This is a genomic window from Pseudoflavonifractor intestinihominis (genome assembly GCF_040096055.1).
Lineage (GTDB): Bacteria > Bacillota > Clostridia > Oscillospirales > Oscillospiraceae > Pseudoflavonifractor > Pseudoflavonifractor intestinihominis.
The window spans coordinates 1-56,973 of sequence record NZ_JBBMFK010000016.1; the positions used below are offsets into that span (position 1 = coordinate 1).

A 56,973-nucleotide genomic window follows, 5' to 3' on the forward strand; every position below is an offset into this window, starting at 1 on the left:
CTGCGATGGTTTTTCATGAGGCGTTGAAAGCCTGTTTGTCAAGGTTCACGCCCTCGCTACTTATTTTCGTAGCAAGGAACTACTTGTACTCCTCGCCGTGGTTATCCTGCTGCTGGTATCCGCCGCCACCACGTTTTTGCTCCCTCCGGGCTGGTTTGAGGCCGTCACCTTTGACGCCGTGGTAAAGGAGGATACGCTCCTTCTGGTGGATGAGAATCTGGAGTACCTTTCTATCCTGAGGGAGGACGGAGAAGAACAGAGGCTCTGCATCAGGCAAGACACCAGAGTAACGGACGAGGACGGTCGGAAGCTGGACCTGACCGAAGGCGTGGAGCTGAAGGCAGGGCAACCCATCCGGGTCACCGCGCGTAGTCTTGTGTATTACGAGCCTGTAACAACATTTGAAACCTGCTTCAAAATTGTGATGCTCTCCCCGTAGGCAAGTCAAACGGCCCGGCGCGAACTGCTTCGCGCCGGGCTCTTTCTGTCTGTTACTTCCTGGGATCCTGGACGGGGCTGCCGTCGGCGGGCACCAGGCAGCCGTCCTTGTCATACTTGAGGACGGTGATGTCCGCACGGGTGTTCTTGGCGATCTGCTCCATCTTCATCTGCTCGGTGATGCCCACCACCAGGGTGTAGGCCACGCCGTGGCGCTTGGCCCGGCCGGTGCGGCCGATGCGGTGGATGTAGTACTCGATCTCGTCGGGCACGTCGTAGTTGAACACCACGTCCACGTCGTCGATGTCCAGGCCCCGGGCGGCCACGTCGGTGGCCACCAGCACCCGCAGTTTGCCCTCCCGGAAGGTCTGGAGGGTCTTCTCCCGGATGCGCTGCTGGATGTCCCCGTGGATGGCCTGGGCGGAGATGCCCCGCATCTGGAGCAGACCGGAGAGCCGGTCGGTCATGTTCTTGGTGTTGCAGAAAGCGATGGCCCGCTCGTATCCGCCGTGCTCCAGCAGGGCCACCATGGTCTCCAGCTTGTCCCCCCGGCCCTCCAGGTCGATGCGGTACTGCTGGATGTCCGGCTTGTTTTCCTCGTCAGGCCGCACCACAATCTCCACCGGGTCCCGCTGGTACACCCAGGAGATGTCCATCACCTCACGGGAGATGGTGGCGGAGAAGAGGCCCAGGTTCTTCCGGGACTTGATCTGGTCCAGAATCCGGGTCACGTCGTGGATGAAGCCCATGTCCAGCATCCGGTCGGCCTCGTCCAGCACCACGGTCTCCACCTTGTCCAGCTTCACCGTGCGCCGCTTCATGTGGTCCATGAGGCGGCCGGGGGTGGCCACCACAATCTGGGGGTGCTTTTTCAGGGTGGTAATCTGCTTCTCAATGGGGGCGCCGCCGTAGAGGCACACCGAGCGCACACCCTCCTTAAATTCACACAGGTCCCGCAGCTCGTCCTGAATCTGGAGGGCCAACTCACGGGTGGGGGCCAGCACCAGGGCCTGGACCGCGTCGCTCTCCGGGTCGATGTGCTCCACCATGGGGATGCCGAAGGCAAAGGTCTTGCCCGTGCCGGTAGGGGCCTTGGCGATGACGTCCTTCCACTCCATGAAGTAGGGGATGGCGCCCGCCTGGACCGGGGTGGCCCGGACATAGCCCTTCTTGTCGATGGCCTTCATGACCTCGGCCGAGAGGCCCAGGTCCGCGTAATTGACAATTTCATTTACCTGTTCGCCGTTGATTTCCATGCTGATATTCCTTTCTTTCCGCACTGATTCAAGGTCCCCACAAGGCGAAAAGAACCCTTTCAGCCCCAACGCCCGCCCGGCCCGGGGGGCGCGACCCTAAATCAACAGAGAAATTCTGTTTTTTCTCCGGTATTCGGTCAATAGTGTAGCATATACCGGAGAAATATGCAACGGATATTGGCGCGTGTGTTCCTTGACATTCCGGAAATGAGCGGATACAATGTTACTCTGCTATAGTGTAAAAATATTGTGTAAAAACTGGAAGGAGGCGCGGGAGATTGAAGCTTTCACTGGTAATCCCCGCCTATAATGAGAGCAGCATCATTGAGGCCACCCTCCGCACCGTCACCGCCCGTCTGGCGGAGATGGACCCGGACTACGAGCTGCTCATTGTGGACGACGGCAGCACCGACAACATGGCCGACCTGGTGCGTCCCTTTGAGGACGGCCACGTCCGCCTGACCGGCTACCACCCCAACGGCGGCAAGGGCAAGGCCGTCCGGACGGGCATGCTGGAGGCGAAAGGGGACTATGTGTTCTGCACCGACGCCGACCTGGCCTACGGCCTGGAGAACATCCCCGACATGCTGGACAAGCTGGCGGCGGGGGCGGACCTGTGCATCGGCTCCCGGCGGCTGGACGCTCTGGGCTACCAGGGCTATCCCCCCATCCGCCTGCTGACCTCCAAGGTGTTCGGCCTGCTGGTGCGGCTCTTCTCCGGCCTGCCCTACGACACCCAGTGCGGTATCAAGGGCTACCGGCACGACGCCGCCCAGGCCATCTTCTCCCGCTGCTCCACCGACGGCTTCGCCTTTGACTTTGAGGTGCTCCTCCGGGCCCGGAAGCTGGGCCTGCGGGTGGCCCAGGAGGCGGTCCACGTGGTGAACCACCGGGAATCCAAGGTGAACATCCTCCGGGACAGCGTCCGCATGTTCCGGGATATCTTCCGCATCCGGCGGCTGGTGGCCCATACATGAGGGGCCGCCTGTTCCACAAGGAGCGGCCCTGGCTGGTCTTTGCCCTGATCTTCGCCCTGGTGCTGCTCCGCTTCTGCTACTACGGCTTCACCTACTACCCCCAGCTGGACGACTACATCCAGCTCCACAACCAGTCCGCCTACTACTCCGCCAAGGCGGTCATCCTGGACATGGGGCTGCTGTCCTCCCGGCCCCTGGCCTCGGTGATGGACTACTTCTTCTGGTCTCATTTCTGGCCCTTCCTCATGGCCGCGGTGGCCCTCCTCTCCGCCATGTACGCCGCCTCGGCCTGCCTGTTCCGCCGGGTGTGGGGGGAGTATTTCGGCACCGGGTATGTGTTCCTGGTGATCTACGCCCTGCTGCCCCTGGGCGTGGAGGGCACCTACTGGATCTCCGCGTCCAACCGGGTGGTGCCCTCCCTGTTCTTCGTGGCCCTGGCCATGTACCTGTTCCAGAAGTGGTGCCGGACAGGCAGGGCCCGCTGGCTGTCCCTCTATTTCATCGCCCAGTTCATCTCCTTCTGCTTCTACGAGCAGGGCCTGGTGCTGTCGGTGACCGGGGTGCTGCTGGTGGGTATCATCGAGTTCTTCCGGGGCAATCATAAGAAGAGCCTCTTTGCCCTGCTCACCTTTGTCAACGCGGGCATCTACTTCGCCTTTACCGGCTACTTCTCCACCTCCACCGGCCAGCTGGGCAGCCGCCTGAAGCTGACCCTGCCCTGGCAGGAGGGGTGGGACAAGGTGTTCCTCTCCGCCGCCGGGCAGACCGGCGAGTCCTTCCTTGTCGGCGGGTACAAGACCCTGTTCCGGGGCTTCCGCCGGGGCATCCAGTGCATCCTGGCCGACTTCAGCCCCCTGTGGGTGGTGGTGCTGGTGGTGCTGTGCGCGGCCCTGTTCCTGCTCGCCCGCCGCTTCACCGCGGAGCGCCCCGCCGGCGAGGCCGCCCTGCCCAGGCCCTGGGCGCTGCTGGTGGGCTTCCTCATGGCCCTGGCGCCGGTGACGCTGTTCTTCGTGCTGTCCAGTCCGTCGGTGGCCCTGCGCAACACGGTGTTCTCCTTCTGCGGCATGGCCCTGTTTATCGACGCGGTGTGGAGCATGCTGCTGACCAAGTGCTCCGCCCGGGGCATTGTCACCGGCGCGGTGTGCGCGGTGTGCGCAGCGGTGTTCTCCGTGGCGGCGGTCAGCGAGATTCACGACTACCGCGCCACCACCCTGGCCGACCAGCGGGTGGCCCGGGCGGTCACCTCCGCTGTGGTGGGGGACGAGGACACCATCGCCGTGCTCAACCTGGAGCCCAACTACCTGAGCGAACAGAACTTCCTCTACCACGAGCACATCCACGGCGCCACCGAGAGCACCTGGGCCCTGGCGGGCCTGCTGTCCTGGGCCGCCGACGACCCCGCGTTCCCCGCCGCCACCCCCGTGCCCATGGGCGGGCACTACGCCGGCAGCCTGACCGAATTCGGCGCCCTGCTGTGGTACGACCACAAGACGGGCACCGTCCAGTCGGTGATGGCCGTCCCCGCCGGGGAGGGCGTCTACGAAATCCACACAGCGGGCGGGGCCGTCCTGGCCGTGGCCCGGGAAGAAAACGGAACCGGCAGCCTGACCGCCGCCGGAGACTAAGGTGAGTCCATGAAAGAAAAAATCCTCCATCTCATTGAGGTCTTTGACCTAAAGCGGTTTATCAAATTCGGTTTCATCGGCGTGCTCAACACCCTGGTGGACTTTGTGGTGTTCTACCTGCTCAACCGGTTCGTCATCAAGGACGGCCCCACCCTGGTGCTGCTGGGGGCCACCATTGTGGCCGGCCCCTATATCTCCAACGCCATCTCCTATGTGGTGGCCAATGTCCACAGCTTTATCTGGAACAAGTTCTGGACCTTCCAGAAGAAGGAGCCCCTCACCCGCCGGGAGGTGGGCCGGTACATCGTGACCAGCTGCGGCTTCCTCATCATCTCCTCCATCGGCCTGTCCATCTTCATGTCCGTGTTCCAGCTGCCCGCCTTCGCGGCGGTCATCCCCGCCGGGCTCATCCCCCTGGCCGCCAAGATCCCCAACACCTGCGTCACCATGTTCTACAACTACCTGATGAACAAGTTCTGGGTGTTCAAGTGAGCAAAAAGGTTCCCTCCCGCTAGGGAGGGAACCTTTTTCGCTTATTTCTTTATCAAGCTCCCAGGTCCTCCGTGCAGTAGCGGATGAGAGAGCTGCCGGTATACACCGTATTCTGTGCCACAACGGGTTCGCTGATCTCCCACTGGTTTCCCGCCACGTTGGTGTGGATGGAGTACATACCGGCTGCGGAGGAGGAGACGTCCACCCGGAGATAATCACCGGGGTTGAGCTTGCACACCACCGGTCCGGTCTCAAAATTCAGGGTGACCTGCTCTCCCGGCGTGTAGCTCCCCAGCTGGTAGCTCAGAGAGGTAATGTCCTCCCGCAGGTTGTACGCTACCCCGTCCTTCACCACATAGATCCGGACCAGGAAGCAGGTATCCTCACAGTCCGAGGACACTGTAAGCTGCGCGCTCAGGGTCCCCTTGATATAGGTCTCCTCCTCCACCGGCGCGCCCAGGAAGGTGAGGATATCCTGCCGGATGCCCGGCTCCGCTTCCGCCGCCAGTCCATTGTAGCCGTTGGTCCCGTTGCCGCCGTTCTCATCGCTGGCCTGGAACACGGCGGGGTCATTGGGATCATAGGTATAGGTCATGGCGGTCACTTCCCCGGCCTGCTGGTCCAGAGTGTTCTGATTGAGATAGAGCACATGCTCCTGGCTGCCGTCTGTGAGGGAGTCCGGCTCGGTAAACCACTGGTCGCCGTCCACAGGGTAGTAGGTCACTGTGCCCAGCTCCACCTTTGTGGGCTCAGTGCCGTTCCGTACGCTGTCAAAGAAATCCACCACGTAGTCGGCATTGTAGTTGGGCGTGGTGGAGTCGCCCACATTGAGCGGCCAGTCCTCGCTGCCCGTATAGCTGTGGCCGAACTGGCTGATCACAAAGGCCGACTGGGCCTTTTGCTCCTCCGAGAAGCCGTTCCAGATGGCATTGCTGTCCTCATAGAAGATGTCGTAGAAGTTCTCATACAGCAGCACCGGGATATCAATGGCGGCAATGGCGTCGTAGATATACGATCCGGCCGCCTCGGTCCGCCACCACTCCCCATCCTCGGGGTGGGTGAGGATGCCGGTCCAGTATTCGTCCTGTTCGCCGTACATCTCCACCGGCCAGTTGATGTAGGGGAAGGTGTTGAACAGCGTCATGTCCATGGTGTTGCCCAGAGCGGTGCCGTCAAAGCCCGCCGGGCGGTGCATCATGGCCTGCCAGTAGCCCATAAGGCCAATTTTGATGAAGCCGTTCTGATACCATGCGTCATACCGGGTGCTCACCGGGCACTGCATGGAGATCGCTTTGATATCCTCGTGAGGCGCGTAGAGGTGGGACATGGAGGTAAAGCCCATATAGCTCATGCCGTTGCAGAAGAGCTCGCCGTTATAGAAATCCTGCTGGCGGATCCAGTCCATTACCTGCAGTTCGTCGTCCGTGTCGTGGATGTAGGCCAGGAAGCTCTCATACTGGCTGTTGGCAGTGCCTCTGGTCTGGATCATGACAAAGGCGTAGCCTGCCTCCACAAAGGCGCTACTGTCCGCCACGCAGGATTCAAAATACTCGGCGGTAAACTCATCCGTGGCGGCCTGATAGCAGTTCTGCGTGATGACCGTGGGGAACTGCCCCTCCTTTTCCGGGGTGACCACCAGACAGCAGATCTCCGTGCCGTCCTCCATCGGCACGAACTCCGCCCGGGCATAGCCGCCAGCGCAGGGAATATAGTCCTCCTGGGACGGCTCGGGCGTTGTCTGCTGTGAGACGGAAGGTTGGGGCGACGTGGGCGGCGCGGATTCTGCCGTCGGCTCCTGGCAGGCAACCAACAACAGCAGGAGTGCGAGGCAGACGAGTGCACTGACGGTCTTTTTCATTGTTTTTCCTCCTTTTTTTATTTGAATGGTTTCCCTTCCAAGTTGACAAATCGAATTAAAAGGTTATAATAAAATCCTATATTATTGTGCTATCTGCCATTATTATCTCAGAGCCGCCTGCTCCATACAACCCGCAGTTTCTTCCCTGTCGCTGAAATAGAATTGCCCCCCATTCTGCAACAGATGACTCGTTTTTGTTGGGAGGTGCGTGTTTCGTTGAAAGTCACCGGAAAGCAAAAAATCTGCGACGCCCTCTGCCGGTTGGCCGCAGCGCGCCCCGCAGAAAAAGTCCCTATCTCCAATCTTATCGAGGAGGCGGGGGTCAACCGCTCCACCTTTTATTACCATTTCGACAATCCCCGCTCTGTTCTGGACTACATGATCAAAACCTTCTGTCAGAAATATCTGCAGCTGCTCTCTATGCCCTCGGGTCAGACCGCCCGGGCACTGGACTCGGACAGCCAAATGCAGCTGGAACAGAACGTGTGCACCTATGTCTTTTCCGTCCAGCACTACATCCGTTTTTTCCTCTCCGAGCACAACTATCTCACCTTTAAGCAGGCTTTTTTAACCTATTTCCGCGACTACTGCAAAAGTCATCGGGTGGTCCAGATCTTTTCCGACGGCAGCGTCTGTCCGCTGAAACAGGGGATCGTCTACGACTACTTTCTCCGTATTTTAGCCTCCCAGCTGCTCGGTATTCTTGAATTCTGGGCAGAGCGGGACTTCAGCGAGGGCCCGGAAGATTTTATTCAGCTGTTCAATGCCCTCCACAATTCCACCATTTCTCTCCAGGGCTAACTACCCAATGCGCATAATATGAAAAAGGTTCCCTCCCGCTTGGGAGGGAACCTTTTTTATGCCGTTTTGTCTGCTTTCGGCCGGGCCAGCCACAGCAGCCCCGCCGCCACCCACAGGCACACTGTGATGATGATGGACAGCCAGTTGGGCCCTTCGGGGGTCAGCCCCAGCCACAGCGGGATAAAGGACAGACACCCGGCGGCGATGAGGAAGCCCCAGGCCGTGCCGGGAAAGGCGCCGTTCCTGCCCAGCCCCGCCGCCAGGCCGGAGAGGGAGCCCAGGGCCAGCACTCCGGCCAGAGGGACCAGGAAGTTGCCGTATCCCCACACGATGCTGTCGAACCAGGAATAGGTCCGGTAGCGCACCTGGTCGGGGCCGACGGCAAAGGTCATGGTGACGCTGCCGGGGAAGAGCATCAGGGCCCCAGCCGCCAGCACCAGCACCAGGGCGGCGGCGCAGGCCCCACGGACGGGCAGAACAGGTCTTCTCTTCATGGTCGGTTCCTCCTTTCCATCTCCCGGGCGTTCCGCCCGGCGTCCTATGTCTCCGCCGCTCCGGCCTGGGTCCTGGGCTTGGCGCCCTCCGACTGGGCCAGGATCAGCACGTCTCCGGGCAGGATGACCGTGCTCCCCGTGGGGATCACCGCCTCCTGCCCCCGCTGGATGAGTACAATGAGGTACTTGGGGGAGTTGGGGGCGGAGGCGATGTCCGCCAGGGTGCGGTTTGCCAGCCGGTGGCCCCGCTCCACCGTCAGCTCGCTCAGCCGCAGGTGCTCCCGCTCCTCAAAGGGATAGGCCGCCAGCACCAGCAGGTCCCCCTCCTCCAGCCTGGTGTCCCCGTTGGGCACAATGGTGCGCTCGCCCCGCACCACCATGACCACCAGCAGGTCCTTCAGGGGCATCAGCTCCCGCAGGGCCCTGCCCCGCCACGGGTGGCCGGGTCCCAGGTGGATCTTGATGAAGCTGATGTCGCTCTCCTCCTGGTAGTCGGTGAAGGTCTTGCTGACGTCCCCGTGCTCGTCGATCATGGACAGCCTGCCCGCCACCCGGGGCAGCAGGGTGCCCTGGATGAGCATGGACAGCAGCACGATGCAGAACACCAGGTTGTAGAGATTGTAGGTGGTGTCCACGCCGCTGAGCACCGCCGAGATGGCGAACACGATGGAGGCCGCGCCCCGCAGTCCGGCCCAGGACACCACCCCCAGCTGTCCCGCCGAGGGGCGGAAGGGCAGCAGCAGCACGCCGGTGACCAGGGGCCGGGCGACCACCGTGAGGAAGAGCATGACGGCCAGGGCGGGCAGCAGCACCCGAGGCAGCTCCACCGGGGTGACCAGCAGCCCCAGCAGGAAGAAGATGATCACCTGGGCCACGCCGGTGACCACGTCGAAGAAGTGGACCAGGTACTTCTTCTGGGACAGCTTGGCGTTGCCCAGCAGGATGCCGCACAGGTACACGCTCAGGTACCCGTTGCCGCCCCACATGGCGGGCAGGGCGTAGGCCAGGAGCACCACGCCGAAGAGGAACACGGTGCGGCTCTGCTGGGAGGTGAACAGGTTCTTGCCCAGGAGCCACACCGCCAGACGGCCCACCAGCACCCCGGCCAGGGCCCCCAGGGCCAGCTGCTGGAGCAGCAGCAGGGGAATGGACACCTGCTGCCCGGACATGAGGGCGATGAGGACGGTGGTGAGCATGTAGGACATGGGGTCGTTGGAGCCCGACTCCACCTCCAGCAGGGAGTCGGTGTGGTTCTTGAGGGCCAGCTTCTTGGACCGGAGGATGTTGAACACGGAGGCCGCGTCGGTGGAGGAGATGACCGAGCCGATGAGCAGGCTCTCCAGCCAGGGCAGCCTGAGGGCGAAGTGGGCGAAGAGACCCACCGCTCCGGCGGTACCGGCCACCCCCAGGGTGGACAGCACCACCGCCGGGGCCGCCACCGGCCTGGCGGCCTTCAGGTTGGTGCCGAAGCCGCCGTAGAACATGATGAACACCAGGCTGGCCGAACAGATCAGGTTGACGGCCTCGTAGTCATCAAAGGGGATGCGCAGCAGGCCGTTCTCCCCAAAGCACATGCCCAGGGCGATGAAGAACAGCAGCGGCGGGATGGGCAGCTTCTCCAGGAAGCGGTCCATCAGGATACAGATCACGATCACAACTCCGATCAGGAGAAAGGCAGCATTCATTTCAAAACCTCGCTGTATGTCATATCTCCGGCCCCGCTGGGAATGTGTATGCCCGCCGGAGCCGGGGCATGCTCACAGGCGGCGGAACACGTGGACCCGGAAATTGGCCCGTACCGTCAGCTCCTCCAGGGCGGAGAGCCGCTGGCCGCCCTCCTTGGGGGTCTTCCAGTAGTAGGGGGTCATGCGGAACAGGTCGGCCAGGTCCTGGCCGCGGGGGGTGATGACCCGCTCGGCCTTCACGATGTCCAGGTAGTCAAAGCCCTGGTAGGGGATGGCCTCCTCGGGGTTCAAATAGGGCCTGTCGTAGAGCACTTCCTTCAGCTCCCACAGGTGGTCGGCGGCGGGCACCACATAGAGAAACACCCCGCCGGGCACCAGAACCCGCCGGAATTCCTCCGCCGCCAGGGGGGAGAAGCAGTTGACCAGCAGATCGGCCCGGCCGTCGGCCACCGGCAGGTGGTAGGCTGAGGCCACAGCGAATTCCACATCTCTTGTCCGCTTGGCCGCCCAGCGCAGGCAGAACTTGGAGATGTCCACCCCCGCCATGGTCACCTGCCGCCCGGCGGAGGTCAGAGCGGCGTGAATTCCGGCGGTGTAGTACCCCTCGCCGCAGCCCGAGTCCAGCACCCGGGGCGCGTCCCCGGCGTACCGGAGGGCCAGCTGCTCCAGGGTCTCCCGCAGGTGGCCGTAGTACCCGGCGGAGAGAAAACGGTTCCGGGCGGCGGCCATCTCCTTGTCGTCCCCGGGGGCCTTGGAGTGTTTCCGGTTGGCGGGGAGCAGGTGGACATACCCCTCCCGTGAAATATCAAAGCTGTGCCCCTTGGGGCAGGCGTAGGCCCCGTCCCGCCGCTCCAGCGGGGCGGCGCACAGGGGACAGCGGAACATGCTCTCCATAAAATTTCCTCTTTTCCGGCGGCTCTGGGGCCGGGCTGTTTTTTTCATTATACCATGCCCTTCAGAGAAGCCGCAAGGCAGGGGGAAATATGCTGGATACACAGTTTACTTTTTATGCACACACTGTTAAAATAGACATATAGCCTTGTTTAAAACGCCTCGGAAAGGATGATTTTCATGAAGAGACGCGTCATATCCCTGCTGCTCACCCTGGTTCTGGCCATGGGTCTGGCCGGCCCCGCCTGGGGGGCGGACGCGGCGCCGGAGGACCTGCGCCTGTCCGTGGAGCAGGCGCTGACCGCGGCCCAGAAGCTCCACGCCATGGGCCTGTTCCAGGGCGTGGGGGACAACGCCGACGGCACCCCAAACTTTGACCTGGACCGCACCCCCACCCGGGTGGAGGGGGTTGTCATGCTGGTGCGTCTGCTGGGGGAGGACCAGGAGGGCGCCGGAGGCGGCTGGGAGAGCCCCTTTGCGGACGTGCCCGCCTGGGCCGCATCCTACGTGGGCTACGCCTACGGCAGGGGCTACACCAAGGGCACCTCGGACACCGCCTTCAGCCCCATGGACCCCCTGGACGCGGCCCAGTACCTGACCCTGGTGCTCCGGGCCATGGGGTATGAGGACGGGGCCGACTTCCAGTGGGATTCCCCCTGGACCCTGTCCAATCAGCTGGGCATCACGGACTATGACCCGTCCAGCCCTGACGCCTTTACCCGGGGCACCGCCGCAGTGTGGGCGTGGAACGCCATGAGCGCCCAGACTTCCGCGGGCGTCCGCCTGGCGGACCGGCTGATGGCCGGCGGCGCGCTGACGGCGGAGCAGGCCGCCGCCGTGGGCCTTGCCGGCGGGGACGCGCTGTCCGTGGAGCTGGTGGGGCCCGACCTGCCCGCCAACTTCACCGGATACAACTCCAGCGGCTATCTGGCCTATGACATCACCATCAACAGCCTGTCCTGCCGGTACACCCGCGCGCCCGACCAGACGCTGGAATTTACCGACTGCGACTTTACCATCAACTATCTGGCGCCCGGCGCCAGGGAGATCCTGCTCCGTTTCACCGTCACCGACCAGAACGGCGCGGTGGTAAAGGGGAACAACTACCTCCTCTTCCGGACGCAGAACGGCACGCCCTCCTGGACCTATTCCACGGACGTGGTCCTGTCCAGGGGCGGCATCTATACCGTCACCCTGTCCAACTGAGCCCCGGTGCGAAGACCGGCGGCGGGCAAATGCCCGCCGCCGGTCTTGCGTTATTTTTTGTCCTTCTCCCCGTGGCCCGGGTGCCCCGCCTCGGGCAGAGCGGCCTCCTCGTTCTTGATCTCCCAGTGGATCAGGAAGGTGAGGGCCGCCCGCAGCAGAATGATGGCGCCCACCAGGGCGATCTCGCTCAGGTCCCGCACCACCACCGTGCGCAGGATCTCGCCGCCCAGCTTGAATTCCAGGGCCATGGCCAGGCCCTGGGCCAGCTTGAGCCGGGTCTCCGGGTCACGCCTGATATAGTGCACCACGCCCAGCACGCCGGACACCACCAGTACGGCCACGCCCACCCACTCGAACAGCATGATGCCCAGCTCCACGGCCACCTCCAGGGCTGTGTGCAGATACTCCATCCACTCCATTGTGTTCCCTCTCTTTTTCCGTGTTGTCCCCCAGGGGTTCTTTTTTGCCATTATACCGGGTGAGGGGGATTTGCACAAGGGATTTCCCCCGGGCAGGGATATTTTTCTTTCTGTTTCTCTATCCTTTTTCCCGCAAATGTGATACAATGTCTGCCGCGTGTAGATATTACTACTATATTCAAGGAGTGCGACATGATCACAGTTACCGACCTGGGCCTGGCCTACAGCGGCCAGCCCCTTTTCTCCCATGTGGACCTGCAGTTCATCAAGGGCAACTGCTACGGCATCATCGGCGCCAACGGCGCGGGCAAGTCCACCTTTCTGAAGATCCTCTCCGGCGAGCTGGAGCCCACCAGCGGCGAGGTGTCCATCCTGCCCAACACCCGCATGTCCATCCTCAAGCAGGACCAGAACGCCTACAACCAGTACACCGTCATGGACACCGTCATCATGGGCAACCAGCGGCTGTACGACATCGGCAAGGAGAAGGAGGCCCTCTACGCCAAGGAGGAGATGACCGAGGAGGACGGCATCAAGGCCTGCGAGCTGGAGGAGGAGTACGCCGAGCTGGGAGGCTGGGAGGCCGAGTCCGACGCGTCCCGCATCCTCCAGGGCCTGGGCATTCCCGTGTCCATGCACTACGACGTGATGGAGAACGTGGACGGCCGTCTGAAGGTGAAGGTGCTGCTGGCTCAGGCCCTGTTCGGCAACCCGGACATCCTGATGATGGACGAGCCCACCAACAACCTGGACATCAACGCCATCAACTGGCTGGAGGACTTCCTGCTGGACTTCCCCGGCACCGTCATCGTGGTGTCCCACGACCGCCACTTCCTCAACACCATCTGCACCCACATCGTGGACATCGACTACAACAAGATCAAGATGTACGTGGGCAACTACGACTTCTGGTACGATGCCTCCCAGCTGATGCAGAACCTGATGAAGAACCAGAACAAGAAGAACGAGGAGAAGGCCCAGGAGCTCAAGGAGTTCATCTCCCGCTTCTCCGCCAACAAGTCCAAGAGCAAGCAGGCCACCGCCCGCCGCAAGCTGCTGGAGAAGATCACCCTGGAGGAGATCCCCGCCTCCTCCCGCCGCTACCCCTGGGTGGCCTTCAGCCCCGACCGCGAGGTGGGCAAGGACATCCTCTTTGTCACCGACGTCAGCAAGACCATCGACGGCGTAAAGGTGCTGGACCACGTCAGCTTTATCGTGGGCCACGGGGACAAGATCGCCTTCGTGGGCGACAACGAGAACGCCCACACCGCCCTGTTCAAGATCCTGGTGGGGGAGATGGAGCCCGACGAGGGCACCGTAAAGTGGGGCCAGACCGCCACCTTCTCCTACTTCCCCAAGGACAACACCGAGTTCTTCAAGGACTGCGACGACAACCTGGTGGAGTGGCTGCGGCAGTACTCCTCCGACCCCCACGAGGCCTATCTCCGGGGCTTCCTGGGCCGGATGCTCTTCTCCGGCGACGACGTGTACAAGCCCGTGAAGGTGCTCTCCGGCGGCGAGAAGGTGCGCTGCATGCTCTCCCGGATGATGCTCTCCGGCGCCAACGTGCTGCTGCTGGACCAGCCCACCAACCACCTGGACCTGGAGTCCATTGCCGCCGTCAACAACGGCCTGGAGGCTGTCAAGTGCAACGTGCTGGTGTCCTCCCACGACCACCAGCTGGTCCAGACCGTGTGCAACCGCATCTTTGACTTCACCGACGACGGCAAGCTCATCGACCGCAAGATGACCTACGACGAGTATCTGGAGTCCATGGCCGCCAACGGCTGATCAAAGCCTTCCCCTCGGGGGGGAAGGTGCCCCAGTGCGCACACTGGGGCGGATGAGGGGAAGGCCCTCCCATGACCGCCGCATCCCAAGCCTTCCCCCTGGGGGGAAGGTGGCTGGCCGAAGGCCAGACGGATGAGGGGAACGGCCTCCGGCGGGGTACTTTTCTCCGGCGAAAAGTACCCAAAAGCCGCCATGGGGCAACAGGCGCAGAGGGCCCTTCCAGGGCCAAACGCGCCCGTTTCCCCCTGGTACCCCCTTTCGGAGATGCGGATTGCGGCGGCAAAATTCAATGACCCGCCAAACCTGAGAGCAGTTACTATGCCGGTTCGGCTGGTCCGTATCGTGACTGCATGGCCCGAGCAGAGTTACCCGCCCAGACTTGTAAGTTGCTGCAATTCAAGAGGCGTTCTCAATGCCGCACGGGGCCTCTGCGCCGTGTTTCAGTCTCTGCCCGAGGCAAGCCTTCCCCCTGGGCGGAAGGTGCCCGCTTTTCGGCCCCCCGCACGAGCCCGACCGGAAAAAACGGTGCAAATTTCCTTCTTTTGTGATATACTGCTGTATTGGCTACTATCTTTATTTTCCTGAGTGAGGTCTTGCCGCAATGCGAAAAGAGATTGTCCTCCCGTCCCTGGCGGTGGGCGGGGGTATTGTGGGACTGTTTCTCCGCCGCTGGGAGCTGGCCACCGCCTTTGAGGCGGACACCGGCCTGGTCACCCCCAACATGCCCTCCACCTGGGCGCTGATCCTCTGGTCGGCAGTGCTGGCGGTGGTGTTCATTCTGCTGTGCCGGGGCAAGCACCGGCCCTTCGCCGGCGGCTATGACGCCGCCTTTGCCGCCAAGGGCAACACGGTGTACGTCACCGCCATGGTGCTCTCCGCCTTCCTGCTGCTGGCCTCGGCGGTGCTCAACTACATGGGCATCCCCGCCGCCTACCAGGATGCCGTGGCCGCCGCCCGGGCGGGCAACGCCCAGGGCACGCCCCTGTTCAATGTGCTGCCCCGGGCCATCCTGGGGCTGCTCTCCGCCATCTCCTTCTTCTGCGTCCTCTCCACCGGCAAGAACAACTACCGGAGCGAGGGCAAGGGCAAGTTCAGCTTCCCTCTGCTGGCCCCGGCCTACATGGGCTGCATCTGGCTCATCGCCGCCTACCAGGTCCGGGCCGGGGACCCGGTGCGCCAGGACTATATCTACGAGCTGTTCGCCATCATCGCCTCCCTGCTGGGGCTGTACTTCACGGCGGGCTTCTCCTTTGAGCGGGCCAAGGTGTTCCGCTCCGCCCTGTTCTCCCTGCTGGGGGTGTACTTCTCCCTGGTGACCCTGGCCGACGGCCACGAGCTCTATGTGGTCCTGCTCTACGGCTTCTGCATCCTCAACCTTACCGCCAACGTGACGGCTCTCCTGGCCAACGACGCCCGGCCCGAATCCAAAGCCCGCCGGTCCCGCCCCGAAGAGGAACTCAGCACCGAAGATTCTGAAACGGAGGTATCCCCCGATGAGCAATAAAGGAAAGTTCTATATCACCACCCCCATCTACTACCCCTCGGACAAGCTCCACATCGGCCACGCCTACTGCACCGTGGCCACCGACGTGATGGCCCGCTACAAGCGGCTGACCGGGTACGACGTCATGTTCCTCACCGGCACCGACGAGCACGGCCAGAAGATCGAGGACAAGGCCAAGGAGGCCGGCGTGACCCCCAAGCAGTACGTGGACAACATCGTGGAGGGCCCCCGGGGCGTGCTGGACCTGTGGAAGCTGATGAACATCTCCAACGACCGCTTCATCCGCACCACCGACGACTACCACCAGGCCGCCGTGCAGAAGATCTTCAAGCAGCTCTATGAGCAGGGCGACATCTACAAGGGCACCTACAAGGGCAAGTACTGCAAGCCCTGCGAGAGCTTCTGGACCGAGAGCCAGCTGGTGGACGGCAAGTGCCCCGACTGCGGCCGTGAGGTCCAGGACGCCGAGGAGGAGGCCTACTTCTTCCGCCTGTCCAAGTACGCCGACCGCATCCAGGACCTGCTGGAGAACACCGACTTCCTGGAGCCCCGCAGCCGGGTCAACGAGATGATCAACAACTTCATCAAGCCCGGTCTGGAGGACCTGTGTGTGTCCCGCACCAGCTTCACCTGGGGCGTGCCCGTGGACTTTGACCCGGGCCACGTGGTGTACGTGTGGATCGACGCCCTGACCAACTATATCACCGCCCTGGGCTACGACAACGACAGGTACGACGACTACGACAAGTTCTGGCCCGCCGACGTCCACTTTGTGGGCAAGGAGATCGTCCGGTTCCACTCCATCATCTGGCCCGCCATCCTGATGGCCCTCAACCTGCCCCTGCCCAAGAAGGTGTTCGGCCACGGCTGGCTCCTGCTGGACGGCGGCAAGATGAGCAAGAGCAAGGGCAACGTGGTGGACCCCTACCTGCTCTCCGAGCGGTACGGCGTGGACGCCCTGCGGTTCTTCCTGCTGCGGACCTTCCCCTTCGGCTCCGACGGCAACTTCTCCAACGAGGCCCTCATCGGCACCATCAACACCGACCTGGCCAACGACCTGGGCAACCTGCTCAGCCGCACCGTGTCCATGGTGGGCAAGTACTTCCCCGGCGGCACCCTGCCCGCCGAGCAGACCGCCGACGCCCTGGACGACGACCTCATCGCCCTGGCCTCCGGCCTGCGGGACCGCTATGAGGCGGTCATGGAGCGCTTTGCCTTCCAGGACGCCCTGAGCGAGGTGTTCAAGCTGGTCTCCCGGGCCAACAAGTATATCGACGAGACCGCCCCCTGGGTGCTGGCCCGGGACGAGGCCAACAAGCCCCGCCTGGCCCGGGTGATGTACAACCTGCTGGAGAGCCTGCGCATCTCCGCCGTGCTGCTCACCCCCTTCATGCCCGACACCGCCGCCGAGATCCTGCGGCAGATCGGCGCCTGCCCCTGCTGCTCCGACTGGGAGAGCGCCGGCAAGTGGGGCTCCCTGTCCGCCACCGTCACCGTCAGCCGGGGCGACAACCTGTTCCCCCGCATCGACGTGGAGAAGGAGCTGGCCGCCCTGGAGGCGCTGGAGGCCCAGGCCCGCAAGGCCGCCCTACCCGCCGTGGAGGTGGAGCCCTTCGCCCAGGAGCAGGTGGACTTTGACACCTTCTGCAAGAGCGACTTCCGGGCCGTGAAGGTGAAGGCCTGCGAGAACGTGAAGAAGAGCACCAAGCTGCTCAAGTTCACCCTGGACGACGGCTCCGGCACCGACCGGCAGATCCTCTCCGGCATCGCCATGTACTACAAGCCGGAAGAGCTGGTGGGCAAGACCTTGGTGGCCATCATCAACCTGCCCCCCCGCAAGATGATGGGCCAGGAGAGCTGCGGCATGCTGATCTCCGCCGTCCACACCGAGCACGGCGAGGAGAAGCTCCACCTGCTTATGGTGGACGACGCCATCCCCGCCGGCGCCAAGCTCTGCTAAAGCGCCCGAGCCGCTGCGAGCAGTCCAAATAAAATTCCGTCTCTCACCGGACGGCCCGTCCGGGCCGTCCGGTTTGTTTTCCACATCATCCGCTCAAAATGTGAAAAAGAAAGGAAGATGTCCATGTACCGCTATGAATATGTCCCGCTGTACACCGGCGGCGGCTTTTGGCTCAACAACAGCGACTGCCAGCACCGTGAGATCATCGACCAGTACGCCGCCCAGGGCTGGCGGTACGTGGGCTACATCCCCACCCAGTTCACCGGCAACGGCGGCACCAAGGCCATCGAGCTGATTTTCGAGAAGGAAGCAGATTGAACGCAATAAAATACGCCCCCGGCGGAGTTTTCCGCCGGGGGCTGCTATTTTGTGGAAAACAGGCTCACTTGGCCTTGGTAAGGAGCCGCTTGTAGCTCACGTCAATGGCCAGGGCGCCCAGGGGCGCGGTGACCAGGATGGCGATGACCGCCACGGTGAGGACGATCTGGCCGCAGCCCAGGCCCATGGCCAGGGGCACGCCGCCGATGGCGGCCTGGACGGTGGCCTTGGGCAGGTAGCTGAGGACGCAGAACAGCTTCTCCCTGCGGCTGAAGCCGGACCCGGCCACGCACAGCAGCACGCCCACCGCCCGGAAGCACAGGGCACCCAGCACGGCCAGCACCGCGGCCACACCGGCGGCAGCGGCGTACTTCAGGTCCACCGCGGCACCCACCAGCACGAACAGGGCCACCTCGGCGGCCACCCACAGCTTGGAGAACTTGGCGGACAGGCGGAGGGCCACCTCACCCCGGAACCGCTGGAGGCCCACCCCCATGCCCATGACGGCCAGCAGGCCGGAGAAGGGGAAGCGTCCCTCCAGGGCGTCCTCAGCGGCCACCAGCAGGAAGGCCAGGGACAGGAGGATGACCACCTTTACCGAGTCCCGCATGTGGAATTTTTTGAAGAAGGCGGCCAGCACCGCCCCCAGCCCCAGGCCCACCAGAGCCCCCGACACGATGGACACCGGCACCCCCGCCAGGGTGAGGGGGGACGCCCCCTGGCCCGAGGCCAGGCCGGTGAACATGGTAAACATGACGATGACGGACACGTCGTCCACGCTGGCCCCCGCCAACACCAGCTGGGGGATGCCCTTGTCCGTGCCGTAGCCCTCCTCGGTGACCTTGAGCATCCGGGGGACGATGACGGCGGGGGACACCGCCCCCACCACCGCGCCCATGATGGCCGCGTCCAGCACGCTCACCCCCAGCAGCCGGGGGGCCAGCACCACCATGCCGGCGATCTCAAAGCAGGCGGGCAGGAAGCACATGAGCACCGCCGGCCGGCCCACCCGCTTCAGGGTGGCCACGTCCAGGGACAGGCCGGCCCGGGTGAGGATGATGATGAGGGCCAGCTGCCGCAGGTCGGCGGAGATGCCCAGCAGGGTGGGGGAGAGCAGGTTCAGGCAGGAGGGCCCCAGCAGAATGCCGGCGGCAATCATGCCGATGAGGGGAGGCAGCCGCAGCTTCCCCGCCAGAGCCCCCAGGAGCAGTCCCAGGAGCAGGATATAGGCCAGACTTGTCAACATAGCAGTTCCATCCCTTCCGCAGGGGCAAAAACAGCAAAAAAGCTGACAACCCCTGCATCACACAAAATGCAGAAGTCATCAGCGTCACACGCGGTTCGGGGCCACGCCCCGGGGAGCACTTCATTCCCCTGATTCATTTGCGGGAGGAATGATACCATATTCTCCGGCCCCTGTCAACCCCGGCCAGCCTTGCAAATCCCCGGAAAAAGGGATATCATATGCTCAAGAAACCCCGCTGACAAGGAGACGCGACTATGTATTTCGACACCCACGCCCACTACTATGACGACGCCTTTGACGCCGACCGGGACCAAGTCCTGGCCGCCCTGCCCGCCGCCGGGGTGGAGCTGGCCCTGTGCCCGGGCTGCGACCTGGAGAGCTCCCGGCAGTCGGTGGCCCTGGCGGAGCGGTACCCCCACCTGTATGCCGCCGTAGGCCTCCACCCGGAGAATCTGGAGGGGGCCAGCCTCTCCGACCTGGCGGAAGTGGAGTCCATGGCCGCCCACCCCAAGGTGAAGGCCATCGGGGAGATCGGCCTGGACTACTACTGGGAGAAGGACCCGGACAGGCGGAAGCTTCAGCGGGACTTTTTCTCCGCCCAGCTCTCCCTGGCGGAGAAGCTGGACCTGCCCGCCATCGTCCACGACCGGGAGGCTCACAAGGACAGCATGGACATGGTACGGGCTCACCCCAACGCCCGGGGCGTGTTCCACTGCTACTCCGGCGGCGTGGAGGACGCCAAGACCCTGGTCATCATGGGCTGGATGGTGTCCTTCACCGGGGTCATCACCTTCAAGAACGCCCGACGGGCCCTGGAGGTCATCGACTATCTGCCCATGGACCGGATCATGATCGAGACCGACGCGCCCTACATGGCCCCCGAGCCCTACCGGGGCAAGCGGAACGACTCCCGGTACGTGTTCCGCATGGCGGAGGCCATCGCCCAGATTAAGGGCCTGACCGCCGAAGAGGTGGGGCGCATCACCACGGAAAACGGCAAGCGATTTTTCAACATTCCATGACAGGAGGCGGAGTATATGGAGACCATCACCTATGAGTACAAGGGCGGGCTGTACGTCAACCTGACCAACCGCTGCGACTGCAACTGCGTGTTCTGCCTGCGGCACAACGGCCACAAGGGCAGCATTTACGCCGACGACCTGTGGCTGGACCACGAGCCCACCCGGGAGGAGGCCCTGGCCGACTTCCTCCGCCGGGACCTGACCAGCTACCGGGAGATCGTGTTCTGCGGCTTCGGGGAGCCCATGTACCGCTGGGACGACATCGCCTGGCTCATCGACGCCCTGAAGGCCAGATGCCCCCGGCTGCCCCCGGTGCGCATCAACACCAACGGCCACGCGGCATTGTTCCTGGGCCGGGACGTGACCCACGAGCTGTCCGGCCGGGTGGACACGGTGTCCATCTCCCTCAACGGCTCCACGGCGGAGGAGTACTGCGCCGTCACCCAGCCCAAGGACGGCCCCGCCGCCTGGAAGGCCATGCTGGACTTTGCCGCCCGCTGCCGGAACACCGTGCCCCACGTGATCATGACCATCGTGAACAAGGACAAGACCCCGGAGGAGATCGAGCGGTGCCGCCGCCTGACCATGGACCTGGGGATCACCCTGCGGGTCAGGACCTACATCCCCAATTGAGCGCAAAAGCGCAAAAGAGAGCGCCGTCCCTGCCGGGACGGCGCTCTTCAGCATGTGAAAAAATCTCCGTTCAAACGGGATGGGCTGGATTAGGGCGGGGGAGCTCGAGGGGGCAGCCGCCCGCCTCGAATTGGATCGAATGCCCCGCAAGCCTTGTGATGCAAGGCTTGCGGAGAGCGGAGCGAGGACTTTTGTACCGCACAGCGGTACAAAAGTAACGGCATTTTTCAAGGCGGTCGGAAAAGTCCTTGGACTTTTTCGACCGCCCGAGAGCGCCGTCCCTGCCGGGACGGCGCTTTTTTCCGCTCAGGGCGCGGGGGAGGGGGTGATGGTGCCTCTGGCGGCGTCCACCTCCGCCATGGTGGGGATGGAGGGGGCGGCTCCGGGCCGGGACACCGCCAGGGCCGAGGCCAGGGAGGCGTTCTCCAGGCAGCGGGGGATGTCCTCCCCCCGGGCCAGGGAGGCCAGGAAGAAGCCGGTGAAGGTGTCCCCGGCGGCGGTGGTGTCCACCGCCTTCACCCTGTAGGCCCCGTGGGAGTAGGTGTGCTCCCTGTCCCGGTACACCACGCCCCGCTGCCCCAGGGTGAGCACCACCCGGGCGTGGGGCCAGCGTGTGAGCAGGGCGTCCAGGATGGCCCCGGGCTCGCTCTCTCCGGTGAGGGCCTGACCCTCCACCTCGTTGATGAGGAAAATGGACACCTTCTCAAAGGGGAACTCCTTCAGCAGTCCCTCGGTGATGGGAGAGGGGTTGAACACCAGGGGGATGCCCAGCTCCCCGCACCTGCGGGCCAGGTAGGAGATATTGCTGATCTCGTTCTGGGTGAGCACCATGTCCTCCGGGCCGAAGTGGGAGAGCACGCTGTCGATATACGCCGGGGTGACGGCCTGGTTGGAGCCGCCGTAGATAATGATATTGTTCTGGCCGGAGGCGTCCACCTGGATGACGGCGTGGCCGGTCATCTCGGCGGACACGCCCATATAGTCCATCTGCACGCCGCTGCGCACCAGCATCTGCTCCAGCTCCTCGCTGCCCTTGCCCAGCATGCCGGCATGGTAGGTCTCCGCCCCGGCCCGGGCCAGGGCCACCGACTGGTTGAGCCCCTTTCCGCCGCAGAAGTAGTCCAGCTTCAGGGCGGAGATGGTCTCCCCCGGCCGGACAAAGTGCTCCACCTGGTACACGTGGTCCACGTTCATGGAACCGAAATTCAGCAGTCTCATTTTGTTCCTCCCTCTCTATTTCCCAGCTGTCTCCTGGGCGCCCGCCCATCTCATCGTGCTGCCGCGAATCCTCAGCGAGGGTTTGAAGGATATGATGCGCTCGCCGCCCGTCTCTCCGTGCAGCATCTCCGCCACCTGGCGGACCGCCTCCCGGCCAATGTCGTCCAGCGGCTGATACACCGTGGTCAGCGGCGGCTCCAGAAATTCCGCCAGAAAAATGTCGTCAAAGCCCACCACGGACAGGTCTTCCGGCACCCGCAGGTGGAACCTGCGGCACTCTCTCAGCACGCCGATGGCCATCATATCATTTGCCGCGAAAATGGCCGTCACTCCCTGCCCCAGCAGAATGGGCAGGGCCTGAATGCCGCTCTCCACATGGTAGTTGCCCGCCACCACCAGAGCCTGGTCAAAGGACACCCCGGCCTCCTCCAGCGCTCTGCGGTAACCTCTCAGGCGCTCCGCCGAGCCGGACACGTTGGGCTGGGCCGTAATGCACCCGATCCTGCGGTGGCCCAGGGAGAGCAGGTGCTTTGTGGCCAGGTAGCCGCCCAGCTCCTGGTCCACGCAGACACAGGGCACCTCCATCTGCTGCATCCGCCGGTCCACGGTCACCACCGGGATCCCGCTGGACTCCACCAGACTGCGGAAGCGGACCCGCTCCTCCTCGCCCAGCTGGTAGGACGGCGTGAGGATCACCGCATCCACCGCCCGCCCCAGGAGAAATAATTCCAGATATTTGAAATCATTCTCCACGGAATCGTTGGTGTTGCCATAGAGCACGTTGTATCCCAGCGCGCTGCACTCGGACTCGATCACCTTGGCCAGGGAGGAGAAATACAGGTTGCTGATGTCTGGGAGCAGAAGCCCGATGGTCCCGGTACGCCTGGTCACCATGCTGACCGCGATCTGGTTGGGGTGGTAATTCAGCTCCGCCGCCGCGCGGAGCACCGCCTGCCGCGTCTCGGGGGAAATACGGCTGGGCTTGTTGTTCAGCACCAGGGAGACCGTTGTGGTGGAAACGCCCAGCTTGCGGGCAATGTCTTTGATGGTGACACCCAAAAGATCTCACTCCTTGCTTTTGGTCAAATGGGTGGATAAACGTTTTATTTCGTATGATTTCATTATAGAGAGAAGCGCGCAAGATTGCAAGGGGATATTTTAGTTTTTTCAACATTTATCACAAAAAACCACTTGACAGGCAGCGCTTTACAGGGTATTATGAAGAAAACAAGGCACCCGCAAGCAGACATTTGACTAGATAAAACGTTTTATCACTCGTGCCCATTCCCATTGGATAATGGGAGTATATAAACCGCATTGGTCAATATGGAAAAGGAGTGTCTAGCATGAAAAAGCGTATCCTGTCTCTCGCTCTCGGCGCCACCCTGCTGCTGGGCCTGCTGGCCGGCTGCAACAACAGCAGCACCACCGAAACCCAGTCCGGCAGCTCCGCTGACCCCTCCAAGCCCAAGTTCTGCTTTGTGGTCACCAGCCAGCTGGGCGACAAGTCCTTCAACGACTCCGCCGCCGCCGGTATGAACATGATCACCGAGCAGCTGGGCTGCGAGACCAAGATCCTGGAGATCGGCAGCGACCAGACCAAGTGGGAGCCCACGCTGATGGATCTGTCCGACACCGGCGAGTACGACGCCATCATCGTCAACGGTTCCGGCACCATCGAGATCATCGAGCAGCTGGCGGAGGAGTTCCCCGACCAGAAGTACGTCATGTTCGACACCACCATTGACGAGGGCGCCTACCCCAACGTCTACGCCATCAGCTACAAGCAGAACGAGGGCTCCTATCTGGGCGGCGTTCTGGCCGGCCTGGTGACCATCTCCGACATGCCCAACGCCAACGCCGACAAGAAGATCGGCTTTATCGGCGGCGAGGAGGACCCCATCATCTCCGACTTCCTGGTGGGCTACATTGAGGGCGCCCAGTCCGTGGACCCGGACATCAAGGTCTATGTCTCCTACGTAGGCTCCTGGACCGACACCGCCAAGGGCAAGGAGCTGGCCCTGGCCCAGTACAACCAGGGCGTGGACATCATCTTCCCCGCGGCCATGACCTCCGGCCTGGGCTGCATTGAGGCCGCCGTGGAGCAGGGCAAGTACATCATCGGCGTGGACTCCGACCAGGCCATGCTCTTCCAGGGCACCGACGAGGACAAGGCCAACGTGATCCTCACCTCCGTCATGAAGGAAGTGGGCCAGTCCCTGTACCGCTTCGCCGAGATGGAGCTGGAGGGCACCGTGCCCTGGGGCAGCAGCGAGACGCTGGGCATCCAGGAGGGCGCCTCCGATATCGCCGTGAACGAGTACTATGAAAAGAATGTCCCTCAGGAGATCCGGGACAAAGTGGACGAGGCCCGTCAGGCCGTGCTGGACGGAGAGGTAACGGTCACTTCCGCGCTGGGTCTTCCCACTGACGAACTCAACGCAATCCTGGATTCCTGCAAGCCGTAATCGTCGCTGCGGGGCGCGCCGATTACAGCGCGCCCCGCATTTTTTCTCCCAAGGGCTGCCTGACGCCGCCCCGCGGAGGCCAGCCGTTCCTTTCCCGGCGTGGTCCGGAGCGGCACTGATTGAGAGAGAGGAGGCTCTGCCATGGGCGAAGAGATCCTGCGCATGGAAAACATCACCAAGATCTACCCAAACGGCGTTATGGCCAACAAAGACGTCACGCTTTCCGTCCAGAAGGGTGAGATCCACGCGCTGATGGGAGAAAACGGCGCCGGAAAAAGTACCCTGATGAAAATTCTGTTCGGATTTGAGTCCAAGGACAGCGGAGAAATCTACTTTGAGGGAAAGAAGCTGGAGACCTCCAGCCCTGCCGAGACCATCAAGCAGGGCATCGGCATGGTGCATCAGCACTTTATGCTGGTGGATTCCCTGAAGGTGTATGAGAACATCGTCCTGGGCATGGAGCCCCGAAAGGGCCCCTTTACCGACGGTAAAAAGGCCAGCCAGATGGTGGCGGACATGGCCAAAAAGTACAACCTGAACGTGGACCCGGAGGCAAAGGTGGGGACCCTCTCCGTGGGTCTGAAGCAGAAGGTGGAGATTTTAAAGGTCCTGGCCCGGGGCGCCAAACTGCTGATTCTGGACGAGCCCACCGCCGTCCTCACCCCCCAGGAGACCGAGGAACTCTTCGAGCAGCTGCTCCTGCTGAAGCAGCACGGCCACACCATCATTTTCATCTCCCACAAGATCAAGGAAGTGCGGCAGATCTGCGACAACATCACCGTGCTCCGGGGCGGCCGGACCATCGGCAGCATGCCGGTGGAGGGCTCCACGGAGGAGGAGATCTCCCGCTTCATGGTGGGCCGGGACGTGGTGCTCAACGTGCAGAAGTCCGCCCCCGCTTTCGGCGACAAGCTGCTGGAGATCCAGCACCTGAACTACTGGAACGACGAGCGCCGGCAGAAGCTCAAGGACGTGAGTTTTGACCTGCGCCGGGGACAGATTCTGGGCGTGGCCGGCGTAGAGGGCAACGGCCAGAACGAGCTGGCCGAGTGCATCTTCGGCCTGAAAAAGCCCAGCAGCGGCAAGGTCCTGCTCAACGGCAAAGATCTCTCTCCCCTGGGTATCAAGGATATCCGCGCCTCCGGCGTGTCCTACATCCCCGAGGACCGCATCTCCACCGGCGTGGCGGGGAGCCTGAGTATCTGGGAAAACCTCATGTCGGACCGGATCGACAAGCCGGAGTTTCGCCGGGGCGGCCTGCTGAACCTGCGGCAGATCCGGGAAAAATGCGCCAAGCTCATCGACGCTTTCACCATTCTGTGCCGGAACGGCGACCAGGCCGTGTCAATGCTCTCGGGCGGCAACATGCAGAAGGTGGTCGTGGCCCGGGAGTTCTCCGCCGATCCCGACCTGCTGATCGCCAACCAGCCCACCCGCGGCATCGACGTGGGCGCCAACGAATTCATCTGGAAAAAACTTGTGGCCCTGCGGGACCAGGGGCGGGGTATCCTGCTCATCTCCGCCGACCTGAACGAGGTCCTGGAGCTGAGCGACAGCATCCTGGTCATGTGCGACGGCGAAGTGGCCGCCTACTTCCCGGACAGCAAGGCTGTCACAGAGCGGGAGCTGGGCCTCTATATGCTGGGCGTAAAGAAGCAGACTGCGGAAGAAAGGGGGGCTCTGTGTGAAGCGGCACAGTAAAATGGCCTGGGTCGAGGCGCTCCGCACAGCTGTTGCCATCGGCATTGCACTGCTCATCGTCTTTGTGATCGTGCTGTGCGTCAGCAGCGAGCCTTTGAACGCCATCTTCAACTTCCTTTTCGGTCCCCTCACCACCGTGCGCCGCATGGGCAACGTGGTGGAGGAGATGATCCCCATCATGTTTACAGGCCTGTCCATCGTCATCCTGTACCGCACCGGCCTGTTCAACCTGTCCGCCGAGGGCGGCTTCTTCCTGGGCGCGGTGGTGGCCGCCATCTCCGCCCTGACCCTTCCGCTGCCCCCTGTGCTCAACCTGCTGGTGGCCATGATCCTGGCGGCTGTGGCCGGCGGCGTCACCTCCCTGATCCCCGGCATCCTGAAGGTCAAGTGCGGCGCCAACGAGATCGTCACCTCCCTGATGCTCAACTATGTGTGTCTCAATGTGGGCCTGTACTTTATCCAGACCTTTTTCATCGACCCGGAGATCAACAGCAAGTACACCTACCAGTTCCCCGCCAGCATGGAGCTGCCCACCATCATCCCCGGTACCCGCGTCCACGCCGGCCTGATCATCGCCATTCTCTGCGTGGTGGCCTGCCACTTCATCCTGGAGCGCACCCCTCTGGGCTATAAGGCCACCCTGGTGGGCAGCAACGGCCGGATGGCCAAATACTCGGGCGTCGGCACCGCCGCGGTCATCATCGGCACCCAGTTCCTGGGCGGCGCGCTGGCCGGCCTGGGCGGCTCGGTGGAGCTGTTCGGCATGTACCGCCGGTTCCAGTACCTGGAGCTCACCAACTACGGCTGGGACGGCATCCTGATCGCCATCGTGGCCCGCTATAAGGCCAAATACGTGCCCCTGGCCGCCCTGTTCCTGGCCTATCTGCGCATCGGCGCGGATATCATGTCCCGCACCAGCGACGTGCCCTTTGAAATCGTGAAGATCATCCAGGCGGTGGTCATCGTTCTCATCTCCGCCCAGGCCATTCTGAGCGGCTTCCGAAAGAAAATGATCATCAAGGAGACCCAAGAGCTTGAGAATAAGGCGGTGAGCGCAAATGGCTGATATCATTCAGGTCATCTTTAATACCGACTTCTTCTTCACCACCATCCGCGTTATGACCCCGGTGCTGTACGCCGCCATGGCCTGTATGGTCTTCTACAAGGGCGGCGTGGACGCCATCGGAACCGAAGGCATCATGCTTCTCTGCTCCCTGGCGGGCGTGCTGGGCGGCTACTTCACCGGCAGCGCCTTCCTGGGCGTGGTCATCGCCTTTGCCGCGGGCGCCTTCTTCGCCTGCCTGTATACCTTTGTGGTCCTCCGGCTGGGCAGCGAGGCCATCCTGGCCGGTATCGCCCTCAATACCCTGGCCAGCGGCCTGACCATCTTCGTTCTGTACTATGTCACCGGCGAAAAGGGCTCCACCCAGAGCCTTAACAGCCCGGTGTGCCCCAGCATCGACATCCCCATCCTCAAGGACATCCCCATCCTGGGCGACATCCTGTCCGGACACAATATCCTGACCTATGTGGCCGTGCTGCTGGTCATCGTGCTCTTCTTCCTCATCTACAAGACCCCTACCGGACTGCGCATCCGCACTGTGGGTGAAAATCCCCAGGCGGCCCGCTCCGTGGGCATCCATGTGCGGAAATACCGCTATCTGACCTCCATTATCGCCGGCGGCCTGGCGGGTATGGGCGGCGCGTTTATGTCCATGGCCTACGTGTCCAACTTCTCCCGGGAAATGATCGCCGGCCGAGGCTACATCGGCATGGCCGCCGAGGGCATGGGCCGGGGCACACCCCTCGGCGTGCTCCTGTCCTCCATCATCTTCGGCGCCGCCGACTCCCTGGCCACCCGGCTCCAGATGCTCAACGTGCCTGCCCGTCTGGTGCAGGCCCTGCCCTACGCCATCACCATCATTGCCATTGCCATCTACTCCTACATCAGAACACAGAGGAAAGCAAAGAACTCCTCCGGGGCGGGCGCCGCAGCGGAGGCAGCCGGTAAGAAAGGAACGTGAATGCCAATGAAAGCGCGTGAGCTGACCACAAAGGCCCTGTTTGAAACCACCCCCCGTCTCCAGACCAAGGAGGAGTCCTCCTGGATGGAGGCCAAGGTGGACCAGGGCGCACTGGACATCAACGAGGCCCGTGGCCGCTGGTACACCCGTGTGCCCGGCTCCCTGGCCCCCGACCACACCCTGCTGGGCGCCATCCAGGCCATGGAGAACAAGGGCTACGACGTGACCGAGGCCGAGGCCCTGATCCCCATCATGCAGAAGGCATTTGACGAGCACGATGATGTGAAGATGCTCCAGTACTATGCCAAGCTCTTCGAGGTGCTGGGCCGGGCTCCCAAGATCCCCGACCACCCCTATTGGAGCTACGCCCAGTACGAGTCCTTTGACGACCACGCCGCCGAAGTCACCTTCCCCGCGCCCAGGGCCGTGCCCGACAATATCCCCATCTTTGAACGGCAGCACGCCGGTTGGATCGCCCAGGTGGCGGGCGCCGCCGTGGGCACCATCATCGAGGGCTACTGCACCGACAAGCTGCGGGAGACCTTTGGCGAGATCTACGGCTATCTCCGGGAGCCCACCACCTACAATGACGACGTGCTCTTTGAGCTGGCCTTCCTCAACGCCGTCCGGGATCACGGCTCCAAGGTGACCTCCGAGGACATCGGCATGGAGTGGATCGGCCGCATCGAGTACACCTGGACCGCGGAAGAGGCCGCCTTCCGCAACATGAAGCGGGGTATTTTCCCGCCCATGAGCGCCAAGGTCAACAACCCCTGGAACGAGTGGATCGGCGCCCAGATGCGGGGCTCCGTCTGCGGCATGGTGGCCCCCGGCGACCCGGAGCTGGCCGCCCGGCTGGCCTGGATCGACGGCGCCGTCTCCCATGTCAACAACGGCATCCTGGGCGAGGTGTTCAACGCCGTCATGACCGCCCTTGCCTATGTGGAGACCGACATCCGCAAGGTGTTGGAGGACTCCATCGCCCTCATTCCCCCCAAGAGCGAGTATTACTCGGTGGTCAAGTTCGCCTGGGACGCCTGCCGGCGCCACGACGCCTGGGAGCCCGCCTGGCGGGAGTGTGAGGAGAAGTACAAGCGCTACAACTGGATCCACACCTATCCCAATGCGGCGGCCGAGGTGGTGGCCCTCTACTTCGCCGGCAACGACTTTGACGAGTGCATGCACATCATCGCCATGTGCGGCCAGGACGTGGACTGCAACGGAGGCCAGATCGCCACCCTGTACGGCGCCATGATGGGCTACGCCGCGATCGACCACAAGTGGAGCGACCCCTTCCAGGACAAGTTTGACAGCCTGTTCCGGGGCTACGAGCACACCACCCTCTCCTTCATCGCCCAGCTGACCATGGACGCCGCCCAGGCGTTGAAGGGCTGACACGACATCCTCCCCTCTCTCATAAAGCCGCGCCCCCGGATCCCCTGCGACAGGGTATCCGGGGGCGCGGCCTTGTCTGTCAGGCGGCCTCCTCGGCCAGCTCGGCCAGGGCCTCCCGCTCGCTGTCGGCGGAGAAGCGGAAGCGCCCGTAGGCGTCGTACACCTCCACATGACCACGGACCCAGCGCATGGAATACTCGTTCATAACCGGACACTCCTTTCTGTCTGCCCCGCCTTGGCGGGCTGTCTCTCCTGTCCTTACGTGCACAGTATAGCAAATAACAAGTCCTATAAACCGGACTTTTATTCTCCTGGGCGAAAAAACTCCCCGGACGGAAATCCCGTCCGGGGAGCGAAAAAAATCGGGGAAAGAGGCTGGTTACTGGCCCAGCACGGCGGCAGCCGCGTTGGCGCCGGCCAGACGGCCGGAGGTCAGAGCGAAGCCCAGGCCCACGCCCTCCACGTTGACGTAGGCGGCCACGCTGACGCCGCTGCAGTTGTTGCCGGTGGCGTACAGGCCGGGGATGGGGTTCATGTCGTCATCCACCACCTGGAGCTCCTTGGTCACGTTTACGCCGCCCAGGGCGCCCAGCACGGCGTTGTAGCCCTTGGTGACGTAGAAGGGGCCCTCCTCCACGGAGTAGACCAGGCTCTCAGCGCTCTTGAAGAACTCCTCGTCGTCGCCGCTGGCCACGTAGGTGTTGTAGCGGGACACGGTGTCCTTCAGGGTGTCGGCGTCACAGCCGATGAACTCGGCCACCTCGTCCAGGGTCTGGCACACCTTGCCGTCGCCGCTCTCGGTCAGCTTCTCAAAGTCGCTGGCAAAGACCTCCGGGTCCACGATGGCGTGGTAGATGGTCCGCTCGCCGTCCTCGCCGATGATGCCGAAGCGGTCCCAATAGTGGACCCAGGTGCCGGTGTTCTCATAGGAGCTGTCGCACCAGCGGTCCACGGTGGCCTGGTCCACAATGGTGTAGGCGTAGCCGCCCTGGGCCAGCACGGCGCTGGAGAACTCCACGGTGTCCTTCAGCAGGTCCTCGTTCATGAACCGCTCGCCCAGGTGGTTGACCCACAGGATGGGGGTGTTCAGGGTCAGCTGCTCGGCCACCTCGATGTCGGCGGTCTTGGTGCCCACGCCGTGGTTCATGGTGAGCAGCTCGCCCTGGGCGGCGCCCACGTCGTACATCATCTGCAGGCCGGAGCCGTCGTTGCCGCCGATGACGTTGACGGTGTCATACACCTTGTCGCCCAGGGCCTGGCGCATCATCTCCTCGTTGCCGGCGAAGCTGCCGGTGGAGACGATCACCGCGCCGGCGTTGACGGTCAGGGTGCCGCCGTCCTCCTTGGTGCACACGGCGCCGGTCACCGCGCCGCTGTCATCGGTGAGCAGGCTGGTGGCGGTGGTGTTGTAGCGGATGTCCACGCCGTTGTCGTCCAGGGCCTGGCCCAGGTAGGTGAAGGGGTCGGCGTTGTTCCAGCGGTGGTAGATGATGGTCTCGTCAAAGTGGGCGATCTGCTGGGCGGTCTTGGACAGGTAGACCTTCACGCCCTTGTCCAGCAGGTACTCCACCGTGTTCTTGGCCTCGCTGACAAAGGTGCGGATGAGCTGGGCGTTGGCCAGCTGGTTGCTCTGGTCCATCAGCTTCTCGTACCAGTACTCCTCGTCGGAGCCCAGATCGTCGCCGTACCGCTCGTACTGGAGGGAGGTGCCGATGGCGAACATGCCCTGGGCTGCGTTGCCCATGCCGCCCAGCACGCCGGTGCTCTCCACGCCCACCACAGTGGCGCCCGCCTCAGCGGCGCTGAGGGCGGCCATGGTGCCGGAGGCGCCCATGCCGATGACCAGCACGTCGGCGGTGACCTCCTCGTCCTCACCGGCGGGGGCCGCTTCCTCCTCCACGGACATGCCGGCCTGGGTCATGGCGTCCTTGGCGGCGGCCATGACGGCCTCGCTGGTGACGGTGGCGCCGGACACGCCGTCAATGTCGGCGCTCTGGGCGTCCAGGATCTGCTGGGCCAGGTCGGGCAGGGTGGCCCGGCCCACGTCCTCGGTCTCGCTGTCGCCTGCGGCGTCCACGGCGGTAATGGCGCCGCCGGACACGGTGATGGTCACGCTCACCTCGCCGCCGAAACCCTCGGCGGTGCCGGTGTAGGTGCCGTCGGTCACGCCGCCGGCGGGAGACTGGGAGACCTCCTCACTGGCGCTGGGGGAGACAGAGGGGGTGGTCTCCGTCTCCTGGTTGATGCAGCCCCCCAGCACGGCGGCCAGCATGGCGCCGCACAGCACAAGGGACAGCAGTTTTTTGATGGTTCCTCTCATGTTCCATATCCTCCTTGCAGCATGGGCCCTGCCGGAATACCTCTCCGGCCTGCCCGCCCGGGCAAACGGCAGGTGCGTTCCCCTGCCGCCCGGTGTTCGTTAAAAGATTATCACATCCACATTCCCCCAACAATTGACGTATCTTGTGCCAAAAGTGTCTTATTTTTGGATTTCTTCCCGGTCGCTCTTGTAGCCCGGGGGCAAAAAACAGTATAATAACAGGCGGAGAAACCTGGAACAGGGGAGGGAATTGGTCCATGGCGCAGCGTGGAGCGTGGAATCTGGTTTTGGCGGGGCTGGCGGCGGGACCGGTCCAGGCCGGGGGCGTGACCCTGGAGGCCGAGGGGCCGGGGGAGCACCCCGGGGGCCACTTTCTGCTGCTGTTCACCCCGGAGAGCGTGCGGCTGCGCCTGAGGAGCAAGCGGACCATCCCCCTGACGCCGGGCAGCTTTCTGCTGCTGCGCAGCCGGAGGGGCTACCAGGTGGAGGAGGGCCGGGTGCTGGCCCTGCGCTATCCCGCGGCCTTTTTCGACGGGCTGTTCTTCAGCCAGCTGGCCGACTGCCGCATCCTGTTCGACCTGATGCGCCTGGAGGACCCGGAGGAGGAGTTCCTCTGCTTTGATTACCGGTCCGGGGACCCGGTGTGGGGCTGTGCCCTGGCCCTGTGCCGGGAGCTGCTCACCGGGGACAGCTTCACCCCCAAGCTGCTCCACTGCGGCACGGTCCAGCTCTTCACCCTGCTCCAGCGGGGATTTCAGAGCCATCTCTCGGTGAGCCGCTCCACCATGCTGCGGGACAACCCCTTCGGCCAGCTGCTCAAGTATATGGGCGACCACTACGACACCGTCACCCTGACCGATCTGGCCCGCCGGTTCAACTACAACCCCAGCTACCTCTCCGCCTATTTCCGCCGGGTCACCGGCGAGACCTTCAGCCAGAAGCTCTATCACATCCGCATGGAACAGGCCCTCTGGGCCCTGGAGCACACCGACCGGGCGGTGCAGGACATCAGCCAGTCCCTGGGCTTCCGGGAGAAGAGCTATTTCCTCCGCCGGTTCAAGGCGGAGTACGGCTGTACCCCCTCCCAGTACCGCCGCCGCCTGGGCAAGTCCAAGTCGGGGCCGCCCGAACTGGCGGACAAAAACAGCGGGACATCCGGATAACTCCGGATGTCCCGCTGTTTTGCGATATGTGTAGTTCTTACTTCTTGTCCTCGGGCTTTCCCTCGTCGGGGGCGGGCACGTCGATGTCCCCGGGAGACACCCGCCTGCCCTCAGGGGTCAGCTCGCTCCGCTGGCGGCGGATGGAGGGCACGTCCTCCACACGGCTCTTGATGCTGCCGTCCTCCTCCCGGAGGGCGTCCGGGTCGGTGAAGACCAGCTCGAAGTCAGCGGCGTCCATGGTCTCGTTCTCCAGCAGGTACTGGGCGGTCAGCTCCAGCTGCTCCCGCTGCCGGGTGAGGATATCCCTGCACCGGGCGTAGGCCTTGTCGATGATGGCCTTGACCTCCTGGTCGATCAGGTCAGCGGTCTCCTCGGAGTAGCTCTTGGCCTGGGCCATGGAGCGGCCGATGAAGATCTCGTCGTGGCCCGAGTCAAAGACCACGCTGCCCAGCTTGTCGCTCATGCCGTACCGCATGACCATGTTGCGGGCGATGGCGGAGGCCCGCTGCAGGTCGTTGCCCGCGCCGGTGGAGATGTCCCCCAGCACCAGCTGCTCGGCCACCCGGCCGCCCAGCAGGGAGGCGATGCGCTCCTCCAGCTCGGTGCGGGAGAGGAAGCTCTTGTCCTCCTGGGGCAGGGAGATGGTCATGCCGCCGGCACGGCCCCGGGGCACAATGGTGATCTGGTGGACCGGGTCGGCGGTCTCCAGGGCGTGGCTGACCACGGCGTGGCCCGCCTCGTGGTAGGCGGTGAGCTTCCGCTCCCGCTCGATGACCACCCGGCTCTTCTTCTCCGGCCCGGCGATGACCTTGATGACCGCCTCGTGGAGGTCGGGCTTGGTGATGAACCGCTCCCCCCGGCGGGCGGCCAGCAGGGCGGCCTCGTTCATCAGGTTCTCCAGGTCCGCGCCGGTGAAGCCGCCGGTGGCCCTGGCCACGTCCTTCAGGTCCACGTCCTCGGCCAGAGGCTTGTTGCGGGCGTGGATCTTCAGGATCTCCTCCCGGCCCTTGATGTCGGGGGCGCCCACGTAGATCTGCCGGTCAAACCGGCCGGGGCGCAGGAGAGCGGGGTCCAGAATGTCCTGCCGGTTGGTGGCGGCCATGACGATGACCCCCTCGTTGGCGGCAAAGCCGTCCATCTCCACCAGCAGCTGGTTGAGCGTCTGCTCCCGCTCGTCGTGGCCGCCGCCCAGGCCGGTGCCTCTCTGGCGGCCCACAGCGTCGATCTCGTCGATGAACACGATGGCGGGGGCGTTCTTCTTGGCCTGGTCAAACAGGTCCCGGACACGGCTGGCGCCCACGCCCACGTACAGCTCCACAAAGTCGGAGCCGGAGATGGACAGGAAGTGGACCCCGGCCTCACCGGCCACGGCCTTGGCCAGCAGGGTCTTGCCGGTGCCCGGAGGGCCCACCAGCAGGATGCCCTTGGGGATGCGGGCGCCCAGGGCCAGGAAGCGCTTGGGGTCCCGCAGGAACTCCACCACCTCCCGCAGCTCCTCCTTCTCCTCGTCGGCGCCGGCCACATCGGCAAAGGTGACCTTCTTGCCCTCGTCGGAGACGGTGCGGGTGCGGGCCCGGGAGTACCGGCTGGTCTTGTCGGCGCCGCCGCCGCCCCCGGCCTGCCGCTGGAACATGATGTACCACATGGCGAAGAACACCACCACGATCACCAGCGTGGGCAGCAGGGCGCTGGCCCAGGCGGGCAGACGGAAGCCCGCCGGGTAGTCAAAGGCCTGGATGATGCCGTTGGCGTGCTGCTTGACAATGGTGTCGTTGAAGTCCTGGTAGAACAGCTCAAAGCTGGGCAGCTTGTAGCTGACCGTATAGCTGCCCTGGTAGGGCTCCCACAGCTCCATGGTCACCACGTCGTCCTTGACCTGCAGGGTCTTGACCTGCTGGTTGTCCAGCAGGTCGTGGATCTCAGAGTAGTAGACCGCTTTCCCCGCGTTCAGCCCCATCAGCGCGTAGACGGTGGAGAGCAAAATGAGGAAAATGAACAGGTAGAACACCAGGTCGCGGCCGGAAATTTTCTTCTTCAATACGGACCTCTCCCTCCACGGGGCGCCCGTTGAGGGCGGGCCCGTTTCATTTCACAGCTTATGATACGCCGCCGGAAGGCCGGGATGGACGGGGGCGCTCAGCCCTCGCCGCCGTACACCCGGGGCTTGAGGATGCCGATGTAGGGCAGGTTGCGGTACTTCTCGGCGTAGTCCAGGCCGTAGCCCACCACGAACTCGTCGGGGATGGCGAAGCCGCTGTAGTCCACGTGGACCTCCTTCACCCGGCGGTCGGGCTTATCCAGCAGGGTGCACAGCTTCATGGACGCGGGCTTGCGGGCCCGGAGCAGCTCCATCAGGTAGGACAGGGTGTTGCCCGAGTCCAGAATGTCCTCCACCACGATGATGTCCTTGCCCTCGATGTCGTCGGACAGGTCCTTGGTGATCTGCACCTGGCCAGTGGAGGTGGTGCCCTTGCCGTAGGAGGACACGGACATGAAGTCGATGGTGCAGGGCACCTCGATCTTCCGGGTCAGGTCGGCCATAAACACAAAGGAACCCCGCAGCACCGAGATGAGCATAGGCTCCTTCCCGGCGTAGTCCCGGTTGATTTCGGCGGCGATCTCGCTCACCCGCTTATCCAGCTCTTCCTCAGAAAAAAGTACCCGTTCAATGTCCTGTTCCAGCATAGTCGCTCATCCTTCCATTCTTTCTGTTTCTGTGGTGGTGTCTGTTCTCTCCCGCCGGATGAACCGGAGGGCCGCGCCGAAACGTGGGTGCCGGGCGTTGCCGCCCAGCCCGGCCACGGCGATGACGCCGTCCCCGTCCGCGGCCACTGGGACCCGTTCCCGGTCCCGCCGGGGGATTTTTTCGTCGATCATCAGCTTTTTCACCGTCCGGCTCTTCCGGCCGGGCCGGGTCAGCTCGTCGCCCTGCCGCCGGGGGCGGATCACCAGCCCCGGCCATGGGTCCTCCTCCAGCACCAGCTTCCAGTCCGTGCCCGGAATCGGGTTCTCCCCCCTCACCGGGGTCACCGGCTCAAAGGGAGGACGGGGGTCGTCCCGGGTAGTGAGGAGCAGCTCACCGTACACCCGCTGGGCCAGCCTGCCGCCCGGCAGGAAGGCCACCGCCGACGGGTCGTCCCCCCGGCACAGGTCCACAATGGCCTCCAGGTGGGCGGCGGAGCAGTCCGTGTCCCCGTCCCCCATCATCTCCAGCAGCCGCCGGGCGGCCCGTGGAGCGATGGCGGCGGGGGCGTCGGCCAGGTAGCGGGCCTCGATGACCAGGTCGTCCTCCGCCCACCGGGCGTGGGCGCACACCTGGGCGGCCTGGGCGTTGAGAAAGTCGTTGTCCGAGCGCAGATAGCGGGTGGTGTCCGCCATGCGGCGGACAAAGCCCGGGTTGAGCTCCTCCAGCAGGGGCACCACCTGGCGGCGGATGCGGTTGCGGGTGAAGCGCTCATCGGAATTGGAGCTGTCCTCCACGTGGGGGATGCTGTACAGGGCCAGGTACTCCTCCACCTCCCGGCGGGTGGTGGTGAGCATGGGCCGCACCAGGTCCCCCCGCCGTGGGGCGATGCCCGCCAGGCCCTGGAGCCCGGTGCCCCGGATCAGGTGGAGCAGCAGGGTCTCGGCGTTGTCGTCGGCGGTGTGGGCGGTGGCGATGCGGTCACAGCCCAGACGCCGGGCCGTGTCCCGCAGGAAGGCGTACCGCATGTCCCGGGCGGTCTCCTCCAGCCCCCGGCCCTGCCGGGCGGCCTCACCGGCCACATCGCCCCGGCCCACCACCAGCTCCACGGCGGGCAGGGTGTGCGCCCCATGGGGTCCGTCAAAGCGCTGGGGGCCGCACCACTTGGCCACAAAGTCCCGGACAAAGGCCTCGTCCCGTTCCGACTCCGCGCCCCGGAGACAGTGGTTGTAGTGGGCGGCAATCAGGTTGAAGCCCAGGATGTCCCGCAGCAGCCAAAGCCGGTGGAGCAGGTACACCGAGTCGGCGCCCCCGGACACGGCGCACAGCACCGTGCCCCCCCGTGGGAGCATGTCGTATTCCGTTGCAAGGGTGTTGAGGGCGTCTGTCATAAAGTCTCCTTATGGGGTCCAGGCAAAAGCTCTGTTTTTGGGGGAATTCATTTCCCCAAAAACACCTCTCGCCGCCGCTCCGCTCCATCCGGGCTGCGCATGACGGCTCGGACGCTCAGTACTCCTGGTGCCGCCGGTCGATGGAGGAGAAGGTGGTGTACTCGGGCAGCCACTGGAGCTCCACCGTGCCGGTCTCGCCGTGGCGGTTCTTGGCGATGATGCACTCGGCCAGGTTGTGGTTCTCGTCGTTGTCGTTGTAGTAGTCGTCCCGGTAGAGGAACATGACGATGTCGGCGTCCTGCTCGATGGCGCCCGACTCACGCAGGTCGGAGAGCATGGGGCGCTTGTCGCTGCGGCTCTCGGGGCCGCGGGAGAGCTGGGACAGGCAGACCACCGGCACGTTGAGCTCCTTGGCCATGATCTTCAGGGCCCGGGAGATGTCGGAGACGATCTGCTGCCGGTTCTCGTTGCTGCTGCGCTGGGGTCCGCCGGCGGAGGTCATCAGCTGGAGGTAGTCGATGACCACCAGGCCCAGGTTGTCCACCCGGCGGCACTTGGCGTTCATGTCGGCCACGGACAGGGCCGGGTTGTCGTCGATGAGGATCTGGGTCCGGTTGAGGGCGGCCGAGGCGGCGGCGATCTTGGTCCAGTCCTCCTCGGTGAGCCGGCCGGTGACCAGCTTCTTGTTGTCCACAAAGCTCTCGCCGGAGATCAGGCGCATGGCCAGCTGTTCCCGGCTCATCTCCAGGGAAAAGAAGACCACCGTCTTGCCCGAGAACTTGCCCGCGTGGAGCAGCACGTTGAGGGCGAAGGAGGTCTTGCCCATGCCGGGACGGGCGGCCAGCAGGATCAGGTCGGACTTGTTCAGTCCGGCGATGGCCCGGTCCACGTCGGGCATGCCGGTGGACAGGCCGGGCACCTCGCTGTCCTGGGCGGCCAGCTCGTTGAGCCGCTCGTACACGCTGAGGATGACCGTGGAGATGTGCTCCAGGCCCTGGGCGCCGCGGCCCTGGCGGATGGCGTAGATCCGCTGCTCCGCCGCCTCCAGCACCTCCTGGGCCGTGCCGGTGCCCTCCTGGATGAGGGCGGTCAGATCTCCCGCCGTCTCGGCGATGCGCCGCAGCAGGGACTTGTCCTTCACGATGGCCACGTACTCCTTCACGTTGGCCGCCGTGGGGGTGATCTCCATGAGCTGGAGCAGGTAGCTGCGGGAGGTGTTCTCATCGTACACGCCGTTCTGGCGCATATGGTCCAGCACGGTCACCGGGTCGATGGTCAGGGAGAAGTTGAACATGGAGTAGATGGTCTCGTAGATCTCCCGGTTCTGCCGCAGGTAGAAGTCCTCGCCCCGCAGCTCCTCCACCACCTCGGGCACGCATCGGGAGTCGATGAGCATGGACCCCAGCACTGCCTGCTCCGCCTCCACCGAGTGGGGCATCTGCCGGGTCAGCAGCGCCTCATCCATATTCTCACCTCCTGGGTAAAAATCAAACGCTTTTCTGTCGCGGGACAAAAGCCTTCCCGGGGGAAGGGGGCACCCCAAAGCCTTCCCCCTCTGGGGGAAGGTGGCATTTGCGCAGCAAATGACGGATGAGGGGAAATTCCTCAGCGACCGTCACAGTTTCCCTCATCAGTCTCGCTGACGCTCGACAGCTTCCCCCAGTGGGGGAAGCCTATGGGAAGCGCCCTAAGCCTTCCCCCTCTGGGAGAAGGTGCCCCCAAATGGGGCGGATGAGGGAAGGGGTGTCCCTTTGGGCTGTCCTGGGGCAGTCTTTACGCCTCCACCACCATGACGCTGAGGGTACCGGTGATCTCGTAGCCCAGCTTGACCTTCAGCTTATAGCCGCCGAAGGCCTTGATGGGCTCCTCCTGGACGATCTTGGTCTTGGCGATGTCCAGGCCGAACTGCTCCTTGAGGCAGTCGGAGATCTCCTTGGAGGTGACGGCGCCGAAGAGCCGGCCGCCGTTGCCGCCCTTGGCGGGCACCTTCACGGTGATGCCGGAGAGCTTCTCGGCGGTGGCCTGAGCCTCGGCCTTCTCGGCGGCCTCCTGGGCCTTCTTGGCCTTCTCCTGCATCTTCATGGTGTTGATATTCTCCGCCGTGGCCACCACGGCCAGCTTCCGGGGCAGAAGGAAGTTGCGGGCGTAGCCGTCGCTGGCCTCGATCATCTGTCCCTTCTTGCCCTGACCCTTCACGTCCTGCTGTAAAATAACCTTCATATCGTATCGTTCCTTTCTGATATATGCTCTTAATATGGCAAATGGAACTCCGCCACACGCCAACCGTCGGCGGTACGCTCCATACGGATGGGATATTCTCTGGTGATGATCCCCTGCACGGCTATCTCTCCGCCATCTTCGCCCAGAACGGCGTAGTGGCCGATCAGACTGAACTCCACCGCGTCGTCGCTCATGCTCACCAGCTCGTAGGTGTCCGGCATGTCAGCCCAGTCGTACTCCGTGTCGCTTCCCCGGTCGGCCTGGATAAAGCACATCCCGCCGTCCGGGGTCTCGGTAAAGACGGGGATGCGCTCCCCGTCGCCGTCCTCCTGGTACAGCAGCTCCTCTTGGTATTCCGGCGTAAAGACGCTGTCCAGCATGGCCTTGAAGTCAGCCCAGCGGGCGTACCGCCCCTGGGCCACCAGGTAGGTCCAGCCGTTGTCCAGGGTCAGCTTCTCATACTCGCCCCGCTGGGGCATGGTGCCGTCGGCCAGGGGATACTCCTCCACATTGCCGGTGGAGCAGCCCATGAGGAAATTGGCGGCGCTGTACGCCCGCAGGAACAGGTCCCGCTGTTCCTCGTCCAAAAAGCCGGGCACCGGCTGGTCGGCCATCCAGTCCAGAATGGGGGGCTCCTCCGCCGCCACCAGGCCGGACCCGGTCGAAGCGGACGGGGTGGTCTGGGTGGGCTCAGGCCCGGGGGACTGGGTGCTGCTTTCGACCGTCTGGCCGCTGCAGGCGGTGAGAAGGAGCGCCAGCAGCAGCAGGGGAATCAGCTTTTTCATCATTCCGTCACTCATCCTCAAAATACTGGTCAATGGACCGGATCAGGTTCCGTGTGACCTGGTCCAGGGTGCCGGGCACCTGGGCGCCGGCGGTGGCCGCGTTGCCGCCGCCCCCCAGCTTTTCCAGCACCACCTGGACGTTGGTGTCCCCCATGCTGCGGGCCGAGATGATGACCCGCTCTCCGTCGGGGAAGAGGACAAAGGACGCGTCGATGCCCGCGATGTTCAGCAGCTCGTCGGCGGCCTGGGCGGCGGTGACCCGGCCCACGGTGTGGTCCACCCGGGCCACGGCGATGTTGTTGCGGTACATCTTGGCGTTCTGGATGATGTCGTACTTGGCGATGGTGCCCTCCAGGTCGTTCTGGAAGAGCTTCTTCACGTCGCCGGTGTCCGCCCCGGCCCGGCGCAGGTAGGCCGCCGCCTCAAAGGTGCGGCCGCCGGTGCGCATGGTGAACTGCTTGGTGTCCAGCACGATGCCGGCCAGCAGGGCCTCCGCCTCGGCCCGCAGCAGGTCGGCGGGCTCCATGGCGTACTGGATGAGCTCGGTGACCAGCTCGCTGGCGGAGGAGGCGTAGGGCTCGTGGAAGTTGAGGGCGGCGTTGGCGATGTAGGTGGCCGCCCGGCGGTGGTGGTCGATGACCGCCACCTTGTTGCAGGAGAGCAGCACCTCCTGGGCGGACACCTGCTCGGGCCGGTTGGTGTCCACCACCACCAGCAGGGCGTTGGCGTCGGCCATGATGAGGGCGTCCTGGGCGGAGAGGAAGGCGTCCCGGTACTCAGGCAGGGCGGAGAGCCGCTCAGCCATGCCGCTGGCCGGGTTCTGGCCGCTCTCCTTGATGATATGGGCGGGCACGCCCCGCTTCCGGCACAGGGCCATGACGCCGGACGCCGCGCCCATACAGTCCAGATCGGGGTACTTGTGGCCCATGATGAACACCATGGACGCGGAGCTGATGAGCTCAGCCAGGGCGTTGGCCATGACCCGGCTCTTCACCTTGGTGCGCTTCTCGGTCTCCTTGGACCGGCCGCCGTAGAACTCAAAGGTGAACTTGTTCTTCACCACCGCCTGGTCGCCGCCCCGGGAGAGGGCCATGTCGATGGACAGATTGGCGAACTGGAACAGCTCCTCCAGGCTGTCGGCGTCCTTGCCGATGCCGATGGACAGCGTGGCGGGGATGCCGTTGGGGCTGGTGATGGCGTGGACCGCGTCCAGCACGGAGTATTTCCCGTCCTGGTAGGCCTGGAGGTGCCGCTCCTCAAAGAGGAACAGGTAGTGGTCCCGGTTGTAGCGGCAGAAGATGCCCCCGGCGGGGGCCACCCACTCGTCCAGCCGGGCGTTGATCTCGCTGAGCAGGGCGGAGCTGGCGTTGTCCGACAGGCCCTTCAAAATCTCCTCGTAGTTGTCCAGCAGCAGGATGGCCACCACGGGCCGGGAGTCGTAAAACTCCTCCTTCACATTGGAGAACTCGGTCACATCCACCCAGTAGGTGGTGGCCAGGAAGCTCTGGTGGCCCCGATCGTCGGTGCGCACCAGGTGGCCATACACCAGGAAGCGCTTGTCCCCAATGCGCACCTCGTTGGGGCACTGGCTCTTGCCCTCCATGAGCCAGCGGGAGGTGAAGTCGGGCACTGCGGCGGACAGCTTGGTGTCGAACAGGTGCTCCCGCTCGCCGGTGAGCTGGAGAAAGCGCTCGTTGGACCAGATGACCTCGTCGGTCTCCGGCTTGAAGATGACCATGGGCAGGGGGGCGTTGACCATGGTGTCCTTGGTGGCCACATCGATGTTGCAGGTGACGTTGTCGATATACTTGAGGATCTCCCGGCGGCGCAGGGTGTTGGCCCGGCGGAAGTAGGCGTAGAGCATGAGCACCACCACCGCCTCGGCGATCCCCAGGTACAAGTTGAAGAAGGCGGAGGCCACGGTGAAGCACACCAGGGCGATGAAATAGAGCCGCAGGCTGGGCTCCAGCAGATGGCTGAGCTTGTTTTTCTTTTTCATGGCGTCCTCACCTCGGCACACAGCACATAATGAGAGAGATTATTATATCAAAAAAAACTTTTCAATACAAGTGCGGCAGCCACATCGTCGGCCGGATTCAGGCCGGGCGGGGCAAAAAAACGCCCCCGCATTCCCTTTTCCCGTGGAAATTGTATCTCACGTTACATTCTTCCCCCATCCGCCGTGCCATAATAAGGCAAACAGCCCGGGTGTCCGTCCCCACTTGCGGCCATCCCGTCCGACTGCTATACTAATGGGTATCCCATATCTCTCAATCACGTAAGGAGGCCGTCTCCATGCATGAATTTCCCATCACCCGGGCCGCTCAGCTCAAGCCCAAGCCCGACCCCAAGACTCTGTCCTTCGGCAAGGTCTTTACCGACTACATGTTCCTGATGAACTACAACCCCGACCAGGGCTGGCATGACGGGCGCATCGTCCCCTACGCCCCCATCTCCCTGGAGCCCTCCGCCATGGTGTTCCACTACGCCCAGGAGGTCTTTGAGGGCATGAAGGCCTACCGCAACCCCGAGGGCGGCGTGCAGCTGTTCCGGCCCATGGACAATGTCCGCCGGATGAACGACTCCTGCGAGCGCCTGTGCATTCCCAAGCTGCCCGAAGACCTGGCCCTGGACGGCATCAAGGCCCTGGTCAAGACCGAGTCCGACTGGGTGCCCAGCGAGCCGGGCACCTCTCTGTATATCCGCCCCTTCATCATCGCCACTGACGCCAGCCTGGGCGTCCACGCCTCCCACACCTATCTGTTCTGCGTCATCTGCTGCCCCGTGGGCGCCTACTACGCCGAGGGCATCAACCCGGTGCGCATCTACGTGGAGAGCGAGGATGTCCGCGCCGTCCGCGGCGGCACCGGCTACACCAAGTGCGGCGGCAACTACGCCGCCTCCATCCGGGCCGGCGAGCGGGCCGAGGGCCAGGGCTACGCCCAGGTTCTGTGGCTGGACGGCGTCCACCGGAAGTACATCGAGGAAGTGGGCTCCATGAACGTCATGTTCAAGGTGGACGGCGAGGTCATCACCCCCGAGCTCACCGGCTCCGTGCTGCCCGGCATCACCCGCCGCTCCTGCCTGCAGCTGCTGCGGGACTGGGGCTATCCCGTCCAGGAGCGGCTCATCACCGCCCAGGAGCTCTTTGACGCCGCCGCCGAGGGCAAGCTGGACGAGGCCTGGGGCACCGGCACCGCCGCTGTGGTGTCCCCCATCGGCGAGATGGGCTGGGAGGACAAGCACACCGTGGTCAACGGCGGCAAGATCGGCCCCGTCACCCAGAAGCTGTACGACACCCTTACCGGCATCCAGTGGGGCACCATTCCCGACCCCCACGGCTGGGTGGTCAAGCTCTGAGCCTGATAAACGAATAAACGACAGAAAACCTCCGCGGACCATGGAGTCCGCGGAGGTTTTCCACATGTTTCGTGCAAATTGTGGACATGCCCCAAAGCCTTCCCCCTGGGGGGGAAGGTGGCTGGCCGCAGGCCAGACGGATGAGGGGGACGGCAGATCTCAATTTGCGAGGACGATGGGTGCCTTACTCCGCCTCCAGGTACAGCAGGCACAGGGCCATGGTGTTCTCCAGGCCCTCCCAGTGGGTGCGAATCCCCAGCGGGCCCACGCCCGCCGGGGGCCCCTCTTTTTTATCTGCTCGGGCGGACTGAATCCGCCCGGCATCAGGATTTTGCCTCCGGCAAAATGCCTGGACGCGCCGGGGCGCGCCGTCGCGCACCCAGCAGCCTTTTACTCCGCCTCCAGGTACAGCAGGCACAGGGCCATGGTGTTCTTCAGGCCCTCCCAGTGGGTGCGCTCCATGCCGTGAGAGGCGTGGACGCCGGGGCCGATGAGGGCGGCCCGCACGTCGGCGCCGGCCCGCCAGGCCACAGTGGCGTCCGAGCTGTAGTGGGGGTAGATGTCCACGGCGTAGTCCACACTGCCCTGCTGGGCCAGGTTGACCAGCCGGGTCACCATGCCGTAGTCATAGGGCCCGCCGCTGTCCTTGGCGCAGATGGACACCTGGTACTCGGTGCAGGTCAGGTCCAGGCCCACACAGCCCATATCCACGATGAGCAGTTCGTCCAGGTCGCGGGGCACGGTGGCGCCGCCGTGCCCCACCTCCTCGTGGACGGAGAAGATGAGGCGGGTGTCGTATCTGGGCTTCAGGTTCTGCTCATGGAGCACCTGCATCAGGGTGAGCAGGCAGGCGGCGGAGCCCTTGTCGTCGATGAAGCGGGACTTGAGGAAGCCGCTGGGCGTCACCACGGTCTTGGGGTCAAAGCAGACATAGTCCCCGGGGCGGATACCCAGGGCCTCCACGTCCTCCTTGGACTTGACCACCTCGTCAATGCGCACGGCCATGTTGTCCTCGTCCCGGGCCCGGGTGGAGGCGTCGTCGTAGACGTGGACGGCGGGGGACAGGGACAGGACGGTGCCGGTGTAGCGGCGGCCGTCCCGGGTGTAGATGGCGCAGTACTCCCCGTCCAGGGTGGGCAGAATGGGGCCGCCCACCCGGGTGATCTTCAGCTGGCCGTCGGCGGTAATGGACCGGACCATCAGCCCCAGGGTGTCCACGTGGGAACAGAGGGCCACCTTTTTTCCACTCTCCCGGCCCGGAATGTGGACGATCACATTGCCCTTGTTGGTCTGGGTGGTCTCATAGCCCAGTCGGGCGGCAAAGCCGTCGAGAAAGGCGGCCGCGGCCTGGGTGAAGCCGCTGGGGCTGTCGATGCCCAGCAGCTCCTGGGCATTCTCCATCACTTTATCCTGATACGCGGAAATATCCATTGAAATCAGCTCCTCTGCTGTGATATTCTTACCTGTACAGCATAGCGCCTAGGCGCGGAAATTTCAAGTGAGGCGACATTCCATGGCTGAAGAAAAGACCAATGTGATGCGGGTCCTGGAGCAGAAGAAGATCCGCTATACCCCCCATACCTACCCCTGCCCCAACGGCGCGGTGGACGGCGTCACCGTGGCGCAGCTCATCGGCGCGGACGTGGAGCGGGTATACAAGACCCTGGTGACCCGGGGCGCCAGCAAGCAGAACTATGTGTTTGTGGTGCCCGCCCTGGGCTCCCTGAACCTGAAGGCGGCGGCCAAGGCGGTGGGGGAGAAGTCCATTGAGATGATCCACCAGGCCGAGCTGCTCCCCCTCACCGGGTACGTCCACGGCGGCTGCTCCCCGGTGGGCATGAAGAAGCAGTTCAAGACCGTCATCGACGAGAGCGCCCAGGGTCTGGAGACCATGATTGTCAGCGCGGGGAAGATCGGCTTCCAGGTGGAGCTTGCCCCGGCGGATCTGGCGGGCCTGGTACGGGCCCGGTTCGCGCCCATCAGCGGCTGAGCGCATTTTATCCCATCAAACAGGGCCTGCGGCTGTGCCGCAGGCCCTGTTTTGTTATTTCTCCTCTCGCTCGCTCCTGCGGACGGCCAGCCGGGCCTTGATCTGCTCCAGGGCCTCGCCGTGGCGAACCGACTTCATATCGGGGAAGGCCTTGAGCAGGCGCTTCTGACCGAAGCGGTAGGTGGATAGCAGCTCCTCGTTGGCGGCGCGCAGCTCGGCCAGGGCGGCCTCCCGGCGGCGGAGGGCCTCCTCCCGGACGGCCCGCAGCTTGGCCTGCTCCTCCGCCCGCTGGGCCCGCCGCTCCCCGGCGGACTCCTTCAGGGCCTCTCCCTTCTCGGAGACGGCCAGGGTGGTGTCGGCCAGCCGCTCGCCCAGGCTGTCCGACACCTCGTGGATCTTGGCGGCCAGCTCCTCCAGCTGGCGCAGGCGCTTGTTCAGGCCCACCACCGTGGCCACGGTGGCCGCCAGATCGGACAGGATCAGGGCGGTGAACACCGCCAGCAGCACCACCCCCAGAGTGTGGGGGATGGCGGCGGCAAAGGAGGCCACCATGGGGTGGATCACGTCCATGATGAGCAGGCAGGCCAGGCCCCACACCAGGGAGAACAGCAGGCACACGTACCCGTTCAGATTAAAGGGCATTTTGGAGTAGTCCCACCACTTCTGGTGGAAGACCTTCTCCAGCACAAAGCCGGTGAGCCACTCCAGGGCGGTGGTGAGGAGCACCGAGCACAGGAACAGGAGGAACACATTGTCCTTCACCGGGGTGAGCAGGCCCACCACCAGCACCACGCCGAAGCCGTAGATGGGGCAGAGGGGGCCGTTGAGGAAGCCCCGGTTGACGAACTTTCCCGACTTGGCCGCCGCAAAGCACACCTCGCAGCACCAGCCCAGGAAGGCATAGAGGAAAAAGTACCACATGTATTCGTAGCAGATATCCCAGTTCATTTCTTTCCCGCTTTCCCCGGGTCGCGGCCCGGCCGAAAAATTTTCCCACCTGATTTCCCCTCTTTGGGGAACCTTTGGTTTTTTCCTTCGTCTATATGGCTGTGAAAGGGGACGGCGCGTCCCTGAAAACCGTATAAAGGAGCATTACGATGAAGAAAGCTGCCGCTCTGGGCCTGTCCCTGGCCCTCACTGCATCCATGACCCTGCCCGCTCTGGCCGCGGAGGCCATGCCCATCTCCGCCAAGGCCGGCTACGACACCGCCATCACCCTCAACGGCCAGGTGCTGGACACCAGCGCCATCCCCGCCGTGGACGGCGAGAACCTGATCCCCATGCGCCTGGTGGCTGAGAACGACCACGGCTCCGCCAGCTGGTTCCCCGAGGAGAACACCGGCTGGTTCTACCTGGACGGCGGCAACATCACCGTCAACTTCGCCGACAACACCGTCACCGTGGGCGACGAGCTGGTGAAGGGCAAGGCCCAGGTGGTCAGCGGCGTGACCTTCCTGTCCGCCAGCGTGCTGGAGCTCTTTGAGGGCTACGACGTGGCCGTGGCCGAGGACGGCTCCATCGCCATCACCACCCCCAACGGCACGCCCCTTGTCCAGGGCGCCTACACCATCCAGGAGGCCGCCGGCATCGCCGTGGGCATGAAGACCGGCCTGGACGTGCTGGTGGAGAACTACGGCGTGCCCCAGGGTGCGCTGGAGGAGGGCGTGGCCTTCCTGCCCATGATCACCTCTCCCGACACCGTCATCCTGGGCAAGCTGGCCGAGGGCGCCGATGTGGACGCCGTGAAGGAGGCCTTTGAGGCCTACCGCCAGAGCCAGGAGGACACCTTCTCCTGGTACCTGAGCCAGAACCTGCCCAAGGTGCAGAACGCCCGCACCGTGGTGGACGGGGACTACATCCTCTTTGTCATCGGCGAAAACCCCGACGCCGCCGAGGAGGCCTTCCACACCTTCGTGGCCGCTCAGAACGCCTGAGCCTTTTATACCCGAATGACCCCCGCCGGCCACAGGCCGGCGGGGGTTTCGTTTTTTCTGTGTTTCTTTCTCAGCTGTTGAGCATGGCCATGAATTCCTCGCCGGTGATGGTCTCCTTCTCCAGCAGGTAGGCGGCCAGCTTGTGGAGCTGGTCCTCGTGCTCTTTGAGTAGACGGCGGGCCTTGTCGTGGGCGTTCTTCACCGTCTCCACCACCAGGGCGTCCACCCGGGAGGCGGTGTCCGCCGCGCAGGTCAGGGAGGCGTCGCCCCCCAGGTACTTGTTCTGCACCGTCTCCAGGGCCACCATGTCGAACTCGTCGGTCATGCCGTACCGGGTCACCATGGCCCGGGAGAGCTTGGTGGCCTGCTCGATGTCGTTGGAGGCGCCGGTGGTCATGTTGTCCGGCCCGAAGATCAGCTCCTCGGCGGCCCGGCCGCCGGTGAGGGTGGCGATCTTGTTGGTCAGCTCGGTGCGGCTCATGAGGGACTTCTCCCCCTGCTCCACCTGCATGGTGTACCCCAGGGCGCCGGAGGTGCGGGGGATGATGGTGATCTTGGTCACCGGGGCGGAGTGGGTCTGGAGGGCGGCCACCAGGGCGTGGCCGATCTCGTGGTAGGCCACGATCTTCTTCTCCTCCGGGGAGATGACCGCGTTCTTCCGCTGAGCGCCGGCGATGACGGTCTCCACGCTCTCCTCCAGGTCGGCCTGGGTCACGGTCTTGCGGCCCATGCGCACCGCCCGGAGGGCGCCCTCGTTGATGATGTTGGCCAGCTCGGCGCCCGAGGCGCCGGCGGTGGCCCGGGCAATGGCATCCCAGTCCACGTCGGCGTCCAGATGGACGTCCTTGCCGTGGACCTTCAGGATGGCGATACGGCCCTGGAGGTCGGGCAGCTCCACGGGCACCCGCCGGTCAAACCGGCCGGGCCGCAGCAGGGCGGGGTCCAGGGACTCGGGCCGGTTGGTGGCCGCCAGCAGCACCACGCCCTTCCGGCCGTCAAAGCCGTCCATCTCGGCCAGCAGCTGGTTCAGGGTCTGCTCCCGCTCGTCGTTGCCGCCCACACCGGCGCCGTCCCGCTTCTTGCCGATGGCGTCGATCTCGTCGATGAACACGATGCAGGGGGCCTTCTCATTGGCCTGCTTGAACAGGTCCCGGACCTTGGCCGCGCCCATGCCCACGAACATCTCCACAAACTCCGAGCCGGAGATGGAGAAGAAGGGCACCTTGGCCTCTCCCGCCACGGCCTTGGCCAGCAGGGTCTTGCCGGTGCCCGGAGGGCCCACCAGCAGCACGCCCTTGGGCAGCTTGGCGCCGATGGCGGCGTACTTCTCCGGCTCGTGGAGGAAGTCCACCACCTCCATCAGGGACTCCTTGGCCTCGTCCTGTCCGGCCACGTCGGCAAAGGTGACGCCGGTGGCCTTCTCCTCCACGTAGATCTTGGCCCCCGACTTGCCGAAGGTCATGGCGTTGCCCATGCCGCCGGGCATACCGCCGCCCATCCGCTTGACCATCCACCGGGACAGCAGCTCGCCGATGACCAGGAAGAACACGATGGGCAGCACCCAGCTCACCACAAAGCTCAGCAGCGGGGAGGCCTGGGTGGGGATGGAGGCGGCGAAGTGGATGTCCGGGTCGCTGCGCAGCTGCTGGAGCAGCCGCTGGCCGTCGTCGGGCCACGGGCCGGTCTTATAGTACCCCTCGTTGCCCTGGTCGTCGGTGGCGATGAAGACGATCTGCTGTTCCTCCGTCTCCCAGGCCACGTCGCTGACCTGGCCGTTGTCCACCATGGTGAGGAACTGGTCGTAGCTGACCTCCACCACCTGCTTGTCCAGTACCGAGGGGAACAGCAGCGCGTTGAGCAGCATGACCACCACCATGGCGATGATATAGTAAAAAATCAGCGGTTTCTTGGGGGGTGTGGGCTTGGTGTCTTTCACTTCCTGCATCTCAATGCCTCCTTCTGTCGGCTCGCTTCTATTGGCGCGTTTTATTTTTACACGAAATAAAATATTCTTTCCTGACCGGAAATTCAATAAAAAAAGTGTGAACATTCCCCGCTTTTTGCGTTACAATCTCTTCGTTTTGGGCAAATAGGCCTCCGCAGCTGGGATAGGCTTCCAGCCATATGTCCCTCTTCCGTCTCTTCGGCCCAAAATTCCCCGAATCTTCCCTCTCTGCCCGCCTTTTTCCCCCTATATGTTGTGCAAAATGCGGCTGTCATTTTCCCTTTTCCGGGGGTATAATGGAATCCACAAAATCGGGCTTGGAAAGGGCTGGCTGACTTGAATACGCAGAGCAAACAAGAGAACGAGCAACATTTTCTCACCTGTGAACGGGACTGGGTCTACTTCACCCTGATCGCCGTGGCGGGCTTCTGGGGCGCATACACCTTCCTGCTGCGGGGCGGCGTATTCTGCAACGCCCAGACCAGCAACGTGGTCCTCATGGGCCTGGCCCTGGGTTCCGGGGAGTGGAGCAAGGGCCTGTACTATCTGGTACCCATCTCGGCCTATGTGCTGGGCTCCGTGGTGTCCGAGCTGGCCCCCAACCCCATCAAACACCGCTTTGCCATCCGGTGGGACACCATCCTGATGCTCATCGAGATGGTGGCCATGCTGTGCCTGGGCTTTGTGCCCGAGTCCGCCCCCGCCCAGATCTGCCAGGTGGTCATCAACTTCCTGGCCTCCATGCAGTACAACACCTTCCGCCAGGCCGAGGGCATCCCCGTGGCCACCACCTTCACCACCAACCATATCCGCCAGATCGGCGTGGGCCTGGCCAAGGAGTTCCACCACCGCCATTCCCCCGACAAGTCCCACCGGAAAAAGCTGGCCACCCACGCGGGTATGCTGCTCTTCTTCGCCACGGGCGTGATCGTGGGCACCATCTTCTGCCACCTGCTGGTGGGCAGGGCCATCTGGGTGACCATTATCCCCCTGGGTGTTGTCTTTATCAAGCTGCTCCACGCCGACCTGACCACCGAGAAGAGTATGGTGGAGCAAAAGCCCTCCGGCCATTGATTGCCCCCACAATCAGGAATAGAAGCGCGCAGCTGTATACGGAAATATGACGCGGCAGCTTCCCTCGTACCCGGGGAAGCTGCCGTTTTCTTTTTTATATCGGCTGCACAGTCTGCTTCCGTCTGCACACTTTTGAACGGGATAAGGTCCGTTGGATGGAAAAGGCGGACATGTCCTGTTATACTGTATAAAATCACACAACCGCGCAACAGGAACATTACCGAAAGGGAGAAAATCGTCGTGCCTGTCATCGTAGACCAACATATGCGTGAGCGGATCACCCATGAAGCAGCCCTTTTCCCCATCAGCTATTTTGAAAATGAGCTCTCTGAACTTCCCAACTGGGAAGGCCCTTTGCACTGGCACCCGGATTTTGAGATCGCCAGAGCAGAAATCGCTGCGTTGGATTACCAGGTAGGGCAGAAACACATCCTGTTGCAGCCCGGGGACAGCCTGCTGGTAAACGGCAATCTGCTGCATGGTGTGAGGCAGATTGCCGGCGATATGCCCGACCCTTTGCCGGCCATTGTTTTTTCCGGCACCTTGATTGCCCCCGAAACCAGTACGATCTATCAAAAATATATTGCACCGATTGGGGATTGTGGGTCATTGCCCTTTATTGTGTTCCGGCGGCAAGACGATTGGTGCGGCGAGATCCACTGCCTGCTGGATGAAATATTTACTTGCCTGAAACAGCGCACCGGCTGCTATGAAATGGTGGTGCAGCGCGGCCTGAATCGTCTGCTCGAATGTCTGTTCCGCCGCTTTGATGCACTGCCGAAATCCCAGGCCACCCGCATACAGCTCCGCACACAGGTGCGTGTGCAGAAAATGTTGTCCTACATCTATACGCATTATGCCGAGCCCATCACATTTACGGACATTGCCGAGGCGGCCAGCATCAGCCGGAGCGAGGCCGCACGCTGCTTTCATGAATATATGGATTGTTCTCCGGTGAACGCATTGATCCGTTATCGGCTTCAAACCGCGCACAGGCTGCTGCATGATGCATCCCTGACGGTTCAGGAAATAAGTGCGGCCTGCGGTTTCCGCTCCGCCAACTATTTTGGCCGTCAGTTCCGGCAAATCTACGGATATACGCCGGGCCATGTCCGCAGTTTGGAAAGATAGTGCTATGTTTTGACGGTATTATCCCTTATGGCACACTGATTTTGCTGTTATAATGCCATACGGCACGTCCCAGCAGGGGATGGCGCCGAAATCTGTACAGCCTATCAGGAAGGAACTGCCATGACCGTTACACTCAACTATCGAAAGACACTGCGGGCCTGTTATCTTGGTTACGTAACACAAGCGATCTGCGCGAACTTTGCGCCGCTGCTTTTTTTGACCTTTCAAAAAACATACAGCATCTCACTGGGTGAAATTGCACTGATTCCCACTGTGTTTTTCCTGACGCAGCTGGTGATCGACTTTGCCGCCGCCGAATTTGTGGACAGAGTCGGTTATCGCGCCTGTGTGATCGTATCGCATATCTTGTCTGCGGCAGGACTGGTCATGCTGACATTTTTGCCGGATATCCTCCCTGTCCCGTTTCTGGGAATCCTGATCTCCGTTATGGTCTATGCCGTCAGCAGCGGCCTGATCGAAGTCCTGATCAGTCCGATTGTGGAGGCATGCCCATTTGAACACAAAGAGAGCCGGATGAGTCTGCTGCACTCTTTTTACTGCTGGGGAATGGTGGCCGTGGTCCTGGGATCGACACTGTTCTTTGCCCTGTTCGGCCTGGAAAACTGGCGGATTCTCACCCTGCTGTGGGCGCTCATCCCGTTTTGCAATATTTTTAACTTCCTCACTTGTCCCATAGCGCGGCTGGTCGAAAACGGAGCGGGCGCGGGTGTAAGAACCTTGCTTCGCTTGCCCGTATTTTGGCTTTTGATCCTTTTGATGGCCTGCTCCGGAGCCGCAGAAAACGCAATGGCACAGTGGGCATCTGCCTTTACGGAAGCCGCAATCGGGGTCCCCAAGACAATCGGCGACCTTGCAGGGCCGTGCCTTTTTGCAGCCCTTATGGGCGTGTCCCGTGTACTTTGCGCCAGAATGAGCCGCAAAGTGGAGCTCAGGAATCTTATGCTGGTATGCGGTGTCCTGTGTGTAGGCTGCTATCTGCTGGCATCCCTGTCGCTGTCCCCGATTTTGGGGTTGGCAGGCTGTGCGCTGTGCGGATTTTCCGTTGGAATCATGTGGCCGGGAACCATCAGCATTTCTTCTCAGGCCTGTCCTGCGGGCGGCACTGCCATGTTTGCGTTTCTGGCGCTGGCGGGCGACCTCGGCGGAACCTTAGGCCCGATGTCTGTGGGCGTCGTCTCCGGTCTGGCCGACGGTGATCTGAAAAAAGGGTTTCTTGCCGCCGCCGTTTTCCCGGTCGTATTGGTGTTGGGATTGGCCGTATTAAAAAGAAAAAGTCGAAAAAGCCGCCCTGAAGCGTGAACTGGCGCCCCCGGCCAGAGGCATGGGCAGGCCGTCGGGAAAGCGGCTCCCAGCGGGCGGCGAGGGGGCGCTGCCCAGCCAATTTATCGCGGAAATAAATTTCTTTTGGAACTGCGGTGTGAAAGCGCGTCTGAATGTGGTAAAATCAAAATACCGCAATCACATTTTCCCATGGTTTGCAGGCTTATGAAGGGATATAAATGAGATGACCAAAATACTTTTCGTGTGCCACGGCAACATCTGCCGCTCCCCCATGGCGGAGTTTCTTTTCTGGCATCTGGCGGAGAAGCGGGGGAGAGGCGGAGCGTTCTCCGTGGCCTCCGCCGCCACCAGCCGGGAGGAGATCGGCAACGGCGTCCACCCGGGCACCCGGCGGGTGCTCGCCCGGTACGGCATCGACCCGTCGGGCAAGCGGGCCGTCCAGCTCACGGCGGCCGACTACGGCAAATACGACCTGCTGCTGGGCATGGACAGCGCCAACGTGCGCAACATGCTGCGCATCCTGGGCGGCGACCCGGAGCACAAGGTCTGCCGCCTGCTGGATCTGACCAGCCACCCCCGGGACATCGCCGACCCCTGGTACACCGGCGACTTTGAGGCCACCCTGGCCGACATTCTGGAGGGCTGCGACGCCCTTCTGGCCCGGTATTCCGGGCGGTAAACCCTGTTTTTCAGCCCTCCGGCCCTTTGGCCGGAGGGCTTTTTCTTCTCTCCTCCTCTTTTTCGCCCTTTTAAATTATTTTTCCCATTTTTACCTGCGTTGTTGCACCCGGTTCCCAGCGGTGCTAGAATGTGGTAAATCATCCCGCATCTGTGTGTGGGGTGCAACGCAAAGGAGTTGATCTCATGGCAAACTTCTGCAAAAAATGCGGACGGCCCCTGGAGAACGGCCGCTGTCCCGTGTGTGACGGCCCGGCCCAGCCCCAGTATGCGCCCCCCGCCTCTTCCGGTTCCGGTGCTGCCTTCTTCGCCGGGCTGGGAAACGACCTGCGGGCCTTTTTCGCCTCCCGGGATCCCTTCCGCATCGCCCCGGCAGCGGGCTTTGTGGTGGTGGCACTGATCTACCTGCTGCAGGCCTTCTTCTCTCTCTCCGACAACGGACTTTCCTACAATCTGTATGTGGTCCTGTCCTGGCTGAACCTGCTGAGCTGCATCGCCGTGGGCGTTGGGGCCGTGAACCTGGTCAAGGGCAAGGCCACCGCCGGCACGGCGCTGCTGTCCGGCTGCGTGTCCGCCCTGATGGGCCTCACCGGCGTGCTCAACCTGCTGGGTATGCTGGTGCCGCACTCGTCCTTCTTCAACTACCTGCTGCCCTGCCTGTTTATCCTGGTGCTGGGCCTGGGCCTGACGGTCAAGGTCCGCCTGTTCCGGATGTTCTGCCTGGGCGGCGCAGCTGCTCTGGCCCTGATCCTGCTGGTGGAGGTCTTTACCACCCTGCCCTTCCTGCCCCAGCTGGCGCTGTGCTGGTGCGCCCTGTGCGGCGCCCTGGCCGTGGTAAAAGGTTATCTCCAGGTGTGACAATCCCATCTGGCAAGCGTTCCTGTATATACAAAAAGAAAAAGGAGGATTTTCATTATGGCTTTTTGTGAAGAGTGCGGCAGCCGGATTCCGGACGGCGCCGACAAGTGCCCCGCCTGCGGCGCGGCGGTCGCCGCTCCCCAGCAGACTCAGAACCCCAACACCGGCTACGGCCAGCAGAACACCGGCCGCGAGCGCCAGAGCGCCCCGTCCTACCGTCCCGCCGCCGGCGGCCGGGTAGACAACCTGGTGCTGGCTGAGAACGAGAAGATCGTCCGGCAGTACCAGTGCAGCAACGTCAAGCAGCCCCGCTGCGTGGGCTACCTGACCGTCACCAACAAGCGCATCCTCTTCCAGGGCAAAGCGGCCACCAGCCGCATCGCCAAGGAGGTGGTGCTGGACTCGGTCTCCGGCCTGGACTGCTACTACGGTCTGAACGTCAACGGCGGCCTGCTCGCTCTGGGCGTTCTCCTGGCCCTGGCCGGCCTGTTCCTGCTCATCAACGACGGGGATATGGCAGTGTGGGGCCTGCTCGCCATCGTCCTGGGCGTAGTCCTGATCGTTCTCTCCTTCCAGAAGAGCTTCTTCCTGGCCATCTTCTCCTCCAAGGCCAACGGATCGCCCATCAGTATCGGCGCGGGCGCCCGCTCCCTGGTAGGCAACGGCGCCCTCTACTCCCTCATCAGCGAGCCCACCGCCGACACCGACCGTATGCTCAATGAGCTGGGCGCTCTGGTGCAGGACCTCCAGACCCTGGGCGACCACGCCATCGAGAAGTGGAGCAAGTAACCGCTCCCTGTGCTCCTTCCGCTCCAGCCTGACGGGCGGCCGCGCTGACCCGCGGCCGCCCGTTTTGTTATATTTTATTCTCTTTTTACAGGAGGTAATCGATATGCTGCTCTCTTCCCTTGCCGCCCAGCTCGTCACCCGTGAACTGGCCGCCCCCGCCCAGGGCTGGGCCTGGGCCTGGCGCATCCAGAACGAATACCCCGCCCTCCTCCGGGAGGCCGCCGAGGCCTGGGCGGAGAACAAGCCCCTGCCCAACCCCCAGGTGGGCGGCCACTCCCTGGAGGAGGTCATGGAGGCCACCGGCGCCTCCGCCCCCCAGGCACTGGAGCTGCTCTATGTGCTGGAGCGCAGCCCCTCCGACGGGCTCACTCTGCTGGCCCGCTGCACCCGCCGGGACCGCCTCCGCTGACGGAGGTGCGCCATGGGATGGTTTTCCAATCTCTTCCACCGGGAGCAGTCCCAGAACGACCAGGCGCAGCCCAACCGGTACCAGCAGCTCTTCTCCTCCTTTGACCACGCCAGCATGCGCAACGCCACCCCGGAGCAGCTCGCCGCCAACCGGGCCCAGCTCCACGACCTCTTTGCCTCCAAGACCTGGAATTCTCTGGACTACGACACAAAATGCCAGGCGGTCCAGGCCCTGGAGAACGACTTTGCCTATCAGCAGGGCCGTCCGGCCAAGCACGTGGAGGCCGTCCCTCTGGACGATCTCTGCTACGGCGGCTGGAACCCGGAGTTGGACACCATCCACCTCAACGAGAACCTGCTGAAAAACGGCACCACCCTCAGCGACCCCAACGCCCGGCCCATGCCCGACGCCAACATGCAGGTCTTCGACACCGTGGCCCACGAGGGCTACCACGCCTACCAGAGCTACGCCCTGGAGCACCCGGAGGTCCATGCCGACAAGGCCCAGCTGCGGGAGTGGGCCCTCAACGAGGGCAAGTACTACGACAATGGCGACAAGTACCTCATCCAGCCCCAGGAGCGGGATGCCTGGCAGTACGGGGACAGCTCCACCACCCAGGCCTTCCAGGGCATCGAGGCCCGCAACGGGCCCGAGCCGGAGCTGACCAAGGCCGAGTACGAGAACCACGCGCTGACCAGCTCTTACAGCGCCGCCCTGGCCCGGGAACAGCGCCGGGACCCCCAGGTGCTCCAGACCATGGAGAAGGAGATGGAGTCCGCCTGCCAGCAGCATGGCATAAAGTATGATTTCACCGGTCAGAGCCAGACTGCCGGCAACGCCCCCCAGCCCCAGGCCCAGGGCGTCCAGCAGGGCCAGGCCCCGCCCGGGCCGGTGATCCGCACCATCTCCGCTCAGTCCATCGACATGTCCTATGCCCGCGGCATGGACAGCCCCGAATTCTGGAACCACCACGGCAACACCAAGGCCGACTACATGGCCCTGGCGGAGAAGCTGCCCGCCGTCCAGGCCGGACTGGCCCAGGGCCGCACTGTGGACGAGCTGAAGCAGGACCCGGAACTGAGGGGCTGCGTCAACGCCTACTACGATCCGGACAACATGGTCAAAGTGATCCAGACCCCCGACGGCGGCTATGAGTATGAGGACAATGGCCGCCACCGGATTATGGCCGCCAAAGAGATGGGCTGCGACATTCCCGTCCAGGTGGTCAACGCCCAGGCATATGCCCAGGCCCAGGCCCAGGACGCAGGCGGGAAGCTGAGGCAGGATGCCCAGCCGGAGCAGGTCCAGACCGAGGGCCAGGAGCAGCTCCAGGAACAGGACCAGGAGCAGCTTCAAGAGCAAGACCAGGAACAGCTCCAGGAGCAAGACCAGGAACAGTTCCAGGAGCAAGACCAGGAACAGCTCCAGGAGCAGGACCAGGAACAAGACCAAGAGCAGCTCCAGGAACAAGACCAGGAACAGCTCCAGGAGCAAGACCAGGAGCAGCTTCAGAATGAGG

The 56,973-nt window shown here is 63.4% G+C and carries 51 protein-coding genes and 1 riboswitch (1 of these 52 only partly in view); of the genes, 29 read left to right on the forward strand and 22 right to left on the reverse strand.

The features are described from left to right. The first annotated feature begins 97 nt into the window (after positions 1-97). The gene (locus WMO64_RS10420) at positions 98-439 is read left to right on the forward strand and encodes a hypothetical protein (protein WP_349231930.1); all 342 of its coding nucleotides are present in this window, start codon (positions 98-100) and stop codon (positions 437-439) included. 52 nt (positions 440-491) lie between these two features. On the opposite strand, the gene WMO64_RS10425 is transcribed toward WMO64_RS10420, so the two are convergent. Further along, complete coding sequence (locus WMO64_RS10425) at positions 492-1,694, reverse strand: DEAD/DEAH box helicase (protein ID WP_349231931.1); 1,203 nt, start codon at positions 1,692-1,694, stop codon at positions 492-494. 278 nt (positions 1,695-1,972) lie between these two features. Here WMO64_RS10425 and WMO64_RS10430 point away from each other — a divergent pair, with 278 nt between their 5' ends. Genes WMO64_RS10430 through WMO64_RS10440 form a run of 3 tightly spaced genes read left to right on the forward strand, consistent with a single transcriptional unit; the run spans position 1,973 to position 4,788 of the window. After that, positions 1,973-2,671, forward strand: a complete 699-nt coding sequence (locus WMO64_RS10430) for a glycosyltransferase (protein WP_294521434.1) — start codon at positions 1,973-1,975, stop codon at positions 2,669-2,671. Then, complete coding sequence (locus tag WMO64_RS10435; RefSeq protein WP_349231932.1) at positions 2,668-4,296, forward strand: hypothetical protein; 1,629 nt, start codon at positions 2,668-2,670, stop codon at positions 4,294-4,296. The genes WMO64_RS10430 and WMO64_RS10435 overlap by 4 nt, the downstream gene beginning before the upstream one ends. A gap of 9 nt (positions 4,297-4,305) precedes the next feature. Further along, positions 4,306-4,788, forward strand: a complete 483-nt coding sequence (locus tag WMO64_RS10440) for a GtrA family protein (protein WP_349231933.1) — start codon at positions 4,306-4,308, stop codon at positions 4,786-4,788. A 52-nt stretch (positions 4,789-4,840) separates the two neighbouring features. Here WMO64_RS10440 and WMO64_RS10445 read toward each other — a convergent pair whose 3' ends face one another. Next, a complete protein-coding gene (locus WMO64_RS10445; RefSeq protein WP_294521441.1) occupies positions 4,841-6,646 on the reverse strand; it encodes a CocE/NonD family hydrolase in 1,806 nt (601 codons plus the stop codon). 216 nt (positions 6,647-6,862) lie between these two features. On the opposite strand from WMO64_RS10445, the gene WMO64_RS10450 reads away from it, so the two are divergent. Beyond that, positions 6,863-7,447, forward strand: a complete 585-nt coding sequence (locus tag WMO64_RS10450) for a TetR family transcriptional regulator (protein ID WP_349231934.1) — start codon at positions 6,863-6,865, stop codon at positions 7,445-7,447. A gap of 56 nt (positions 7,448-7,503) precedes the next feature. Here WMO64_RS10450 and WMO64_RS10455 read toward each other — a convergent pair whose 3' ends face one another. From WMO64_RS10455 to WMO64_RS10465, 3 genes are all read right to left on the reverse strand, one after another. Beyond that, positions 7,504-7,941: a hypothetical protein gene (locus tag WMO64_RS10455; protein WP_349231935.1), complete on the reverse strand. Its 438-nt coding sequence runs from the start codon at positions 7,939-7,941 to the stop codon at positions 7,504-7,506. Between the two features lie 44 nt (positions 7,942-7,985). After that, positions 7,986-9,626: a potassium/proton antiporter gene (locus WMO64_RS10460; RefSeq protein WP_349231936.1), complete on the reverse strand. Its 1,641-nt coding sequence runs from the start codon at positions 9,624-9,626 to the stop codon at positions 7,986-7,988. A gap of 72 nt (positions 9,627-9,698) precedes the next feature. Beyond that, positions 9,699-10,520 (reverse strand): putative RNA methyltransferase, encoded by an 822-nt coding sequence (locus WMO64_RS10465; protein WP_349231937.1) that lies wholly within the window; start codon positions 10,518-10,520, stop codon positions 9,699-9,701. Between the two features lie 177 nt (positions 10,521-10,697). Between WMO64_RS10465 and WMO64_RS10470 the strand changes: the two genes are divergently transcribed. Further along, the gene (locus WMO64_RS10470) at positions 10,698-11,723 is read left to right on the forward strand and encodes an S-layer homology domain-containing protein (RefSeq protein WP_349231938.1); all 1,026 of its coding nucleotides are present in this window, start codon (positions 10,698-10,700) and stop codon (positions 11,721-11,723) included. A gap of 50 nt (positions 11,724-11,773) precedes the next feature. Here the strand turns inward: WMO64_RS10470 and WMO64_RS10475 are convergent, their stop codons facing one another. Beyond that, positions 11,774-12,133: a DUF1622 domain-containing protein gene (locus WMO64_RS10475; protein WP_294521461.1), complete on the reverse strand. Its 360-nt coding sequence runs from the start codon at positions 12,131-12,133 to the stop codon at positions 11,774-11,776. A gap of 201 nt (positions 12,134-12,334) precedes the next feature. Between WMO64_RS10475 and WMO64_RS10480 the strand changes: the two genes are divergently transcribed. The 4 genes from WMO64_RS10480 (at position 12,335) to WMO64_RS10495 (ending at position 17,715) form a co-directional block, all read left to right on the forward strand. Beyond that, a complete protein-coding gene (locus tag WMO64_RS10480; RefSeq protein WP_349231939.1) occupies positions 12,335-13,933 on the forward strand; it encodes an ABC-F family ATP-binding cassette domain-containing protein in 1,599 nt (532 codons plus the stop codon). A gap of 601 nt (positions 13,934-14,534) precedes the next feature. Then, positions 14,535-15,437 carry a hypothetical protein gene (locus WMO64_RS10485; protein ID WP_349231940.1) on the forward strand — a complete coding sequence of 301 codons (903 nt, stop codon included), beginning with the start codon at positions 14,535-14,537 and terminating at the stop codon, positions 15,435-15,437. Then, positions 15,427-17,397 (forward strand): methionine--tRNA ligase, encoded by a 1,971-nt coding sequence (metG, locus tag WMO64_RS10490; RefSeq protein WP_349231941.1) that lies wholly within the window; start codon positions 15,427-15,429, stop codon positions 17,395-17,397. Before WMO64_RS10485 ends, metG begins: the two co-directional genes overlap by 11 nt. Before the next feature lie 123 nt (positions 17,398-17,520). Further along, positions 17,521-17,715: a DUF4177 domain-containing protein gene (locus WMO64_RS10495; RefSeq protein ID WP_349231942.1), complete on the forward strand. Its 195-nt coding sequence runs from the start codon at positions 17,521-17,523 to the stop codon at positions 17,713-17,715. A gap of 64 nt (positions 17,716-17,779) precedes the next feature. Here the strand turns inward: WMO64_RS10495 and WMO64_RS10500 are convergent, their stop codons facing one another. After that, the gene (locus WMO64_RS10500; protein ID WP_349231943.1) at positions 17,780-18,961 is read right to left on the reverse strand and encodes a cation:proton antiporter; all 1,182 of its coding nucleotides are present in this window, start codon (positions 18,959-18,961) and stop codon (positions 17,780-17,782) included. A 62-nt stretch (positions 18,962-19,023) separates the two neighbouring features. Next, positions 19,024-19,098: riboswitch (Fluoride riboswitch) on the reverse strand. A 117-nt stretch (positions 19,099-19,215) separates the two neighbouring features. Between WMO64_RS10500 and WMO64_RS10505 the strand changes: the two genes are divergently transcribed. After that, positions 19,216-19,983, forward strand: coding sequence for a TatD family hydrolase (locus WMO64_RS10505; protein WP_294518368.1), 768 nt, complete (start codon positions 19,216-19,218; stop codon positions 19,981-19,983). A 15-nt stretch (positions 19,984-19,998) separates the two neighbouring features. Continuing rightward, entirely contained in the window at positions 19,999-20,616 is a 618-nt protein-coding gene (locus WMO64_RS10510; RefSeq protein ID WP_294518370.1) for a TatD family nuclease-associated radical SAM protein, read from the forward strand. A 306-nt stretch (positions 20,617-20,922) separates the two neighbouring features. Here the strand turns inward: WMO64_RS10510 and WMO64_RS10515 are convergent, their stop codons facing one another. Next, positions 20,923-21,834, reverse strand: a complete 912-nt coding sequence (locus tag WMO64_RS10515; protein ID WP_349231944.1) for a ribokinase — start codon at positions 21,832-21,834, stop codon at positions 20,923-20,925. 15 nt (positions 21,835-21,849) lie between these two features. Then, the gene (locus WMO64_RS10520) at positions 21,850-22,893 is read right to left on the reverse strand and encodes a LacI family DNA-binding transcriptional regulator (protein WP_349231945.1); all 1,044 of its coding nucleotides are present in this window, start codon (positions 22,891-22,893) and stop codon (positions 21,850-21,852) included. A 287-nt stretch (positions 22,894-23,180) separates the two neighbouring features. Between WMO64_RS10520 and WMO64_RS10525 the strand changes: the two genes are divergently transcribed. The 5 genes from WMO64_RS10525 (at position 23,181) to WMO64_RS10545 (ending at position 29,422) form a co-directional block, all read left to right on the forward strand. Further along, positions 23,181-24,302, forward strand: coding sequence for a BMP family ABC transporter substrate-binding protein (locus WMO64_RS10525; RefSeq protein ID WP_294518378.1), 1,122 nt, complete (start codon positions 23,181-23,183; stop codon positions 24,300-24,302). Positions 24,303-24,443: 141 nt separating this feature from the next. Beyond that, positions 24,444-26,003, forward strand: coding sequence for an ABC transporter ATP-binding protein (locus WMO64_RS10530; protein ID WP_349231946.1), 1,560 nt, complete (start codon positions 24,444-24,446; stop codon positions 26,001-26,003). Then, positions 25,987-27,069 carry an ABC transporter permease gene (locus WMO64_RS10535; protein WP_294518384.1) on the forward strand — a complete coding sequence of 361 codons (1,083 nt, stop codon included), beginning with the start codon at positions 25,987-25,989 and terminating at the stop codon, positions 27,067-27,069. The genes WMO64_RS10530 and WMO64_RS10535 overlap by 17 nt, the downstream gene beginning before the upstream one ends. Then, entirely contained in the window at positions 27,062-28,027 is a 966-nt protein-coding gene (locus WMO64_RS10540) for an ABC transporter permease (RefSeq protein WP_294518387.1), read from the forward strand. The genes WMO64_RS10535 and WMO64_RS10540 overlap by 8 nt, the downstream gene beginning before the upstream one ends. Before the next feature lie 6 nt (positions 28,028-28,033). Continuing rightward, positions 28,034-29,422: an ADP-ribosylglycohydrolase family protein gene (locus tag WMO64_RS10545; protein ID WP_294518390.1), complete on the forward strand. Its 1,389-nt coding sequence runs from the start codon at positions 28,034-28,036 to the stop codon at positions 29,420-29,422. A 79-nt stretch (positions 29,423-29,501) separates the two neighbouring features. Here the strand turns inward: WMO64_RS10545 and WMO64_RS10550 are convergent, their stop codons facing one another. Next, on the reverse strand, positions 29,502-29,627 hold the full coding sequence (locus WMO64_RS10550; protein ID WP_294518393.1) for a hypothetical protein: 126 nt from the start codon (positions 29,625-29,627) through the stop codon (positions 29,502-29,504). Positions 29,628-29,801: 174 nt separating this feature from the next. Next, entirely contained in the window at positions 29,802-31,742 is a 1,941-nt protein-coding gene (locus WMO64_RS10555; RefSeq protein WP_349231947.1) for an FAD-dependent oxidoreductase, read from the reverse strand. A 257-nt stretch (positions 31,743-31,999) separates the two neighbouring features. Here WMO64_RS10555 and WMO64_RS10560 point away from each other — a divergent pair, with 257 nt between their 5' ends. Continuing rightward, positions 32,000-32,905: a helix-turn-helix transcriptional regulator gene (locus WMO64_RS10560; protein ID WP_294518400.1), complete on the forward strand. Its 906-nt coding sequence runs from the start codon at positions 32,000-32,002 to the stop codon at positions 32,903-32,905. Positions 32,906-32,942: 37 nt separating this feature from the next. Here the strand turns inward: WMO64_RS10560 and ftsH (WMO64_RS10565) are convergent, their stop codons facing one another. The 7 genes from ftsH (WMO64_RS10565) to WMO64_RS10595 form a co-directional block, all read right to left on the reverse strand. Next, positions 32,943-34,943 carry an ATP-dependent zinc metalloprotease FtsH gene (ftsH, locus tag WMO64_RS10565; protein ID WP_349231948.1) on the reverse strand — a complete coding sequence of 667 codons (2,001 nt, stop codon included), beginning with the start codon at positions 34,941-34,943 and terminating at the stop codon, positions 32,943-32,945. 98 nt (positions 34,944-35,041) lie between these two features. Next, complete coding sequence (gene hpt / locus WMO64_RS10570; protein WP_294518406.1) at positions 35,042-35,590, reverse strand: hypoxanthine phosphoribosyltransferase; 549 nt, start codon at positions 35,588-35,590, stop codon at positions 35,042-35,044. Positions 35,591-35,596: 6 nt separating this feature from the next. Continuing rightward, positions 35,597-36,979: a tRNA lysidine(34) synthetase TilS gene (gene tilS, locus WMO64_RS10575; RefSeq protein ID WP_349231949.1), complete on the reverse strand. Its 1,383-nt coding sequence runs from the start codon at positions 36,977-36,979 to the stop codon at positions 35,597-35,599. A gap of 115 nt (positions 36,980-37,094) precedes the next feature. Then, positions 37,095-38,444, reverse strand: coding sequence for a replicative DNA helicase (gene dnaB, locus WMO64_RS10580; RefSeq protein ID WP_294518412.1), 1,350 nt, complete (start codon positions 38,442-38,444; stop codon positions 37,095-37,097). Positions 38,445-38,752: 308 nt separating this feature from the next. Continuing rightward, positions 38,753-39,199 carry a 50S ribosomal protein L9 gene (gene rplI, locus WMO64_RS10585; RefSeq protein WP_294518415.1) on the reverse strand — a complete coding sequence of 149 codons (447 nt, stop codon included), beginning with the start codon at positions 39,197-39,199 and terminating at the stop codon, positions 38,753-38,755. A 29-nt stretch (positions 39,200-39,228) separates the two neighbouring features. Then, positions 39,229-39,987: a hypothetical protein gene (locus WMO64_RS10590; RefSeq protein ID WP_349231950.1), complete on the reverse strand. Its 759-nt coding sequence runs from the start codon at positions 39,985-39,987 to the stop codon at positions 39,229-39,231. Positions 39,988-39,991: 4 nt separating this feature from the next. Next, positions 39,992-41,983: a DHH family phosphoesterase gene (locus tag WMO64_RS10595; RefSeq protein ID WP_294518421.1), complete on the reverse strand. Its 1,992-nt coding sequence runs from the start codon at positions 41,981-41,983 to the stop codon at positions 39,992-39,994. A gap of 296 nt (positions 41,984-42,279) precedes the next feature. On the opposite strand from WMO64_RS10595, the gene WMO64_RS10600 reads away from it, so the two are divergent. After that, positions 42,280-43,344 carry a branched-chain amino acid aminotransferase gene (locus tag WMO64_RS10600; protein ID WP_349231951.1) on the forward strand — a complete coding sequence of 355 codons (1,065 nt, stop codon included), beginning with the start codon at positions 42,280-42,282 and terminating at the stop codon, positions 43,342-43,344. Positions 43,345-43,528: 184 nt separating this feature from the next. Here the strand turns inward: WMO64_RS10600 and WMO64_RS10605 are convergent, their stop codons facing one another. Further along, a complete protein-coding gene (locus WMO64_RS10605) occupies positions 43,529-43,723 on the reverse strand; it encodes a hypothetical protein (RefSeq protein WP_294518429.1) in 195 nt (64 codons plus the stop codon). An 11-nt stretch (positions 43,724-43,734) separates the two neighbouring features. Next, a complete protein-coding gene (locus tag WMO64_RS10610; RefSeq protein WP_349231952.1) occupies positions 43,735-44,775 on the reverse strand; it encodes a M42 family metallopeptidase in 1,041 nt (346 codons plus the stop codon). Positions 44,776-44,857: 82 nt separating this feature from the next. On the opposite strand from WMO64_RS10610, the gene ybaK reads away from it, so the two are divergent. Further along, positions 44,858-45,334 (forward strand): Cys-tRNA(Pro) deacylase, encoded by a 477-nt coding sequence (ybaK, locus tag WMO64_RS10615; RefSeq protein ID WP_294518435.1) that lies wholly within the window; start codon positions 44,858-44,860, stop codon positions 45,332-45,334. 54 nt (positions 45,335-45,388) lie between these two features. Here ybaK and WMO64_RS10620 read toward each other — a convergent pair whose 3' ends face one another. Further along, positions 45,389-46,282 (reverse strand): putative ABC transporter permease, encoded by an 894-nt coding sequence (locus WMO64_RS10620; RefSeq protein WP_294518437.1) that lies wholly within the window; start codon positions 46,280-46,282, stop codon positions 45,389-45,391. A 149-nt stretch (positions 46,283-46,431) separates the two neighbouring features. Between WMO64_RS10620 and WMO64_RS10625 the strand changes: the two genes are divergently transcribed. Next, positions 46,432-47,268, forward strand: coding sequence for a DUF4358 domain-containing protein (locus tag WMO64_RS10625; protein ID WP_294518441.1), 837 nt, complete (start codon positions 46,432-46,434; stop codon positions 47,266-47,268). Between the two features lie 70 nt (positions 47,269-47,338). On the opposite strand, the gene ftsH (WMO64_RS10630) is transcribed toward WMO64_RS10625, so the two are convergent. Beyond that, the gene (gene ftsH, locus WMO64_RS10630; RefSeq protein WP_294518445.1) at positions 47,339-49,213 is read right to left on the reverse strand and encodes an ATP-dependent zinc metalloprotease FtsH; all 1,875 of its coding nucleotides are present in this window, start codon (positions 49,211-49,213) and stop codon (positions 47,339-47,341) included. A gap of 336 nt (positions 49,214-49,549) precedes the next feature. Here ftsH (WMO64_RS10630) and WMO64_RS10635 point away from each other — a divergent pair, with 336 nt between their 5' ends. From WMO64_RS10635 to WMO64_RS10670, 8 genes are all read left to right on the forward strand, one after another. Beyond that, positions 49,550-50,287, forward strand: a complete 738-nt coding sequence (locus tag WMO64_RS10635; protein WP_349231953.1) for a YoaK family protein — start codon at positions 49,550-49,552, stop codon at positions 50,285-50,287. Between the two features lie 240 nt (positions 50,288-50,527). Next, entirely contained in the window at positions 50,528-51,418 is an 891-nt protein-coding gene (locus tag WMO64_RS10640; protein ID WP_349231954.1) for an AraC family transcriptional regulator, read from the forward strand. Positions 51,419-51,538: 120 nt separating this feature from the next. Next, positions 51,539-52,738 carry an MFS transporter gene (locus WMO64_RS10645; protein ID WP_349231955.1) on the forward strand — a complete coding sequence of 400 codons (1,200 nt, stop codon included), beginning with the start codon at positions 51,539-51,541 and terminating at the stop codon, positions 52,736-52,738. A 205-nt stretch (positions 52,739-52,943) separates the two neighbouring features. After that, positions 52,944-53,399, forward strand: coding sequence for a low molecular weight protein-tyrosine-phosphatase (locus tag WMO64_RS10650; RefSeq protein ID WP_349231956.1), 456 nt, complete (start codon positions 52,944-52,946; stop codon positions 53,397-53,399). Positions 53,400-53,584: 185 nt separating this feature from the next. Continuing rightward, a complete protein-coding gene (locus WMO64_RS10655) occupies positions 53,585-54,256 on the forward strand; it encodes a zinc ribbon domain-containing protein (RefSeq protein ID WP_349231957.1) in 672 nt (223 codons plus the stop codon). 57 nt (positions 54,257-54,313) lie between these two features. After that, positions 54,314-55,045, forward strand: coding sequence for a zinc ribbon domain-containing protein (locus tag WMO64_RS10660; RefSeq protein ID WP_349231958.1), 732 nt, complete (start codon positions 54,314-54,316; stop codon positions 55,043-55,045). A gap of 103 nt (positions 55,046-55,148) precedes the next feature. Next, entirely contained in the window at positions 55,149-55,454 is a 306-nt protein-coding gene (locus WMO64_RS10665) for a hypothetical protein (RefSeq protein WP_349231959.1), read from the forward strand. A gap of 12 nt (positions 55,455-55,466) precedes the next feature. Continuing rightward, a protein-coding gene (locus WMO64_RS10670; protein ID WP_349231960.1) for a ParB N-terminal domain-containing protein crosses the window boundary here: on the forward strand, positions 55,467-56,973 show its 5' portion. The gene runs 296 nt beyond the window's last position; only the first 1,507 of its 1,803 coding nucleotides appear in the window; the start codon lies at positions 55,467-55,469; its stop codon lies beyond the right edge, outside the window.

Excerpts from the sequence above, each read along its gene's own strand:
- WMO64_RS10425 (WP_349231931.1), bottom strand. The coding sequence starts at position 1,694 with ATGGAAATCAACGGCGAACAGGTAAATGAAATTGTCAATTACGCGGAC.
- WMO64_RS10435 (WP_349231932.1), top strand. The coding sequence starts at position 2,668 with ATGAGGGGCCGCCTGTTCCACAAGGAGCGGCCCTGGCTGGTCTTTGCC.
- WMO64_RS10440 (WP_349231933.1), top strand. The coding sequence starts at position 4,306 with ATGAAAGAAAAAATCCTCCATCTCATTGAGGTCTTTGACCTAAAGCGG.
- WMO64_RS10445 (WP_294521441.1), bottom strand. The coding sequence starts at position 6,646 with ATGAAAAAGACCGTCAGTGCACTCGTCTGCCTCGCACTCCTGCTGTTG.
- WMO64_RS10455 (WP_349231935.1), bottom strand. The coding sequence starts at position 7,941 with ATGAAGAGAAGACCTGTTCTGCCCGTCCGTGGGGCCTGCGCCGCCGCC.
- WMO64_RS10460 (WP_349231936.1), bottom strand. The coding sequence starts at position 9,626 with ATGAATGCTGCCTTTCTCCTGATCGGAGTTGTGATCGTGATCTGTATC.
- WMO64_RS10465 (WP_349231937.1), bottom strand. The coding sequence starts at position 10,520 with ATGGAGAGCATGTTCCGCTGTCCCCTGTGCGCCGCCCCGCTGGAGCGG.
- WMO64_RS10470 (WP_349231938.1), top strand. The coding sequence starts at position 10,698 with ATGAAGAGACGCGTCATATCCCTGCTGCTCACCCTGGTTCTGGCCATG.
- WMO64_RS10475 (WP_294521461.1), bottom strand. The coding sequence starts at position 12,133 with ATGGAGTATCTGCACACAGCCCTGGAGGTGGCCGTGGAGCTGGGCATC.
- WMO64_RS10480 (WP_349231939.1), top strand. The coding sequence starts at position 12,335 with ATGATCACAGTTACCGACCTGGGCCTGGCCTACAGCGGCCAGCCCCTT.
- WMO64_RS10485 (WP_349231940.1), top strand. The coding sequence starts at position 14,535 with ATGCGAAAAGAGATTGTCCTCCCGTCCCTGGCGGTGGGCGGGGGTATT.
- metG (WP_349231941.1), top strand. The coding sequence starts at position 15,427 with ATGAGCAATAAAGGAAAGTTCTATATCACCACCCCCATCTACTACCCC.
- WMO64_RS10495 (WP_349231942.1), top strand. The coding sequence starts at position 17,521 with ATGTACCGCTATGAATATGTCCCGCTGTACACCGGCGGCGGCTTTTGG.
- WMO64_RS10500 (WP_349231943.1), bottom strand. The coding sequence starts at position 18,961 with ATGTTGACAAGTCTGGCCTATATCCTGCTCCTGGGACTGCTCCTGGGG.
- WMO64_RS10505 (WP_294518368.1), top strand. The coding sequence starts at position 19,216 with ATGTATTTCGACACCCACGCCCACTACTATGACGACGCCTTTGACGCC.
- WMO64_RS10510 (WP_294518370.1), top strand. The coding sequence starts at position 19,999 with ATGGAGACCATCACCTATGAGTACAAGGGCGGGCTGTACGTCAACCTG.
- WMO64_RS10515 (WP_349231944.1), bottom strand. The coding sequence starts at position 21,834 with ATGAGACTGCTGAATTTCGGTTCCATGAACGTGGACCACGTGTACCAG.
- WMO64_RS10525 (WP_294518378.1), top strand. The coding sequence starts at position 23,181 with ATGAAAAAGCGTATCCTGTCTCTCGCTCTCGGCGCCACCCTGCTGCTG.
- WMO64_RS10530 (WP_349231946.1), top strand. The coding sequence starts at position 24,444 with ATGGGCGAAGAGATCCTGCGCATGGAAAACATCACCAAGATCTACCCA.
- WMO64_RS10540 (WP_294518387.1), top strand. The coding sequence starts at position 27,062 with ATGGCTGATATCATTCAGGTCATCTTTAATACCGACTTCTTCTTCACC.
- WMO64_RS10545 (WP_294518390.1), top strand. The coding sequence starts at position 28,034 with ATGAAAGCGCGTGAGCTGACCACAAAGGCCCTGTTTGAAACCACCCCC.
- WMO64_RS10550 (WP_294518393.1), bottom strand. The coding sequence starts at position 29,627 with ATGAACGAGTATTCCATGCGCTGGGTCCGTGGTCATGTGGAGGTGTAC.
- WMO64_RS10555 (WP_349231947.1), bottom strand. The coding sequence starts at position 31,742 with ATGAGAGGAACCATCAAAAAACTGCTGTCCCTTGTGCTGTGCGGCGCC.
- WMO64_RS10560 (WP_294518400.1), top strand. The coding sequence starts at position 32,000 with ATGGCGCAGCGTGGAGCGTGGAATCTGGTTTTGGCGGGGCTGGCGGCG.
- hpt (WP_294518406.1), bottom strand. The coding sequence starts at position 35,590 with ATGCTGGAACAGGACATTGAACGGGTACTTTTTTCTGAGGAAGAGCTG.
- tilS (WP_349231949.1), bottom strand. The coding sequence starts at position 36,979 with ATGACAGACGCCCTCAACACCCTTGCAACGGAATACGACATGCTCCCA.
- dnaB (WP_294518412.1), bottom strand. The coding sequence starts at position 38,444 with ATGGATGAGGCGCTGCTGACCCGGCAGATGCCCCACTCGGTGGAGGCG.
- rplI (WP_294518415.1), bottom strand. The coding sequence starts at position 39,199 with ATGAAGGTTATTTTACAGCAGGACGTGAAGGGTCAGGGCAAGAAGGGA.
- WMO64_RS10590 (WP_349231950.1), bottom strand. The coding sequence starts at position 39,987 with ATGATGAAAAAGCTGATTCCCCTGCTGCTGCTGGCGCTCCTTCTCACC.
- WMO64_RS10595 (WP_294518421.1), bottom strand. The coding sequence starts at position 41,983 with ATGAAAAAGAAAAACAAGCTCAGCCATCTGCTGGAGCCCAGCCTGCGG.
- WMO64_RS10600 (WP_349231951.1), top strand. The coding sequence starts at position 42,280 with ATGCATGAATTTCCCATCACCCGGGCCGCTCAGCTCAAGCCCAAGCCC.
- WMO64_RS10610 (WP_349231952.1), bottom strand. The coding sequence starts at position 44,775 with ATGGATATTTCCGCGTATCAGGATAAAGTGATGGAGAATGCCCAGGAG.
- ybaK (WP_294518435.1), top strand. The coding sequence starts at position 44,858 with ATGGCTGAAGAAAAGACCAATGTGATGCGGGTCCTGGAGCAGAAGAAG.
- WMO64_RS10620 (WP_294518437.1), bottom strand. The coding sequence starts at position 46,282 with ATGAACTGGGATATCTGCTACGAATACATGTGGTACTTTTTCCTCTAT.
- WMO64_RS10625 (WP_294518441.1), top strand. The coding sequence starts at position 46,432 with ATGAAGAAAGCTGCCGCTCTGGGCCTGTCCCTGGCCCTCACTGCATCC.
- ftsH (WP_294518445.1), bottom strand. The coding sequence starts at position 49,213 with ATGCAGGAAGTGAAAGACACCAAGCCCACACCCCCCAAGAAACCGCTG.
- WMO64_RS10645 (WP_349231955.1), top strand. The coding sequence starts at position 51,539 with ATGACCGTTACACTCAACTATCGAAAGACACTGCGGGCCTGTTATCTT.
- WMO64_RS10650 (WP_349231956.1), top strand. The coding sequence starts at position 52,944 with ATGACCAAAATACTTTTCGTGTGCCACGGCAACATCTGCCGCTCCCCC.
- WMO64_RS10655 (WP_349231957.1), top strand. The coding sequence starts at position 53,585 with ATGGCAAACTTCTGCAAAAAATGCGGACGGCCCCTGGAGAACGGCCGC.
- WMO64_RS10660 (WP_349231958.1), top strand. The coding sequence starts at position 54,314 with ATGGCTTTTTGTGAAGAGTGCGGCAGCCGGATTCCGGACGGCGCCGAC.
- WMO64_RS10665 (WP_349231959.1), top strand. The coding sequence starts at position 55,149 with ATGCTGCTCTCTTCCCTTGCCGCCCAGCTCGTCACCCGTGAACTGGCC.